Source organism: Paenibacillus sp. 01T442, assembly GCF_056398345.1.
Map to the genome: position 1 here is coordinate 1 of NZ_JBFTPF010000011.1, position 57671 is coordinate 57671.

The following is a 57671-nucleotide window of genomic DNA, read 5'->3' on the forward strand; positions in this document are numbered from 1 at the left end:
GGTTATGGTTATGGTTATGGTTATGGTTATGGTTATGGTTATGGTTATGGTTATGGTTATGGTTATGGTTATGGTTATGGTTATGGTTAGCGGTCTAATGTCTTTAGTCTTTAGTCTTTAGTCTCTAGTCTTTAGTCTTTAGTCTTTAGTCTCTAGTCTTTAGTCTTTAGTCTTTAGTCTTTAGTCTTTAGTCTGTAGTTTTTGATTGTCTGGTACTGGCACAGTTATTGATCGCTGGTGGTGCTAGTGGTATTCACGGTGGCCAGTAGTAAGTAGACAAAAAAAGAAGAGCAACATCGCTCCTCCTTATTCATTCCCTTCCGAGTAATGCTCTTTACAAAACGCTTCCACGACTGCGACTTCATCGTCCTCTAGGTCGAAATCCAGATAAAGCTCGGTCGTTTTTTCGTACAACTCGTATTTCATAAGTGCTGATGTTTCTTCGGTCACATTGTAGATTGCTCGGATATATAGGCCGCTCTCGGAATATAGCTCATCATCTTCCTCGACTTCGATATCGATGATAAATTCATAGCGTTGCCCCGTCAAAATCCCAAAAGGATCTCTAACCAATTCTACTGTGTAGGTCGTAATCGTAAACATTGTACCGCCCCTTTCTCTTCTGCACCTGTTAGTATAACCGAAATACGTGCAAAAGAAAAAAGGCATCTCCATGTTGCTTCAAAAAGAAAATCCCCCTACGGTATTCTACAAGTTATTTCCGTGCCTTTACTCCACACCTAAAGCAGCCAAATTACGTCCAATTTGCAGCAAATGCGTTTGCACATGACGAATAAAGCCTTGGAACAAATCAGCAACGGAGGTTTCTTTGCCGTTATTATTCCCCTTGCGTTCCCACTGTTCCTCTGTCAAACGCCCATAGAACAGCGCATTGTAGGCAAGTATGGCATCGAACGCAAGCAAAATGTCACTGAGCTCCGTCTGGTTCGCTCGCGAGCTCGCAACCCATGCATCCTGATTATACAGAAGAAACTCTTTACCATTTTCTGCAACAATTTTACGAATGCGGATAGCGTGCACGAAGCTGGCATCCACGAGATGAGCTACGACTTCTTTGATGCTCCATTTCTCGGGTGCAGGCTTCCATTCCAACTGTTCCCGTGAAAGCTGGCTAACGCGTTGTTTAATTAATTCCGAAGACGCGAGGTAAATATCAATATGAACCCTTGTTGTCTCACTCACGATCTAAACACCCCATTCTTGGAAAATTTCTTCTGTGTGCTCACCCTTGAGCGGCGGCTTGCGATAAATCTGGAACTCGTAATCCGTTAGCTTAACAGGATAGCCTACAGTCGTAGTTTGCGTTTGATTCGGCAGCGCTAGCTCGTGAATCAAGCCACTTTCCTTCACCGCAGGATCATGCAAAATATCCTCAAACGTATTGATCGGCGCACACGGCACACCTCGTCCATCAAATATTCCGAGCCATTCTGCAGCAGTTTTCAGGCTGAATGTTTCCTGCAGAAGCAATGCAAGCTCCTTCTGATGCTTCGCGCGCAGCGTTTGATTCAGAAAACGTGGATCGTCTGCTAGCGCCGGCAACTCCACGGCATCCACTACTTCACGCCACAGCTTTTCGTTGCCAGCTGCAATCACGAATGGCTTATCACTGCCGTGATAACCTTGGTACGGCGCATTGCGTGGATGAGCGCTGCCCAAACGCTTCGGCGCCACACCATTGCCGTAATACTCACTAGTCTGCAAAGCGGATATACCCAGCGCACTGGCTAACATAGAGCAATCAATATAACTGCCTTTCCCGCTTCGAGAAGCTTGATGAATCGCCGCAACGACCGAATAGGCACCATAAAGTCCAGCAACGAAATCAGCCACAGGCACTCCGCATTTGACAGGTGCGCCATCCTCTTCGCCCGTCACACTCATCAATCCGCTAATCGCTTGAATGGTCACATCGAAAGCGCCTTTTTGTGCGTAAGCACCCTTTTGCCCGAAACCAGAAATGGAACAATACACAAGCTTCGGATTCTCTTCCACTAATCGCTCATAGCTAAGCCCGAATTTCGCCAATATGCCAGGTCGATAATTTTCCACTATGACATCGGCCTGCGCACATAACTCACGCAATCGTTCAAGATCCGCAGCTGCTTTAAAATCAATCACTATGCTGCGTTTATTCCGATTTAACGAACTGAAATTGGAGCTATAGCTCTCACCTTCTTCGTTCGTAATAAATGGCGGCCAGTCTCGCATACTGTCCCCCACATCAGGCCGTTCCACCTTGACCACATCCGCGCCCAGATCAGCGAACAACATACCCGCGAAGGGACCTGCCGCTATTTGACCAAATTCAATGACTTTGATGCCTGCAAGAGGGCCGTGATTGTTCTTGCTCATATGCGCTCCACTCCTCTTTGTTTGGTAGTAAGAGATAATTCCAAGCCGTTAGTTAAAAATGGGACTTAAATTATCATGCTTCGTAATGACATCTCGTGCGTTCCCAGAGGCCACATCATGAATATGCCTAGGCTGTTTCCCGATATCGGTCCCATAAATATGAATCGTAATGGCGACCTCATCAAATGGATTCGCAACGCCATGGATATCATAATCCGGCGGATAGACAAAGGAGATATCACCTTGCGCAGCTGTAACCTCCGATACCTCACGAATTGTGTAGCGTGGCTCAGCAGATTCTCCGTGATCTTCACGACGATAACGTTTTTCCACAATTGACCCGCGGTAAACGCCGACTAACCCCCAAACCAAATGATCGTGAACCGGGGCAACTTGACCCGCTCCCCAGACGAATGCGATGACAGCGAAGGACTCGTTCTCCGGCCTATACAGCAAATACTGCGCATATTTATTCGGCAGCGGCACTTGTAAGTCCTCAGGAAGCAACTGCTCATTGGTCAGCAATTCCTGCAAATGCGGCTGCACTTGATCAATAATTGTTCGGTAATCCTGTTGATTAGCTAAGATACCTGTTATGTTCGCTTCCAACTGATGAAACGCTTTGTTCGCGCTCATGGCCATCCCTCTTTCTATGATTGAACTACTGCACTTTTCAAATAAGTACCGAAGTGTTGCTTCGCAAACAATGGATATATGCGTCTCAATTCATGACTTACCTCATAACGAAGTGTCGCTAACTCGATAGATGAAGGGGGTTCGAGGCTTGGAATCGATGTGTCATCGTCGTTGTTCAAACCTAGATCAAAACCTGTTCTCCCCTGTATCTCAGCTGGCTTCACGCCTGGAACGGTCGCTGCTAGCTTTAATCTGCCCTCGGGCCCGATCGGTTTCATTACCCCCAGCGGTGTATACACGTCAACTAATCCGTTTTGATGATAAATGCCTTTCCCCGAAGAAGGTACCGACGTAACGAAATCGAGCGTTTCAGGGAATCCTTTGAGACCATGGTCTGTTTTAAATAGGAAAATGCGTTTGCATGTAAAATAAACAACCCCTGAGCCTGCTCCTCCAGGGAGTCTTACCTTCGGCTTTCCATAATCGCCGATCGTATGCAAATTGATGCGACCGTAGCTGTCGATTTGAGCTCCGCTTAGAAAGAACACATCCATTTCGCCCCGCTGCATGAGATCAAAGAACTCTTTCGTTCCTTGAAACGGCCAATCACATTGCCCGAGAATATAAACGGAGGCTTGCTTCGCATGTCTCGCTTTGGCAAGTAATGCAGCCGCAGCAGGGATTGGTGAGTTATTACCGACACCGATAACTTCGTGATTACGCAGCTCTCTAGCCAAGTAACAGATCATGGCTTCCTCCGTGGAATACGAAGACAACTTCGCCTGCTCCATACGAGTCATATGATACCTTACCTCCCGTCATTACGTGTTAGATAAGCCGTTCACATACTCCTCAAAAGAAGCTTCCGCACTAGAAGCTTCCATATAAATGGAAATCGCCTCATCATCTACCTCATAGTAGCCTGGACAAGCCGTAGGCAAAGCGCCACCAGGTGCATGAATGATACCGCTGAGGAACAGCGATGGGATGAACGCTACACCATGGTTAGCTTCACGCAGCAGCTCTTCAGGGGACACAATCTCTTCCACTGAAGCAAAAGCCTTGAATGAAGCTTGCGCGAGCACTCGATTGTTCTGCGCTGGGTGAGCAATCACATTGCCGAGCGTATCTGCCTTATAGCCGTGAAAAATTGCTACGTCTGGTCGAATTGCCGGCACAATGGCAATACTCTCCTCCGCATTGTATGGATTTTTGATCTCATGAAAATCCGGTCTAATAAGCATGTAATCCGTCCCTAGCAACCCTCGCACTGGCGTGAAGGGGATACCCGATGCACCTGCCCCAATTGCTGCAGTCAGCGTTGGACAAGCATGCTCCAATCCAACTATCGCGCCTTGCTCGAATTTACGCCGGAAGTTCAGCCCAAACCCATACTCTCCCATCGAAATCTGTGAGAATTCCACACTCGATACCACACCTGCTCCGATCAGGAGATCAGCATTCACTGCCGCAGCCCCCGCACAAACAAGATATAACTCACGCCTCTTGGCCCGGATGATTTCATGAATGAGGGCCATCGGAGACATCTCCATATTGCCGCTTACGGCAAGCTTCGTACCATCCGGAATCTGTGCAACCGCTTCTTGGATGGAAATTATTTTGGATGGCACATGCCTCACTCCCTCTTTCAAGAAAACTTCCATTCTTACAATGGATAATGACAAGCCGCATAATGACCTGGTGCAATCGGCGCTAATTCAGGAACAACTTCTCGGCACAGAGCCGTCGCCGCCGGGCAGCGTGTATGAAAGCGGCAGCCGGATGGCGGCCTCGCAGGTGATGGCATTTCGCCTTCCAAGGGCACGAAGCTGCGCTTACGTTTGGGATCTGGCACTGGAATAGCGGACAGAAGCGCCTTCGTATAGTGATGGGCAGGATGCGTAAACAATTCATCGGTTGGTGCAATTTCAACTAGCTTTCCTAAGTACATGACGCCAATACGATCCGAAATGTAGCGAACAATATTAAGGCCATGTGCTATGAACAAATACGTCAAATTCATGCGTTGCTGAATATCTTGCATCAGATTGACGATCTGTGATTGAACAGAAACATCTAAGGCGGACACAGCTTCATCAGCTAAAATGAACTTCGGATTCAGTGCAATCGCACGAGCAATCCCAATTCGTTGACGCTGCCCGCCTGAGAATTCATGCGGCAACCGATCATACCAAGACGGATTCAATCCCACTAGCTCCATAACGGACTCTACTTTGGCTCTTTTGGCAGATCCACGTAAAGACTCGTGCACCCAGAAGGGTTCACCGATGATATCTCCCACTTTCCAGCGTGGATTAATGGAGCCATAAGGATCCTGAAACACAATTTGCATGTCCCGTCGCGTTTCCTTCCACCCCTGGGAGCCTGATTGAATGAGATCTCGGCCTTCAAAATGAATACTGCCCGCTGTCGCTTTCTCCAGCTGAAGTAGTACACGGCCTAGCGTGGATTTCCCGCAACCGGATTCTCCGACGAGTCCGAAGKTTTCCCCTTTACGAATGTCAAAAGACACATCATCAACCGCCTTAATGGAAGTGCGGCCTCGCCCAAACCATCCTTGACGGATCGGGAAATATTTCTTCACGTTCTTCACTTGAAGCAACGGAGGTTCCGAGCTCAGCGCCCAGGCATCAACACGTAGCCCTTCATTAACATGAAGCTCGACAGAATCGGTCGTTACGGCATCCCCGAAAAACTCGGCCGCCAAATGATCAATCCGCTCCGCATTCCAACAAGCGACCTCACGGCCGTGAAGCTCCTGTAGAGGTGGGTCYTCACTTAAGCAGCGATCCGTTGCATAAGGGCAACGGGGATGGAAACGGCAGCCAGTCGGCAATTGAGACAAGCTGGGAATTGTCCCCTTGATCGTATACAGCTTCAAGCCACGCACATTATCCAGTGTGACAATGGAGTGTAGAAGCCCTTGGGTATAGGGATGGGCTGGATTTTCGAACAATTGATGCACCGGTGATTGCTCGACAACCTTCCCCGCGTACATGACCACGACACGGTCCGCCATTTCAGCGGCAATACCGAGATCATGAGTAATCAGTAGAATCGACATCTGGAATTCATCTTTCAGCTCCCGAAGCAAGCTCAAGATTTGCGCTTGGATTGTAACATCCAACGCTGTCGTAGGTTCATCCGCAATGAGCAGTTCGGGTCCGCAAGCTAGTGCCATGGCGATCATCGCCCTTTGGCGCATGCCACCGGAAAGCTCATACGGATATTGCCTCATTCGAATTTCTGGTTCTGGAATGCCCACTCTGCGCAGTAAGGATATCGCCTTTTCCTTCGCTCCCAGCTTCGAAATTGGCTCATGACGGACAATGACTTCGATGATTTGGCTGCCAATTGTGAAGATTGGATCTAACGCCGTCATCGGTTCTTGGAAAATCATTGCGATTTTCTTACCTCGGAGATCACTGATTTCCTTCTGTGACAGTCCTACTAAACTTTGCCCATCGAGCTTGATATCCCCATGTGAAATATAGCCGCCATCATAGTTAATCAGACGCATAATGGACAAAGAGGTAATCGTTTTTCCACTCCCTGATTCCCCAACCAAGCACACAATTTCGCCAGTTCCGATGTGTAAACTAATCTTATTTATCGCATTCAGCGAGCCACCCGCTGTTTGAAAATCAACCGACAAGTTATCTATTTCGAGTAAAGGTTTCATACGCTATGCCCTCGATTTCTTTGGATCCATGCGATCACGAATTTCGTCTCCAATGAGATTAACCACAATCACCAGCAAGGTGATAGCCAGCCCCGGGAACGTAGCCACCCACCATGCTACCGTCATATAGCTGCGTCCTTGGGACAGCATATAGCCCCAATCTGGGATTTCCTTCACCACGCCAAGTCCAAGGAAGCTTAGACCTGTACCTACTAGAATGGAGCTCCCTACACCGATCGTCATCATGACAAGCAACGGAGAGAAGCAATTCGGCAAAATATGACGCAGCATGATTTCAAGATGTGAGGTCCCCACAGCGCGCGCAGCATCAATGAAAGGCCGATTGCGAATCGAGATCACTTGGCTGCGAACGACCCTTGCTTTTCCAGGTATCGTAGCCACACTAATAGCCAATATCACGTTAAAAAAACTAGGTCCGAGGGCAACCGAGATTGCTATCGCCAACAGAATCCCCGGAATCGTCATCAAAATATCATTGAAACGCATGAACAAGGAATCGACAGTTCCGCCCCAATACCCCGCAATAAGTCCGAATAATGTCCCAATACAGCCGCCAATCACGACGGAAACGACCCCCATAACAAGCGACTGCCTGCTGCCATAGATGACGAGTGTCCACACATCACGACCGAATTGATCGGTACCAAGCGGATGTGAAAAGCTAGGCGATTTCAAGAGTTGATCCGTCAGCATTTCCGTTGGCGAGTAAGGAGCAATCCAGGAGGGAACGATGGCACACAAGATCAGAAATGCCAAAATAAATAGCGACAGGCTTAGCAATGCCTTGGATAAGTTAAGCTTTTTCAGCCGAAATCGGAAGCTTAGAAGCTCCTGCCTTTTCCTTAGCAGCCTTTCTGTTGTTACCGTGTTGAACAGCATAAGCGCCAACTCCTTTCATCATTATCCTGACTTACGGACACGCGGATCCACAAAGGAATAGGACACATCCACCATCAAGTTGACCCCAATATTAAAAAGTCCTGTAATCAGAATTGCCGCCTGAATCACCGGAATATCTTTCTGATTGATCGCGTCTACCACTAATTTCYCTAAGCCTTGCCTGGAAAAGACAGTCTCCGTCACAACAGCTCCCGAGAGCATCTCCCCAACTAACAAACCAAGAATCGTAACCGCAGGCAGCAAAGCATTCCGTAACACGTGCTTATAGAGCACGATTTTTTCGGATAGCCCTTTCGCCCGCAGTGTCAAGACAAAAGGTTCATGAATGACCTCCAGTACGCTGTTTCTCACCATACGAGTTAACATCCCAGCACCTGTCACCCCTAAAGCGAACGACGGCAGAATCAGCTGTTTGAAGCTGCCATTCCCTATCGCGGGCAAGAGCTGTAAATGCACCGAAAAGACGAGGATAAGCAGGATACCGAGCCAAAACTTGGGCATGGAGACGCCTAACAAGCTAATGACGCGCACGACATAGTCCAATACACGATTTTGATACACGGCTGATAACACACCAAGAATGAATCCAACGATAATGGCAAAAATAGTGCTCAACAAAGCCAGAGAAAGCGTTGCGGGCAGCTGAGCCAGCAGTCGATCTATAACCGGCTGGCTGTTAGCGAAGGAATGCCCGAAATCTCCCCGAATACTTTTCCACAAATACACGGCATATTGCTGCCAAAGCGGCTGATCTAAGCCAAATTGCGTTCTTAAATAGGCGATGCGCTCAGGTGAGGCGTCCTCACCTGCAATCATCTGGGCCGGATCACCGGGAAGCCAGTGAATGATTAAGAAAACAAGCGTCAACGAACCTAGAATGACTGGAATGGAGACGATGAGCCTGTTCAAGATATACTTCACCATCCGTGACTCCCCCTCGTGATCTTATTTTTGAATCCATGCATCGTAGAACACTGKCCATGCCGGCGAATCGAACGTAATCCCCTTCACTTCTTTCGTGGAAGCAACGGAATAGTTAAACACATAAGTTGGAATCCCATAGACGTTATCAATAATGTACTCTTGTGCGTTTTGATAAATCGTTTTCCGTTTCGCAGGATCCGTTTCCAAGTAGCCCTGCTCCAAAAATTCATCTAATTTAGGATCATTCGTTTTGGCAATATTATTTGCCTTAGAAGGACCTTTGGTCGAGTAAAGTTGTCTGAGTACATCTGGATCACCTGAGAATTGGCTGCCCGCGATCAGGTCATAATCCCCTTTATTGCGACGATCTGTGTATGTCCCCGTAGGCAAGGAAATCACTTTCAACTCGATCCCTACTTGTTTCAGCTGCTGGGTGAATATCGCGATCAAATCAAGTCGCTTCTCGCGGTTTCCTTGTGTATCAATGACTTCGACCGTGAGTCGTTTACCGTCCTTGGAACGGTAGCCATCCGTACCCTTAATCCAACCCGCTTCTTCCAGCGTTTGATTCGACTTGGCTGCATCTACCTTGTAGGCATTCTCCCTAGTCGATGAGTATCCAAACTGCTGAGGAGATAGCGGCGACCAGCCTTGCTTCGAGGTGCCTAAGTAAATCGTCTTCACAGCCGAGTCGATATCCAAGGCCGAGCGGAATGCTTGTCGTATTTTCAGATCATTCCAAGGTGCCTTCTGAATATTTAAATAAAGTGTAAAGTTGGCCTGCAAAAGCTCTGTTTCTTGCACGTTAAAATTACGATCCGCCTTCAAAGCCACGAGATTCTGCGGAGGAATAATGTCCGCCACTTGGACTTGTTTGCTTTGCAGAACGCTTACGCGCGTTGCTTCTTCTTCCACGTATTTCACCGTTAATTTATCTAAGTACGCAGGACCTTGATGCTTCGCATTGGAGGGGCCCCAGTTGTAGTCCTGATTTTTCTCAAGTTCAACTTGTGAGCTAGGTGTGATTTTCTTCAGTTTAAAAGGTCCCGTTCCCACTGGGTTTTGCGGGAAAGCATCGCCATACTTTTTCACAGCTGTTGGAGAAACGAAGCCTAAATCGACCTTGGCAGCATTGCTCAGGAACGGCGCGAAGGTCGTTTTAAAATTTACCTTCACGGTAAATTCATCGATGACTTCCGTTGATTGATACGAGCCAAGCTCGTTCAATGCAATGGACGCTTTGGTCGCTGGATCGATAATCCGATCCCAATTAAATTTCACAGCTTCTGCATTAAACGGCGTGCCATCATGGAATTTCACATCCTTGCGCAGATGGAACGTATAACTCTTTTTATCGGAGGAAAGCTCCCAATCTGTCGCTAACCACGGCTTAATAGTGTGATCAGGAAGCTCCACAACTAAGCTGTCATAAATAGAGCGCATGACTCTAGTCGTTGGGGCGAAGCCCGCTTTGTGCGCGTCCAAGCTGTCCGATGTCACCGTACCTGCAAGCGCCCACACAAGCTCACCGCCTGGCGTCACCGTACCTGTTTCTRGCGATGCACTTTCCTTGCCGGCTTTCGAGGCTTCCCCACAGCCTGTTACGATGAAAGCCGTAATGAATAAACCGCTGACGATAAATCCAATTCTCTTTTTCATATCTTTCTCTCCCTCTAAGCTTAAGCTTGAGCTATTCTCTCTTTTGTATAGCGGTTTACTGGGATTTCAAGCCCTAAATTTCCTCGTAACGTATCACTTTCATACTCTTCCCGATAAATACCGAGCTCCTGCAGGATGGGAACAACGAGTTCCACGAAATCCTTAAGCACACTAGGTATACCCGTGTGAATAATAAAACCGTCGGCTGCGCCTTCTTCAAACCATTGTTGTACCGTATCTGCGATCTGCTCAGGTGTACCGACGAAGGAGCTTCTTGGCGTTGCAAATCGTAGTGCCGTTTGACGCAGCGTCAAATTCTCTTCCTTGGCAATCCGCTTAATTCGATCTGTTGAGCTGCGGTAGCTATTGCTGCCGAGATCGCCGAGATCCGGGAAAGGCTCATCTAACGGATACTGTTTGAAATCGTGGTAGGTAAATGGACGACCCAGCTGATCAAGCGCATCCTCCAACGTCACTAACCCAGCAATTGCCTGATATTTGCTCTCTGCTTCTTCCACCGTCCGTCCAATGATTGGACTAATGCCTGGGAACACGAGAATTTCTTCGCTCGCCCTGCCATAAGCAGCTGCACGTGCTTTAATATCTTGATAAAAAGCTTTCGCTTCCTTGATCGATTCGTGTCCTGTAAATATCGCATTCGCACTTTTCGCCGCTAAATTGCGACCATCTTCTGACCCTCCTGCTTGGAAAATCACAGGCTGACCTTGCTGCGATCGAGATATGTTCAAAGGCCCTTGCACGGAAAAATGCTTACCTTTATGATTCAACGCATGCAGCTTGCTCGGATCGAAGAACTGACCCGTTGATTTATCTCGCGTGAATGCGTCATCTTCCCAAGAGTCCCAGAGACCGCGTACAACCTCCAAATGCTCTTCTGCGATCCGATAGCGCTCATCATGAGCATAGTGCTCATCCCTGCTGTAATTGCGAGCAGCGCCTTCAAGCCCCGTCGTCACAACGTTCCATCCTGCACGCCCACTACTAATATGGTCTAGCGAAGCAAACTGCCTCGCCACAGTGAACGGTTGTGTGAAAGACGCGGTTAGCGTCCCTACCAGACCAATCTTCGAAGTGACGGCACCGAGTGCCGATAAAACCGTTAGCGGCTCCAGCCTGTTTAAATAATGCGGCGCAGATTTTTCCGTAATATACGTGCTATCGACGATAAAAACAAAATCAAATTTGCCTTCCTCTGCTTGCAATGCCTGCCCGGCATAATAATCAAAATCAACACTGGCATCCCCCGGTATTTCTGGATTTCGCCATGTATATTTGGAAGTACCTACACCTGTAATGGTGGCACCGAGTTTAAGTTTTCTTTGATTGGACATGTGTTTCTCCCCCTTATGCGTTTAGCACTTTGGCTTTGCTATTGCGATTAACCGGTACTTCCAGACCGAGATGACCACGCAGTGTGTCATGTTCATATTCCGTTCGATATAAGCCACGCTCTTGTAAAATCGGAACGACCAACTCCACGAAATCCTGCAGCGCTCCCGGTATCCCCACACCAATAATGAACCCGTCAGACGCTCCTTCTTCAACCCATTGCTGAATCGTATCCGCGATCTTCTCCGGTGTGCCCACGAAATTCCCTTTCGGTGTTGCAAAACGTAGTGCAACTTGGCGAAGTGTTAGATTGTGTTCTTTCGCCAATCGCTTGATCTTCTCTGAACCGCCTTGCTGGCTGTTAGCGCCCAGGTCTCCAAGGTCCGGGAAAGGTTCATCCAACGGATATACGCTAAAATCAAAATCATTGAATGGCCGACCTAACGCGATAATCGCTTTGTCGATCGAGACGAGGTTGACCGTTTCTAGGTACTTCCGCTCCGCTTCTTCTTCTGTACGACCAATGATGGGTCGAATACCGGGGAGGATCGAGACATCGTCGGCGCTACGACCGAAGGAAACCGCTCTGCGTTTAATATCCGCATAATACACTTTGGCTTCCTCGATATTCTCGTGTCCAACGAAGATGGCATCTGCATTCTTGGAAGCAAAGTTGCGACCATCCTCTGAGGTACCTGCTTGGAAAATGACTGGCTGCCCTTGCTTCGAACGGGCAATGTTCAGTGGACCCTGTACGGAGAAGAACTCACCTTTGTGATTCAAGGTATGCAGCTTCGCCGGGTCAAAAAACTGACCTGTCTCTTTATTCCGCGTGAACGCATCATCCTCCCAGGAATCCCACAAGCCTTTCACCACATCCACATGCTCTTGCGCAATGCGGTAACGCTTCTCATGCGGAGGATGCTCATCCTTACTGTAATTGTTCGCGCTGCCCGATAGCCACGAAGTGACTACGTTCCAGCCAGCGCGCCCTTTGCTGATCAAATCCAGTGAAGCGAATTGCCTAGCCACTGTGAAAGGCTCGCTATAACTAACGGTCACTGTCGCAACAAGGCCGATTCGTTTCGTAACGGCTGCAAGTGCTGATAAAATCGTCAGCGGCTCGAAGCGATTCAAGTAATGAGGGCTTGATTTTTCTGTGATATGAACACTATCTGCAATGAACGCAAAATCAAATTTCCCAGCTTCCGCTGTTTGTGCTTGATGTTTATAAAATTTAAAATTCGTGCTCGCATCCGTGATCGCTTCAGGATGCTTCCAATCTTCCCAACCTCCGCCTACACCATGAATCATTGCACCTAGTTTAATTTGCTTACCCTTCGCCATTCGAATCAGCCTCCGTTTGTTTATATTTGATTAWTCCGATGCACTTAATGGTATTTATCATAAAACAGGATCTTTCTCTTGTACAATTCAAAAAGCTGAACGCTTGATTCATATTTTATGAATATACAAGTAAAACACTTGGATTAATAAGAATTCATGTTATGATAGTTGTAAGAGTTTGTAAAATTGGAAATTCCGATCGTATACTTCACAAATCATGAACCAAAACTTAGGAGAGGACGGGGTTCCTATGGATATTCGTAATATCAAAACCTTTCAAACCATTATCAGGCTCGGCAGCTTTCAGCGTGCAGCTGAAGAACTGCAATACGGCCAATCGACCGTAACGATGCATATACAGAAGCTCGAAAGTGATCTGGGGGTTAAACTTTTAGAACGCGGGAAAAAGCTTACGCTAACGGAGGCTGGCAGACTGTTTCATCAGAATGCTGATCTGTTGCTGAAGGATTATGATTTTCTGCAAGCTTCTATGGATGAACTCGTCAAAGGGGATGCGGGGATCATTCGTCTCGGCGTCATGGAACCCACAGCCAGCTATCGACTGCCACAGCTGCTTGGCCCTTTCCTGCGTCAGCATCCCAAAGTGAAGATCAGCATTCACATTGGCAACACGACAGTGCTTGGCCAGATGCTCCATGAGGGGAGCATTGATATGGCTATTTGCTCGACGCCCAATACGGGATTGGACCATTCCTTCGAGCCTTTTTTCATGGAAAGACTCGCACTGCTCGTCCCAGAAACCCATGCATTAGCCTCGAAACCGTCTATTCGTTTACGGGATTTGCAGAATGAGCATTTACTTATCACAAACTCGCAATGCCCTTATCGTCAAAAGCTAGAGAATGCCTTGCTCGAAAATGGCGGCAGTCCCTACTCCGGCATGGAGATCGGCAATATGGCTGCGCTCAAATACTATGTTCAAGCGGATTTCGGCATCGCGGTTGTTCCTGTCATTTCGGCAACGCCTTGCCCGCAAGGCACTGTTCTTAAAGCCATTGATGATCTAGATTCCGGTTTAGTCACAGGCCTGCTGCGCAAAATGAATGCCAGCACCTTCAGCTTAGCGACCGAGAGCCTCGTCGAGATTTTCCGTAAGGAGCTGAAAAGCGCGGTATCGTCGGCCTCTTGAGGATCTACATAAAAAAGCAGTATTCCTGAGTTAGGAATACTGCTTTTTTATACGTCGTCTTGTTTGATGGATACCTGATCTGGATTGTTTTGAACGTTCTTCCGTTTCCAGTTTTTCGGATTGAGGTAGCTTCTATATTTCTTGGCAACCTCTTTACCTAATAAAATGCCGCCTGTCCAGAAGGTAACCTCGCTGAAAATAAGCAKCCCCGCAATCCACTTGGCCATACCGCCTCCGGTATGTACGAAAAATGGAATGGTAAAAGCACTTATAAAAGCGATTGTCGATAGTATTAACAAGGTGATGCCTAGTTTCTTAGCCATGTCATGTCCCCCTTATGTTTCAAAATAAACCTGATCCTACAGGTCGATGTCTCCTCCTATCATAAGCCCAAGACCTACATAATCTATCGTAACCTCACACATGGCAAAAAGCCACCTATTCCCCAATGGAAAAGGTGGCTTTTCTTTTCAGTTAATTGACATCCGCGGCACATCGAAACCCAATGTTGCCGGTTGAGCTGTCTGGCGTATTTTTGCTTCGTGCAGCCACACGATAGCGATTGCAGTAGGAACGTTGACACAAGTACGAGCCGCCTCGAAGTACTCGCGTGTCTCCGGATGGAGGACCGACAGGGTTGTCCCGTTTGCCCTTCACATGATAGTTCGGGCTGAACCAATCGGAGCACCACTCCCACACATTGCCTGCCACGTTATACAAACCGTAGGCATTCGGCTCGAACGCTTTGACAGGCGCAGTGCCTGCGTAGCCGTCACTTTGATTGTTTTTGTCAGGAAACTTCCCTTGCCAAATGTTACACATATGCTTTCCGCCTGGCTTAAGCTCGTCACCCCACGGATATCGCTTCTGGGCTAGTCCGCCGCGAGCGGCATATTCCCATTCAGCTTCTGTTGGTAGACGTTTGCCTGCCCATTTGCAATAGGCCATCGCGTCGCTCCATGAAACATGGATAACCGGGTGATCCCAGCGATCTTCAACATGGGAGTCGGGTCCCTCGGGATGCAACCAATCTGCTCCCTCAACCACCCACCACCATGGGGTTTGTTGCACTTTATTCTGCACGCGTGCTGCCGTCGCTTCGGACACAAATAAATGAAAAACAAATGACCAGCCAAAGGACTCGGCCTCTGTTTTGTAATTCGTAGCATCAACAAATTGCTTGAAATCAGCATTCGTTACCGCACAAGTGTCTATGTAGAAGGACTTAACGTTAATCTCACGTACGGGTCCTTCGCCATCCGCTGGGAAACCTTCACGGTCGTCCGTACCCATTAAAAATTTTCCACTTGGAATGAGTACCATACCTTCTTTACCAATTGGACCAGCTGCCTCTGGTATCTCAACAGAAATTAAAGCTTCCGGATGTGCCGATGGTTGATCCGATGACGCACGGCTGGCTGAACAGCAAGTTGGTTTATTCGTTTCCATAACGGTCGTCCTCTCAATTTCGTTCTATCAGTTGCATGCTATTAACTAAATATAGCAATTCCGACGAGTGCCGACAATACAATGGTTGCGAGTGGATGCCATTTGTATTTATATACAACGATAAACACACCCGCCGCGATTAAAAGAGTGAATAATACCTGCCACGAAAATAGTTGTTGCGTACGATCTGAGAAGCCAAAGTGAATCGCCGCATAGACGATTAATCCTGTAACAATCGGTCTTAACCCATAAAAAGTAGTGTGCACCGCTTTACTTTGAACTATTTTATAAAAGAAAGAAGAAATGATGAGGACAATAACCAACGACGGCAATACGATGCCAATCGTAGAAATCATAGCACCAAGAATGCCATCTGCTTGATAGCCAATTATTGTGGCTGTGTTCGTTGCAATCGGCCCAGGCGCCATCCCTGCAGTAGCCACACTCTGAGCAAAATGCTCTGTAGTCATCCATTCATGCTGCTCGACCTCATGTTGAATGATCGGAATCATCGCATAGCCGCCGCCGAATGACATGAATCCTATTTTCAAAAAGGTAATAAACAGCTCCCATAACACCATCTACATCGCCACCTTTCTTATATCCCATCCGCGATATAATAATCGTAGTAGGTGTAGCCATTGTAGGAAGTGTGTACAGGTTCTTTGCCTTTTTCCAAACTAACTTTGAAGCCAAACGTTTCTTTCACTTTGACGAAAATAAATCCAATAAACAAACCAATGAGAATCATGAAGAGCGGATTGATGGGAAGCAGCAACAGAATCGCTACCGTGCTAATTGCCGTAATTAACGTAGTTTTATCAAAAATAGCCGAACGTGCCATATTGTAAGCCGCCAACACGATGAGTCCAATGATTGCTCCATGAATGCCTTTGAACGCGGCCACGACTTTCGGATCTGCCTGCATGAATAGTAAGAAAAAGCTAAGTACTAATGCGATTAAAAAGGTTGGCAAAGCAATGCCGATGACGGCTGCTACAGCACCTGGAATTCGCGCCAAGCGGTAGCCAATAAATGCCGATGCATTTACGCCAATCMCGCCAGGCGCTGAGCCTGCAACCGCTATGATATTGGATATCTCGTCTTCCGCGATCCAAGCCTTTTTATCAACCACTTCCCGCTCAATGACGGGAATCATGGCATATCCCCCGCCAAACGTGGAAGGTCCGATCTTAAGAAATGTCCAGAATATATCCAAACAAAGGTGTAATTGTTGTTTCTGCATATGGATTCCCCCTCTAGCCCATTTGTATGGTAACTCAATTATACTCCACTTAACTCCAAAATGGAATAAACAATTTGTTCGGATGGAGATTTTTGAAATTGACCGGCGGTTTCAATGCGGAATTAATTCCTATAATCCGATAGATTCACTTAGTTTAACTCAATGTGATTTTAAGTTTTTGTAAGGGATAGCGCTAGATGGGCTCGCGTAAGTCGATTTTTTCGACTTACAGCCTACGGGCGGCGCTTTCGAGCTCGCGCTACACCCAGTAGTCCGATTTTATCGAACTAATCACACATTCCGCGTTACAGAACCTTAATTGGTCCGAAAAAGCCMAACTAAATTGCCTCAAACAACCCTGACGTGGGGAAAGTAGCTTATTAGTTTGCTAGAATCGGACTAATGGCATTTTCTTACTCGTAGTCACCAATTTAGTTCGGAAATATCGGACTAATGCCCTGCGAAAGCATAAATAGCCAAGAGATGGACATCCATCTCTTGGCTTCTCCTGTACTTGTCAACAATCTGATTACCTGCCTGCCAGCACCTTTTACCTCTTACCTGCCACGCTAGTACTCAACTCACTCACTAGAATCTAGTATATTCTCTCTTCACTACATTCTACTATATCCTCTCTTCACTACATTCTACTCACATACCACCCAAATTGAATCCCACTACTTTTCACCCTCAGCACAGAACCATGCCTGGCCCCCTTGGGCACATTCACTTGTTCCGTAACATCATCCCACGAGTTCAGATCCTTCGAGCGGAAGGCACCGTAATAATGCTCCTGGAATCCATCTACAAGTAGAATCCATTCTTTGCTTTCATCACGATCCACAGAGTAAAGCGTCGGTCCTTCGGTAAGCGCTGGTGTGATCAACTCGGATATACCAGTAATTGTCGGAGTATCACTCAACTCCTTAGCTACTATACAGGAACGGATGGCTTTGTTCGCAGTTCCTTGCTCATTCTGCCCGCGCTCGTCTTTGAACAGCATGACATAACGATCAACAAGATCCATAACTGTCGCGTCGATGACGTTATAGCCTGGATCGAAGAACAGCTGTGCTTCCGAGAAATCCTGGAAATCCGTCGTTGTCACCGACCAGATGCGATGATTTCGCGGTCCTGTTCCCACCGTTGAGGACCATACGATCCGGTACGCCTTCTTGACAGTATCGTAGAAAGCTTCCGGTGCCCAAGCATTTTGCGTCTCAGGCAGGTGCTCCATCACAGGAATCAACTTAGCATCGTGCCATTGCATAAGATCGTGTGACCAAGCGCAACCTAAGCTATTGCTCTGCCAGCCGTCTGTCCAGAGAAGATGAAACTTACCTTCAGCATCTTCGATAAGGAACGGATCACGCAGCTGCCCTGTGCCAATCGGCGACTCCCAGATACGACCTCCGCCGTTCATTTCGCGCCACTGGAAACCATCTTCACTCGCAGCCAGAAACAGTTTTTCTTCTTTTTCCGTAAAATAACTGAATACCTACACGTAGACTCATACTCCTTATTTACATAACATCTCTTCTTCCCTAAGCCACTTGTTTATGAAAGACGAAGTTGGAGGCTTCCATGCTGACGACGATATCCAGTGCGCATATTTGTTCATAGGCCGCAATCAGCTTCTCATACTTTGGACATCGCAAGCTAAAAACCAAATGCATGACCGGGATTTCCTCACCATTTCCTTTCTCGACTAATGGAGAAATAGAACTCTCTAGCATCATTTTGAGATGAATCACTTGTATGCCCTGTTCCCCAAAACGAGCGGTTAATGAGCCGAGGAAACCAGGATGATCGTTAATCCTTGATGGTCGCCGAGCCCAAGCAAACTAGAATATGCGTTCAAAAGCCTGCCGCATGATTGTTCCATTCCCTTTCAAGACCAATTAAGTCGCCTAGAATGACTGCTAACACCATGCGAATAATTAAGTCTAAATGACTAATTTGCCACACAATATTGGCGGCAGTTATCATTGCTCAACCTCAAGCGGCTCTGCCAACCATTGGTTCAACTTCACAACTTCCGAACCAGCAAGCATCATAATGCCAACGCCATGATTGTCATTTTTGACGGTGAGCAGATCCTTCTTATAATAATCCGCCGTAAACGCATATCTCGATCCACTGCATACACCGTGCACATTCCCTTGTGCATCAATCGCAATGCGAGTAAGACCATCCCACGCTTTCAATGCCGATTCAATGAACCGCTGCGGCTCTTGGAGCCAACCAAAGCGAACACCTCGAGCAAAGGAATAAGCGAACATTGCTGTACAAGAAGCTTCCTCATAAGCATCTGTATCATTTAAAACCTGATGCCATAGACCGCTTTCCGCTTGAAGATCCGCATATCCACCACACAGCTCGTTGAAGAAATCCACAAGCGCCGGTCGTGCTTCATGTGAATCTGGCAATGCTTCCAACACCTCTGTTAGCGAAAAGAGTGTCCATCCATTGCCACGTCCCCATGGGATCCCAGTCGCCATACCATATTTAAAATCAAAGACGTGCGACATAATACGTTCTTCCGGCAAGTACAAGTACTTGCGGAACAGCAAGAATTGCTTCGCTGCTTCATCAAGTGCTTCCGATACGCCAGTAATCTGGGCATAGCGGCACAGAAACGGTGTGCTCATGTAGAGATCGTCCGCCCACATCGTATTTTCCGAATATTCATCCTTACATTTCCGATAAAAAGCCCCGTCTTCTTTGCGTTCCAACCCGTAGAAGATGAAATCTGCGATACGATTCGCAATAGCCATGAAGTTCTGATCCTCCCATGCCTGATACGCCTCCAACATCGCGGAGCCAAAGGAACCGCAGTTGTCGAGCATTTTCATCATAACCAATTGTTGATTAATCGCGGGGAACCCATACTGCTCACGATCCCATAGAGAATACGCGAACATGTCTGTACAACTTTGAACATGGTCCAGTGCGTACTGTGTAATATCTGAGCGCTCTAATAAGCGGCCTGTTTGCAACAGCCCATAAATCGTAACACCAAGCGGATAATCCCAACGTGCATAATTCGTCACATTGCCAACTGTCCATTTATTGCTCAGCATGGCATTCTCATAGTAAGGGCGAATCCATGTGTCAGGACGATCCAAGCGCCAATAGGTTTTCTCATCGGAATTCACGTCGATTGTATACACGCGATCCGTCTGTACCAAATCCTCGTACGATAAAGAAACGTTCGCAGACAGAGGGCCTAGGTACAACCAAGGGTCTGCRGCGCCATGAACTTGCTTCGGTAAACTGAGCGGGACAATCTCTTCACCGATGGAAGTCTCCATCGTGAAGCCCCAAGCGTGATTACCACAATCACTCCGAATGAGTAGATGATGTTGACCATAAGAAAGCGGCACCTCGACATGAAAGTTGCCTGGCTCCGTAAGCTCCAGCACTAGTTTGCCTTCCAGCCAAACCGTTAGCTCTCCAGTTGCACTGCCCTCGATTACGCAGGTTTCTCTGCCCGGTCTGACATTGTTCAGCTTCGTCCAAGCAAAAGCCTGTTTACCAGGCTGTCTCCCAAACAATCGCTCGCAGACAGGCAGTAAGAGCTCATTCTCATCCCATTCACGATTAGGCAGCCAACGTAGGCCATTATTCTTCTCTGAGGACATCGCATCTGGCAAGGAACGCCCCTCGAAAATATCGTTGTCAATGGGCGAGGAAAATACCCATCCCGCTTGCCCTTTACGTTCTGCGAACGGAGCTAGCACGTTCAGAATGCGTACCTTCGCCTCATCAGAACCGAATAAACAGCCGAAACCAGCAGCCGTATGCTTCGCTTTGATAAAGAGACGATTCCAACCTTTGACGAAGTCCAGATTTAACTTCACAGTCGCATCCGGCTTAATCTCGTCAATGACCGTTGAGCGATACGTCAGCTCATCATTGAAGTAAAACTGGATCGGCCCCAAACAGCCCAATAAAACATCCAGATTACGTTCACCATCACTCCAAACTAAGGCATAGGCATAAGAGAATTGACCGGGCTTTGCTTCAGGAAATCTGCGGCCCAAATCGAGATCAAACATCCCTTTTTCATTTTGCAAAACGCCCCCTCGGCTGAATGCTCGAAATGCGAAGGGGACAGGTGGATTCGCACCAATGTAGCGATCTGCAAGCACTTTCAATGTTTGTTTATTGTCATTCCCTAAACGGGTTTGTATACTCTCTTGTTCATTGAAATAGGTCGTCATAACGAACTCCMTTTCTACAGTAGACGGATCTTGAACGTCCGATCATAAGGTGTAACCAAGTTGATATGGACATATTGGCATCCTGGTGGATGTTGATCTTCACGAACGATAGGCAGGATATGTTCATAGGCACCTGAAGAAATTTCAATAACATCTCCCTCTGCTTCGTACGTCATCGAACCGCTTCGCAGGAAGTACTTGCCTTCTTCCCCTGCCAGCAAATCATCGCCACTCACCGCACCTTCATTTCCGAAAATGAAGGTCACTTGCGCGAAAACGTCCTCCCGCTCATCAGACGATACGTGGATCGTCCATTCGGAGTCTCCTGTGTTCACTATTTCCGCTTGCAGTTCAAGCTTCTGCAAATGAGTCATCGGCCGATGCTGATGCGGTAGCAAATACCACGGACTGATGGTTGAACCCTCCGTCCCTGCAGGCAGCAAATGACGCGGAATCGGACCGTTATAGCCTTTTTCCAACACCGTATCCAGCTTATATCCACCTTCGCTCGCTGTCAGATTCGTGAACTTCACAATGCCTGGTGAGAACGAAGTAGACAATTTGACACCGAGTAACCTTGCTTTCCCATGGCGCAACGAGAAGAAGGATGGCGTCTGCGACATGATCGTTACACTTTGATCCAGTTCACGAATCCGAACCAACGGAGCTCCGAAAGTGAGATGCATGCTGCTATGCTGGATGTGCATATGATGGCCAACCGMATCGATTTGCTGCAAATGTTCCTTCATAGGATGCTCTGCATTTATCATTTTCACATATCGATCAAGCAGCGGTGCTCGTTCAATGTGAGATATATCCGCTTCGGGATAAACGAGAATACTCATCAGCGGATGGTTGTTCACGCCTTCGTAGAAGCCTGTGATGTAGGATCCCGCATAATCGGCCATGGCCGCAAAGATGGGATCCTGATCATGCGCCGCCATTAAGCGATAAATCGGAAAGTAGTTCGCCATCGTAGCAGTCTGACCGAAATCCTGACGTCCTGAGTAGTCCGTTACCACTTCACCAGACGGGTGAATTAAGTACATCATCATACGAAGATTACTTCGCACACATGCGATCAGTTCAGGACGGTTCATCAAACGACCCGTATGATAAAGGGCAATATTGCTAACTGCGTTATAGATCCCGTTGCTGCGCTCTGTCCATTCCCCATCTTCGGTAATATCTAATCCTTCAGCTAACCAGTCTTCCGCTCGTGCGATCAACTCGTGCTGTGGGAAAATTTCAAATAATAGACATAGTGCAGCGGTAAGCACCCATCGATGATTCGGCGTGTGACAACCACCAGTCAGCATGGCTGGTATCGTGCGCTCTAAGAAGAGCTTCAGCTTAACTGTCACTGGCTCAAGTTCAGCCCAGTCGTGTTTGTTAAGCAGTTGGTACATTTGTGTCACACCACCGACTACGAACGCGGTATCGGGGGGAGAATTATAATTCGTAGAACCCAGTGAAACCGTACCATCCGCATGTTGTCTGTTCAGCATGAACGCCACCGCTTTATCCAATGCGTTCAATAGCAAGCTATCCTGATAATAGCGAGAATCCGGGTTCACCAAAGCAGACGCCCAGCCAGCTATCATTCGCGGTGTACTCATGTGATTCGCCCGGGCAATGCCCGTTTCATCCATAATACCACCGTAATATTTGGATTGCGGATCAAGAATCTGCCCCAGAAGCGTAGCTTCCGTTAATTCATCATTCAAGCTAACTAAGCGATTATAAATAGGATCCACGTAAGTCACCTTACCCTTTCCTAGCTGCGATTTTACTTGTGATGAGGTTGTGACTCTCATGAATTTCATTCGGCTCGCATAGCGCTTTTAATTCATATACTTTCACTTTGGCATAATCGATGGCTTCTAGGAAATGGTCGAAATAGTGTAGGTCCTTGCTATGAACATAAGGACACCAATGATCGGCAAGTTCCAGCGTTTCATGGATGTGTACACCATAAATATATTTCTTCACTTCTTGCAGTTCTTTGAGATTATCGTATAAGCCCATTCGGTCCATCATCATCGCATGGCCGATATCGTACCATAAATATACAGGACTGCCTGCCAAGTTTTCGCAGATCGTCTTCGCTTCCATCAAAGAAGGCATCTGATACGATCTAGAGCGAGTTTCAATGCCGATTGCGACATTCCAGCCTTTTCGAGCCGCATGCTCGCTTACAATCTCCAAACTTTCTTGAATTCTTTGCGTATACAATGGACTCAAACGATCTCGTCTTTCGATCATGACGCTCCACAGTTTCTGGTACTCCGGTGAATCCTTGCCGTGATCTCGATAAAGCCTTTTCAAATCCACATCAATGTTATAGTCAAAAGGTACTTCACCTGGGTGCACGACCACAGCTTTGGCCCCATATCGGTTGGCATATTCCATAGAACGGATTAGTAACTCCACGGAACGCTTACGCTTCGCTTCATCATCGAACCCCAGCATGACGGAATCTGTATCATAATCCTTATCATTGATGAATGGGAAAACGTTGTGCACACTGGATACACCAATCTCACCCTTCTCAATCATCGGCTCAATCGTTGTCATCATTTCTTCCGTAACGTTATAGTTAAGCTCAACATTGCGAAAGCCCAGTTCTTTAATTTCCTCAATCATGCCACGTCCTACCGCGTGCTTCTTGATGTTCCAACAGGTTGAAAAGGAATATTCCCCTTTATCGATCATGTCTCTTCCTCCTAAAAATTTTTCTATATTGAAAGAAAGGTCAGAATTCCCTTACTGCTCTGAAGGGGATGCTCTGGCCTTTCCTTGGGATACGGTTTTATTCTGAAAGGTCACTCAACTTCATCACAGCACCATAACGTGCGGATAAAGTCGATGCTTCCATTAAACGGGTCAAATCAAAAGCAAGTTCAATATTCTCTGTCGCCATCGTTCCTTGCTGTATATGGGATACCCATTGTTCGAAGGCAGAAGGCAGCTTTGGTAAATCGGTCACCTCTTGCCACCCTGCAGCTGCTTCACCTGACATTTTGGAGCTGCGGATGCGTAATTTATCGTCCGTTCGGGCATACATAAGGTTACCTTCTGTTCCTTGAATCTCCATATCAAATTGCGAATAGCTGTTAACAAATCCAGCTTCCACAATGCCCAGTGCACCGCTTGGATATCGTAATGTGACTACGGCACTATCTTCAACTTCGCGATCGGTGATGTAGCCGAAGCTTGCACTAACGCTTTCTGGTAATCCCAGAAACAGTCGAGCTAAGTACATCGGATGACACCCAAGGTCCATCAGCGCTCCCCCACCGCATTGCTCCAAGTTGAAGAAATGAGATGGAAGTGCTCCGTTTGGATGTTTGTCTGTTCGCAGCGCACCGTTATGTGCAAGTCGAATACGTACAGTGGTAATCGTGCCTAGGAGACCTTCACGGATAAACGTTAACGCCGCTTGTGCGAAGCCCATGTAAAGACGCGGTAAGGACACGGTTAATTTGACCCCTGTTTCCTCTACCACGGCAAGTATTTCTTTGCATTCTTTGGTGGTCGTAGCTACCACTTTTTCCGTGAATATGTGCTTACCTGCTCTGGCAGCTGCGATAATGACCTCATGATGTCGATTCGTTGGTGTACCCACAATGACAGCATCGATCTCAGGATTTTTCAACAACTCATCCAAGTTTCTGTAAAAGGGAACACCGAGTTCTTCGGCCTTCTCCCGACCTCGTTCCCCAATTTCATCCCATACAGCAACAATTTCGGTATCCGTATGTTCGGCAGCTAGACGTGCATAATCTTTGGCATGGACGTGCCAGAAGCTCAACATCGCTACTTTCATCATAGTTCGACTGCGCCTCTTTTCTAATGTTTTAGTCAAAATAGACAGCTTTACCCGTGCGATTCGATTCATAGATCGCTTCAAGAATCTCAGAAACGACACAGGATTGTTCTGGTGTCACGACCGGCTCTGTATCATTGATGATGGCATTAATCCATAAACGGATTTCTTTATCCTGCATCGTTTCTTTCTTACCTTCATAGAAATCTGCGCCTTTCGCTTCGAATTGCATGTGGTTCACATAGAGGCGGCTATGCTTTTCGCCATTAATACGTAAGCCATCCTGCATATCGGCACCGCCTTCGGTACCGCAAAGCGTACATTTCGCTTCCTTCGTATCGAGTGTATTGAGCGCCCAGCTTGCTTCCACCATAATGGTCGCACCATTTTTCATCACGATCATAGCAAAAGCTGAATCCTCAACTTTGAACTTCTCTGGATCCCAGGGACCCCAAGAATTTGCCGCATTTTCCTTACGCGAAAGTTTATGATAAGCGGTGCCAAGCACCACCTTAGGTTCATAGTTATTCATTAACCAAAGCGTTAAATCGAGCGCATGCGTTCCAATATCAATCAGCGGCCCGCCGCCTTGTTTCTCTTCATCCAAGAATACCCCCCAAGTGGGAACACCACGTCTGCGAACAGCATGTGCTTTTGCAAAATAAATGTCACCTAAATCGCCATCTTCAATAACTCGTTTCAAATGTTGACTGTCTGCACGGAACCGATTGTTATACCCAATTGTTAATTTTTTACCCGTACGTTTCGCAGCTTCCACCATGCGGCGACCATCTGCGGCTGTTTTGGCCATCGGTTTCTCACACATCACATGCTTGCCTGCTTCCAATGCCGCAATTGAGATTTCGGCATGTGTATCATTCGGTGTACAGATGTGAACCACATCAATCGTTGGGTCTGCGAGTAATTCGCGGTAATCATCATAGACTCTGGCTCCAGGTGCGCCAAATTTCTCAGCTGCCTTATGTGCACTTGCCGGAAAAATATCAAAAAAACCGATAATTTCGACTTGCTCAATTTTGCTTAAGCTGGGTAAATGTTTCCCCGTTGCAATGCCGCCACAACCGATGATGGCTACTTTCACTTTGTTCACTGTTAGTTCCTCCCATGATGTATTGCTGATATCTCCCTATTAAAGAAGATGCTGGACATCGAGAAGCTGCCTGACATGCAGGCAGTCCTAATCGATATCCAGCTTCTCTAAGGTACGATTACTTCACAAACTCCATTTGTTGTTTTACAATTTCCTTCGCATCTTTAGCAAGGAAAGCTGTATCTTTGTTCTCTGAATACCATTTGTTCATGAAATCCTCAAGCTGTTTGCCGCCTGCTTTATCCCAAGCTGCTTTTGAATCGTTAATCGCTTGTTCTGGTGAGTATTTAGCACCGCTAAGAATAGCCTTAACGAAGAAATCGTTTTTCTCTTTAAGAATGGTTGTATTAATAACATTAAGATCGGCAGGAAACACAGGCATATGATCCCCTAGTGTAATCCCTGGATACTCTCTTGCTGGATCGAAGTAGATCTTCTGAGCAGCTTGAAACAATTGCAAGTAGGCTTTTTGTTCAGGCAACAAATCAGGATTAGATAGACCGCTCAAGACATAATTACATTTATCCACACCAGATGAGAAGAACATGGCGTAATCTAAAGCATAAGCAACCTCATTTTTCGACTTATCTGGATCTATAACTTGCGGACAGCCGTTTGCTGCTTTTTTCCAGTGAGTTCCTTCGTCGCCGAAGATCATTTTACGAGCATTTTCCGGCTTCATCATGAAGTCAAGATAGCGTCCTACCGCTTCTGGGTCCTTCGCCTTCGCATTCACAACTGTTGTCATTTGAACTGGATTATCGAAGGCACCCGTGAATGTTCCCATTGGGGATTTCGGATAGCCTAATGGCGCCACTTCCCCAGTAGGGTTGTTCTTTTTGAAAGTAGCTAAGTCAAGATCCTGGGAAAACTTGACGAAGATCCCCATTTTTCCATTCAGGAAGTCCTGCTTGGCCTTATTACCGTCTTTATCATTAATATAATCTTTGTCTACAATGCCAGCATCATAGAGACTCTTCTTAAAAGTAAGGGAAGCCTGTTCTTTGTCCCATGCACGGACAACTTTACCATCCTTAATATCCCAAGCAAGCAATGTTGCTGAAGAACTCTCGCCGAATATCTCATTGATGGCCTGCTCGGAATACGTGCTCATGTTCATGCCGTACGTATCTTTCTTGCCATTGCCATCTGGATCTTGCTCAACAAACGCCTTCGCCACCGTATATAATTCTTCCGTTGTTGTCGGCATACTTAGATTCAGCTTTTTCAACCAGTCTGTACGAATGTAAAGTACATGCGCAGCTACCGCTTCTTTTACCTTACCAATCTCGTAAAGCTTGCCATCTGGCTTAGTCCCTGCTTTTTTCAACTGTGGATATTGGGTAAGTAATTTCTGGTATTCGGGCATGTATTGCAAGATATTGTCGATAGGCATTAGTTGTTTTTGGTCATACAAACTGCCTCTGAATGGTGTATTATACTCGTTGATGATATCCGGAGCAGAACCGGAAGCAAACAGAACATTCAATTTTTTCGTAGAATCACTACGTAGGATTGGGACTTGCTTTACATTGGCAGGTCCATTTTGGTTAATGAACTTGGTCCAGCGATTCTCTTCATAGGTGCCCTCCGATGCTGGGACACCTCCCCGATCATAAATGGTGACCGAAACATCTCCGCGCTTAGCTGGTGTTGCTGCGGCTGGCTTACTTGAAGTGTTTGGCGCAGTTGATGCTTCTTCTTTTTTGTCGCTGCTGCAACCAACTAATGTTGCCCCTAATGCGACTACCCCTACTGACATTCCAAGCCATAGTTTCTTGTTTTCCATGTGCATTTTCCCCCTAGAATGTTTTATATTAACGCTTAAAAAAACGGGAACACCTGTTTTTAACCTTTAACAGATCCTAGCATAACTCCCTTGACAAAATACTTTTGCAAGAAAGGATATACGACCAGCATTGGTACAACCATGACAACAACACCGACTGCTTTCACCATCTCCGTTGCAACGGTTGCTTGTTCCTCTAAATTAAGCGAAGGAGAGTTCAACAAATCATTCTTCTGCAACATCCCTTGGACAACTACGGTTAAGTTCATCATCTCACTTTGATTGATGTACATGAGCACATTCATAAATGAATTCCAGAACCCAATTCCATAGAACAACGCAAGCGTAGCCAGCATAGGAAGAGAGAGCGGCAAGATGATCCGAATAAGTAAGGAAGTATCGTTACACCCATCAATTCGTGCAGCTTCCTGCACTTCATATGGAATATTCTCGAAATAACTTTTCATAAGAAGCATGTTGTAGGTACTGATGAATCCGGAGAGCCATAAAGCCCAATAGGAGTCAATAAGGTGCATGTTCTTAATCACCAGATAGGTGGGAATCAACCCCCCCGAGAACAGCATAGTGAACACCATACCCAGAACCAGATAGCGTCGACCCATTAAATATGATCTAGACAACGGATAGGCTGCTAAAATCGTACCCAACAAACTCAATACCACACCAATCACCGTGATGATGATACTATTTTTAAAAGCACTCCAAGCAGGGCTGGCGATGAAGAATATTTTATAGGCTGTTAACTCTAAGCCCACTGGCCAGAAGAAGACATGACMTGATTCAACAGCTGACCGTTCGCTTAGCGATAGGGCTATAATATGAATAAATGGCAGAATGCACGTTAAGGCGATTAATCCGAGTACGAAATAATTGATTGCATAAAATATTTTTTCTCCGTTTGTCGCTTTCATATAAATCCTCCTTCCACGGATGTTAAACTTGATACCTACATGATTCTAGAAGAGTGCCTGATCGAATTTCTTCGCGATCCGATTAGCTATTAACACGAGACTGCAACTAATAATGGATTCAAAGAATCCCATTGCTGTTGTTAAACTAAACTGTGCATTGCCCAAGCCAATTTTATAAATATACGTACTTATGACTTCCGATACATCCGCTACCCCAGCGTTCTGTAGGTTATATACTTGGTCAAAACCTACTTCCATAATCTTCCCCATCGCTAAGATGAGCAATAAGATAATCGTGTGACGAATGCCTGGAATTGTGACGTGCCACATTTGCCGCCACTTCGCAGCCCCATCCATTGCAGCTGATTCATAAAGTGAAGGATCAATCGTCGTTAGTGCAGCTAAGTAGATGATGGTACTGAAGCCCATTTCTTTCCAAATGCCTGATCCCACAAAAATGGCTAACCATGAATTGGATTCATAGAGGAAGTTAATCGGTTCCATACCGAACAAGGCAAGCACCTTATTAATCGAACCATAATCTGTTGCGAATAGAGACAACACGATGCCGGAAACAATAACCCATGAGAAGAAATGCGGTAGATAGACAATCGTTTGTACCCATCGTTTGAACCAAGATTTTCTTACCTCATTCAGCAAAATAGCAAGGAATATCGGCATTGGGAACCCGAACACCAAACTCAGAAAACTCAACCAAAACGTATTCCACATAATTTGGAGCGTATTTGAGCTAGAGAAGAGAATGTGGAAATTCTTCAATCCCACCCAAGGGCTGTTTAAAATTCCGTCAGCGAAGTTGTAGTTTTTGAAAGCGATAACAAGTCCGCCCATTGGCCAATATTTGAATAAAATATAGTAAGCAATTACAGGGACCAGCATGATAAACAAAGGAATATTCTGCTTCAGCCTTCTTCGGCGTTTTAGTCGCAAGGCATCTAATTCACTTTGTGTCATCTGGATTTTAGGAGTTTTAATAATATTCCCATTCATGTTTGCTTCACTCCTTTACATCAATCTTATAAACTTATCATATAAGTTTTCATAGGAAAAACCCTTAAAAAATTATAGAAGAAACTATAAATTCATTGGGTCATTTCTAGTGGATTTTTCCACATAAATAATGAAATATCTATAGATATTTGTGCTTGGGATCAACTTTTCGCGCTGAGGGACTAGCTCACCCTGCGAATGGAAATTAAATGGAAAAAATACAGCTATTTCAGCGATAGTTGCTAGATTTCCCGATTTAACTGTAAAAAATGTAGCTAAATTCGCCCGAATTACTCATTTCTGCGGAATTCCCTCTGATTAACTGTAGGTAATCCATCTAATCAGAGTTTGAACAGAAACTCACCGAAATTAACTACAGGAAATCCATTTATTCGTGTGGCGACCGATTGATCAAGAGGTATTCAGCTATTCACGTGGAGGGAACGACGTTTTCGCGAATCTATGAGAAAAAAAACTGCCTTCCCCTAAGGGAAAGCAGTCTTCGCTTCCTTATACGATCACTTTGCCGGAGCTGCTGTGGATTGCCTGATGATGAGTTCTGGACGCATAACGATGCGTTGCTTGGCTTGTGACTTCTTCTTCAGTTCGAGAATAAGCAGATCAACAACTTGCTTACCCATCGGCTCAATCGGCTGTGCAATTGTAGTAAGCGGTGGATCCGTCACAGAAGCTAGAATCGTATTATCGAAACCGATCACGGAAATATCTTCAGGAACTCGCAGCTTTAACTGTTTCGCAGCCTGCAAGGCGCCAATCGCGAGCATATCATTACAGCAGAACAGTGCAGTCGGCCGCTCGGCGGCAGGTTTCTCTAGAAGTTCAATAGCTTCGCGTTTGCCGTCTTCTACGGTATACCTACAATTCCGAACCCTCGCTTCGGGGAGTCCGATCCCCGCTTCAGCAAGCGTGGTCATGAATCCTTTTACCCGTTCACGACTACTCGTAACTTTGGTATGTTCKGCAAGGATCGCCATCCGAGTATGACCAAGCTCCAAGAGATGCTTAGCAGATAGCGTGCCACCAACGAAATCGTCAACAACAACGGTATGTACAGCCATATCCGGCATCTCCCGCGCAATCATGACAACAGGAATCGAACGCTCCATGAGTGGTGTAAGCATGTCCTTATTATCCATCCCGGTCCCGATAATCATCCCATCCACACTTTTTTGCTGGAGCAAGTTCAGATACCGTTCTACGCGTTCGTCTTTATTATCCGTGGAGCAGATGACAAGACTATATCCCAGATTATGACCTTGGTCCTCCACAGCCCTTGCGATTTCAGCAAAGAAGGGATTGGAAATATCAGGGACAAGCAGGCCTAACGTATATGTCTTCTTCCCCGTAAGTGCGGATGCGATGACACTCGGCTGGTAATTGAGTTTTTCCATCACCTTCAGAATTTCTGTGCGTCGTTCTTCGCTTATTTTCCCTTTACCGTTCATGACTTGCGAAACCGCTGCAATCGATACACCGGCTTCCCGAGCCACATCGTAAATGGTTGCCTTCATCGTACTACCCCATTTTTCTTGAAGAATACAGTTATTCCCCCATTATGACGGGGCTTGCCAGAACTTGCAACCGCCTTACGATTCGCTCGGCTTCGTCATGATCCAGGCATGGTCGGGGTCATTATTAAATTTCCATATCCGCGTAGGTCCAGCCATGACATTCAAATAATACACATCATAGCCCGGAGGCGCAGATACGGGGTGGTAGCCACGCGGAACTAGCACAGCTTCTCCGTTTTTAACAATTAACGTTTCATCAAGTGAACGATCATCCGTGTACACCCGTTGAATCGCAAATCCTTGCTCAGGCTGAACTCGGAAATAATACGTTTCTTCCAAAAAGGACTCATCCGGAAGCGCATCACGATCATGCTTGTGCGGTGGATAACTGGACCAATGGCCGTTCGGAGTGAAAACTTCGACAACAAGCAAACTATCCGCAGGCTCGCTCTCAGGTAAAATATTATGAATATAACGCTCGATATTCCCATATCCGCGTGTCTCAACGCCTACTTGCGCAGGCGCAATCAAGCGTGAACGATGATTCCCGGCACCAGGCGCTGAGCAAACAGCGAGCTGTAGGGAGGTTAACGCCTTCACTTCATAACTATCGTTGCTAGTCACATAAACGGAATACGGAGGAATTTGCTCAAACACGCTCATACGCTGACCAATTCCAAGCCATTGTTCTCCCTTCGTATGAACATCCGCTTTGCCGCTCAACAGGACGAGGCACACCTCTTGATCGGCGGTCTCACGTTTCAAGGTTTCTCCTGCTGCCAGCTGGACAACTTCGAAGCCAACATACTGCCAATGGGCCGATTCCGGCGTCACTTGTAGAAGGCTGCCTTCTTCATTCGGAGAAGATGCAGGTGTTACAATTAATTTGGACATCGTAACGTCTCCCTCTTTCTTAGGATATGGATGTTTCTGTGAGCAATTCCAATGCCTCGTTCACCTTCACTGGCCGTCCCAAACGGGAAGATAACTTCGCAGCTAATGCAATCCGTTCAGCTTGAACACCGTCATCCCCACTAACAGGCACACACTTATCATTCAAAATCGCATCAATAAACATTTGCGTTTCTTCTATATACGCAGCTTGATAGCGCTCAAGGAAGAAATGCAGCGGCTTATCACTCACAATCGAATCTGCTGTGGAGATCACAGCTGTATTCGGATGATCATTCGCAACGACCACACTGCCCTTGGAGCCAAACACTTCAACACGCTGGTCATAGCCATATACCGCTTGACGGCTATTATCAATCACACCTAGTGCGCCGTTCGCGAAACGAAGTGTCACAACCGCTGTATCCACATCGCCATGCTGAGCAAAATCCGGATTGATCAGTACATTTCCAACTGCATACACTTCTTCAACCTCGCTGCCTGAAACGAATCGAGCCATATCAAAATCATGAATCATCATATCCATGAAGATGCCGCCAGATACTTTGACATAATCGATATGAGGCGGATTCGGGTCACGGGAAGTAATTTTAATAATATGTGGATCGCCGATCCCCCCGCCTTGCACGACTTCTTGCACACGCTTGAAATTATGATCAAATCGACGGTTAAAGCCAATTTGCAGCTTCACGCCAGCTTTTTTAACTTCATCAATGGCTGATACGGTTTGCGTGATATCCATCGAGATCGGTTTTTCACAGAAAATATGTTTACCCGCACGCGCGGCCTGCGCAATCAACGGAACATGCGTATCAGTGGATGAGCAAATGAATATGGCATCGATATCTGGATGAGAAATAAGTTCGTTGCTTTCCTTAGTTACGATGGAAATGTTGCGATCTGCTGCCCATGCTTGGAGCTCTGGACCTGCAAACAGATCACTTACTGCCACAATCTCAACTTGCGGGTTCCGCAATAAATTGTCTGCGTGGATTTTACCAATACGGCCTGCGCCGATAATACCGATTCTGATCTTCTTCATCCTACGTTCCCTCCCGCTTTACCTGCACTTCCGAATAACTGGATTTTGGCTCTCACAGATGCAATGATGGCTTCCCGTGCTGGAATTAAATAATTCCTAGGATCATAGGCATCCGGATGATCATTCAAGAACGTGCGAATCGTTGCTGTGCAAGCGATTTGATTATCTGTATTTACATTAATTTTGGCTGTGCCACAAGCAATGGCTTGGCGAATTTCGTCATCGGGCAGACCGCTCCCCCCATGAAGCACAAGAGGTACTCCTGTTCGTTCCTTAATCTCAGCCATTCGTTCAAACCCAAGCTTAGGCTGTCCGCGATAAGGACCATGAACCGATCCAAGTGCAGGTGCTAAACAATCGATGCCTGTTTCCTGAACCATTTTCACACAATCCTCAGCCACCGCGTACATCCCATCTGCATCATCCACAATGAGATCATCTTCTCGTCCTGTGATTCGACCTAGCTCTGACTCTACTGATACACCAAGCACATGCGCAGCTTGCGTCACATGACGAGTCACTTCGATATTATGTTGGAGCGAATGATGGGAAGCATCGATCATCACCGAGGTAAATCCAGCGTGGATCGCTTTGATACATACGTCATAAGAGCTGCCATGATCCAAATGAAGAGCTACGGGCACTGTAATGCCGTAATGCTCGATCAAGGCTTTCACCATGCCAGCGATGCAAGGCAGTCCGCCCATATAGGGAATGTAAGCCTCACTGACACCAAGAATCACGGGCGCCTGCTCGAGTTGGGCCGCTTGTAAAATCGCTTGTGTGAACTCAAGATTATTTAAATTAAATTGCCCAACGGCATATTTACCTTCTAACGCCGTCAGCAGCATCTCTTTCATTGAGACGAGTGCCATACCAAACGCTCCTTTCTAGCGGAAACTCGCTGTTACCAGCGAGCCGTTACCATCTTTTTACGCGTATAGAATTCCACCCCATCCGTACCGTTAGCATGCAAATCGCCGTAGAAGGATTTCTTCCAGCCAGAGAATGGGAAGAATGCCATTGGCGCAGGTACACCAAGATTAATACCAAGCATCCCCGCTTCAATGTTTTCACGGAATTGACGTACATTGCTGCCATCTTGCGTAAACAGACATGCGCCATTCGCGAACTCGGAACGGTTGGAAAGCTCAATCGCTTCTTCGAGTGTTGCTACACGAACGATGGAAAGCACAGGAGCAAAAATTTCGTCTTCCCAAATTTTCATCTCGCATTGCACTTGATCGAAGATTGTCGGTCCTACGAAGTAGCCCGCCTCGGAAGCAGCGGCGTCTTTACGTCCATCACGGATCATAATGGCGCCTTCTTTTTCGCCGATGTCGATATATTTCAATGTACGCTCCTTGTGTCCACCGCGAATTACAGGACCTAAGAAAACGCCATCTTCATTTCCGTTGCCAATCGTAATCGCATCTGCCGCTTCAAGCAGCTTGCTAACTAGCGTATCCGCTACATCGCCTACAGCTACCACGACGGAACATGCCATACAGCGCTCGCCGGCAGAACCGAAAGCAGCATTGGTGATTTCCTTCACCGCAATAGATAAGTTCGCATCTGGCATTACGATGGAGTGATTTTTGGCGCCTGCAAGCGCTTGAACGCGTTTCCCGTTCGCTGCCGCTGTTTTGTATACATACTCCGCTACTGGCTGGGAACCAACGAAGGAGATCGCTTTAATATCTTTGTGCTCAAGAAGACCATTCACCACATCATGCGCACCATGAACGATGTTCAGCACACCAGCTGGCAATCCAGCTTCGTGGAACAATTCAGCTAGGCGGTTAGCCAAGTGAGGCGTACGCTCCGACGGCTTCAATACGAACGTATTGCCGCATGCGATCGCGAGTGGGAACATCCAGCATGGTACCATCATCGGGAAGTTGAATGGTGTGATGCCACCAATGACGCCGATTGGGTAACGGTACATCCCAGACTCCAGATTGGAAGCAATATCCGGAAGTTGTTTGCCCATCATCAGTGTAGGTGCGCCAGCGGCGAACTCCACACATTCGATGCCGCGAAGTACTTCGCCATAAGCTTCGGAGTAGCTTTTGCCGTTTTCTTTCGTCACGATACGAGCCAGCTCTTCCCAATGATCAACAAGCAGTTGTTGGTATTTGAATAGGACTCTTGCTCTCTTCGGTACTGGTGTACGGCTCCATGATTGGAACGCTTCTTGCGAATTACGAACCGCTTGATCTACTTCTTCTTTCGTCGAAATAGGAATATAAGCTAGAATCTCTTCAGTTGCAGGATTATAAACAGGTTCTGTTTGTGTTGCGGATGATGCGACCCATTCGCCGCCAATCCAGTTTTTCAATGTATGTGTCATAGCCATTTCGCTCCTTTAGGTTGATAAATCATTATGAGGCTGTAATTTCTCCGCGATTGCAACGTTCAATATAATCATCCACGGCAGCAGCAGTTGGCATAGCATCCGAGCAGCTATGACTGGAAATGACGATACAAGCAGCAGCGCTTCCGTATTCCATACTTTTCTCCAACGTCCAACCTTGCATAACCCCATAGATAAAGCCTGCTGCATAAGAATCACCAGCTCCAAAAGTCTTCACAACTTTCGCCGGGAAGCTCTTCGCACGATGTCCGACACCATCCGGTGTATAGGCGATAGAACCGTCTTTGCCATGCTTGATAATGACAATCTTCGCTGAATAGTCGAACCATTTGGCAGCCGTGATGTGGTCATCCTTTTCCGGATTATGCTCGAATTTCTCCATCATATCGAACTCTTCGCGCGTACCGAGGATGATATCGCATTTCTCAGCAGCCAGATTATAGTACACAGCCGTCTCTTCAGGCGATGTCCATGTGTATGGACGATAATCGAGATCAAATACGATGACTGCCCCATGCTTCTTCGCATAATTCAGTGCTTGGAACACCGCTTCACGTGATGGACTTTGAGCTAGCGCCGTGCCGGAAATCAGCAATACTTTCGCACCAGCAATCAGAAATTCCTGAACCTCATCAGGCGTAAGTTTCAAATCAGCCACGTTATCGCGATACATCAGAATGCTGCAATCTGTTGGGCTTTTGATTTCTGTAAAAGCTAACCCTGTCACAGCACCTGTGCGATCCGTCACGACATTGCTGGTATCAATCGCGTTGCGCTCTAAATAGGTAGCAATGAAACGGCCCATTTGATCATTCGCAATTTTGCCTATAAAAGCAGTCTTCATCCCTAATCGGGACATGCCGATCGTAATGTTCGCTGGCGAACCGCCGACATACTTCGTGAACGTCATCGTCTCTTCCATCGGACGGTGAATTTCGTTCGCATTCAAATCGATACATAATCTGCCGATAGCTACAAAATCAAGTGGTTTCTCTTGCGGGAATGTCACATAGRTCATGTCCTTATTACCTGCTTTCTTTGATTAATAAAGAATGGATATAGTTCAGTGCGTTTTTCGCATATTCGTATGCATTATGGGTTGCAGGATCTTGCTCACCTTCGAGCATTGCCCATCCGGTGTATTCACGAGCCAATAATTCTTTGAAAATCGGTGCAAAATCAAGGCAGCCATCCCCTGGTACGGTAAACACACCTTTGCGAATACAAGTTACGAAATCAACCTGCTCCGCGCGCGCTTCATCTAGTACAGCTTGACGAATATCTTTCAAATGGATGTAAGCAATTCGGTTGTAATGTTTGCGCAATACTGTCAACGGATCTCCACCACCGTAGTAGGTATGCCCTGTATCAAACAGCAGGTAGACCAAGGAAGGATCGGTTAGCTCCATCAATCGATCGATCTCTTCCGGTGACTCAACCACCGTTCCACCGTGATGGTGATAGGTCAGCTTCAGCCCATGTTCCGCTGCAATAGCTCCCGCTCGGTTAAGCCCTTCCGCTAAGCTCTGCCAACCTGCTTCATCGAGGCGAAGTACTTCTTTCTCGTTCGGTGTACGACGAGGATCAAAATGGAGCGAACCCCCGACTTCCGCTGTAGAAATTACCGTACTGCCCATTTCTTTCAGAAATAGCACATGTTTGCGGTAGGCTTCCAGCTCTTCTTCTCTATATGCGGGATCCGAGAACAGAACAGATTTCCACTGAGATACAAGTTGAATACCTCGTTTAGATAATTCGTTCTTTAATACGTTGATATCGGTCGGATATTTGCGTCCCATCTCCGTACCGGTCAATCCCAGTTTCTGGATCTCATCAACGATTTGTTCAAATGTGGTATCAGCGCCATGTTCCTTGACGTCCTCTCCCACCCAATTAATCGGATGTATGCCTAGCTTAAACGGTAGTGCTTCCATTGTTAGGTCACCTCTTCTTCGTTAAATGGGTTTAGCCGCTTGTATGTTTTTCTTCATTTCTTCATGGGCTGCTAACACTTTGGCACTCTCTGAAATCTCTGGTACGCCAACCTGCCACCAGGACTCATAGCCGCCTGTGTTCGTGCCAGGTACGACAGGGATTTCAATTAAGGTCGTTACTGTTTCTTTACTTGCCTGAAGCAGTGCGGACTTGAGCTCTTCTGCATTGGTCGCTTTGTAGGACTTCGCTCCCAAGCTGCGCGCATGTGCTGCGAAGTCAATCGGCATATAGCTTCCTGTCAGCTTACGCGTCCCTGTTTCCCGATAACGGAATTCATTCCCGAAGCCTTCGCTCCCTTGACTGCGTTGCAGATTATGAATGCATTGGTAGCCATGATTATCGAACAGCAGGATCGTAAATTTCTGACCCTCTTGCAAGCTCGTCACTAATTCGGAGTGAAGCATTAAGTAACTGCCGTCTCCGACGATCGCATAAACGTCACGCCCCGGTTCCGCCAAAGCTGCGCCGAAGGCACCGCTTACTTCATATCCCATGCAAGAGAAACCGTATTCCATATGGTACGTTTTGGGCTCAGTTGAACGCCATAAACGGTGTAAATCGCCAGGTAAACTTCCCGCTGCGCAAACCACAACCGAGGAAGGGTCAATTGTTTCATTAATCACACCAAGCGCATGTGTTTGAGCAAAGCCTTCGGCACACGCTGCTTGGTACAAACGTTCCACTTCACGATCCCATTCGTCTTTCAAAGTTGCTATGTAACCAGTCTCGTAGTTGCTCGAATAATCAAGAAATGTCAGTGTTTCGCGCAATACGTTTAGTGCTTCCTTCGCATCAGCTGTAATCGAAATACCGCCTAACTTCGAAGAATCGAAGCCGCTGATATTGATATTAATAAATTGCACATCGTCATTCTCAAAAGCTGATTTGGACGCTGTAGTAAAGTCGGAATACCGCGTACCCACGCCGATAATCAAATCMGCTTGTTTCGCCAGCTTGTTCGCCGCCAGTGCTCCTGTCACGCCAATCGCGCCGACTTGCAACGGATGGTTCCAAGGCAGCGAGCTTTTCCCTGCTTGCGTTTCCGCAACTGGGATGCCGAACACTTCTGCAAACTCCGCTAGTTCCTTCGTCGCTTCCGCATAGAGAACGCCGCCGCCAGCGATAATTAACGGGCGCTTTTTACCTAAGATCACTGCAGCCGCTCGCCCAACAGCTTCCTGCGCTGCTGGTCGGCGATCGATATAATGAACCTTTTTATCGAAAAAGGCTTCCGGATAGTCGTAGGCTTCCGCCTGCACGTCTTGGGGAAGCGCTAAGGTCACCGCTCCTGTTTCCGCAGGATCTGTTAACACCCGCATCGCTTKGGTCGCTGCGCTCATCAACTGCTCGGGACGAACAATTCGATCCCAGTATTTGCTCACGGACTTGAATGGGTCTGTCGCAGATACCGTATAATCGTTCATGACCTCAAGCTGCTGCAGCACGGGATCCGGCTGTCTCGACGCAAAATTATCCCCCGGCAGCAGCAGTACTGGGATGCGGTTAACGGTCGCCGTTGCCGCAGCCGTTACCATATTGAGTGCACCTGGCCCAATGGAGGTTGTGCAGGCATAAATTTGTTTGCGGTTCTTTTGCTTCGCGTAAGCGGTTGCAGCGTGGACCATCCCCTGCTCGTTCTTGCCTTGTATATACGTAAGGTCACCCGCGCTATACTCCAACGCCTCTCCAATCCCAGTTACATTGCCATGTCCGAAAATCCCCATGACACCTTGAACAAATTTAGTCTCCTGTCCATCGATGGATATGTACTGCTGGTCTAGAAAGCGAAGTAGTGCTTGTGCCATTGTAAGTCGAATTGTACGCATGTAAATCTCCCTTCTACTCATAGGTTAAGCGCTTAATCTTTCAAGTTTTAAGCGCTCGCCCTGTATGGGTTAAGCGCTTAATCCGATCATACAATATTTTAATTTCACTGGCAATGCTTTTTTTGTTGCTTCATCACGTTTACTTACTACTTCTATATTCCTTTGGTGACATATGAAACTGCTGCTTGAAGACATTCGTAAAATAATTCGGTTCATCAAACCCAATGGCACAAGCAATTTCAAATATTTTCATATCMGTATTCCTCAGAAGTAAAGCCGCTTTATCCATACGGACCCGAGTAACGAATCGTGTAAAACTTTCACCCGTTGTTTTTTTGAAAACAACACTGAAGTAACTTGGATTTAAATGAATATGAGCCGCTACATCCGTCAAACGGCACTCCTCAATGTAGTGTTCCTCAATATATTTAATGGCTCTCTCGACCACATTATCACTTTTGGACGCCTGCCATTGATTGAATTGGAGCAGGAAATGCTTCACTTGCTGGGCTGCCCAATCCAGCACCTCCTTCGAGGTCCACTGACTCTGCGGCATTTCATTCGGGAGCCTAGCCAGCGCATTCTGATCATCAGGATCAAACTGCTTCTGGATCGTCCCGTGTAATGCGATAGAAAGTGACAATGCACCAAGGCGCATCTCTTCTGGCGATGTAAGACTGAGCTCATGTATCACGCGGTTCAACAGCTCGAGCAGGCTGTCCTCTTGTCCAACTAGAATGGCTGACATGAGTTGAACTTCCATCTCTCTGACCCTTGCCTGATTAAGGGAAAGCATGATCCCCGATCCTGCTTCACTTCCGCTTAAAGAAGGAAGTTTAATAGGATCTGAGACTGCTTCCTTCGTTAACAGATACAATTGTGCCAAGTCTACTGCCGGAGGCGCTAGCCCCATTGAAACCATGCTTGCGCGAATTTTCAAATATTCAAAGGAGGCCGTTGGAATACTGCTTTGCAGTGTTTCCTCCACCTGATGTAATTCAGCCACCAAGAGGAATGTGTCATGATCCACAAGTAAGAGGCGGGCTTCCAGACCCGCTCCTTTCACTAGCTCTTCCACAATGTTGGAGAAGGCAAATTGCAGCAAACTTATGTCCCTTTTACCATTCGATCTATTCGCCATATCCTCATTATTCATATGTAATAACCACAATTCTTTACCAGACAGCGCTTGATTCAAGCCAGCCAACGTGCTCATTTCATAAGGGAGGTCCAGTAATACCGCACGAAGCTCTTGATCCTGTTGCAGCTGTCTTTGCAAGAGTTGTTTCTGCTGATGCGCATACTTCTCATAGAACCGTTCTGACGCTCTGTTCATGATCTGACGAACGTCGTCTTCCGTGCACGGCTTGATCAGAATATCTAACGCTCCCAGCCTTACAGCGGCTTGCGCGTATTCGAAATTTTTGTATCCTGTCAAAATAATCACGATCATCTCCGGATAATTCTTCCGCAAATGTCCTACGAATTCGATACCATCCATGATKGGCATCCGAATGTCCGTTAAGACCAAATCAGGCTGAAGCTCATCAAGCAGTACCAAAGCGTCCTGCCCATTCCCCGCCTCACCGACCACTTGCCAGCCCAGCTCACCACCTTGAAGCATCTTGACTAGCCCTTTTCTAAAATTCAACTGATCCTCGACAATCAATACTCTTCCGCTTCTCATTCTAGTGCTCTCCTTTCATCGTTTGTTAGAAGTGGCAGAATAAGACGCATGTTCGTTCCGCTTCCTACTAGGCTTGAGATTTCCATACGGAACGGCGGGCCATACACCAACTCAATTCTTCTCACAACACTCCGTACACCTAGACTTTCTCGCCCATCCGTACGATGCGGCAATGAAGAGCCCTGAACTCCCAATATTTGTGAAACAGCCTTCTCATCCATGCCACACCCATTATCGGTCACATCAATCTCAAGGAAGTCGTCGCGGCTGCTTGCCTTGATGATCAATACTTTATGCGAAACCATATTCCGAAAAGCATGCATAAATACATTTTCAACTAGCGGTTGAAGCAAGGAACGCATCACCTGAACATCCATAACATCCTCATCCACTTGAATGATGGTTTCCAAATCCGTTTCAAACAGTTCTTTCTGTATCTTCAAATAGTTACGGATCTGTTGGAATTCTTCTTTTACCGTCGTCAACGTTCGAACAGGCATCAAAGAATATTTGAGCATTTCCGAAATGGCAGCGATCAACGCGGCCGTCTCGGTTTCATCCTGCAGGTATAACTTCCAATAAATTTCATTGAACATGTTGTGAAGAAAATGAGGATTCAATTGCGCTTGCATGGCTTTAAGTTCCGCTTCTTTCTCACTTAATTGTGTGAGATATACTTCCTTAATTAGCCGTCCGACCTGTTCGGCCATTGCATTAAAACTTTCGCCCATATAGGCTAACTCGTCATGGGTACGTATTTCGATACGTGCATCGAAATCACCAGAACGAACCTTTCGGAGTCCTAGCATTAAATCCTTAAGCGGACGAAGTAGATTCCCCGTGGAAAGTACGATGAGAACACTGGCGAGTAAAATACTGACCAAACCAGAGTAAACAATCATTTTGAACAAATCGCGACTTCTAGATTGAATTTCGGTTAACGAAGTTCCACTAACGAGCTTGAAATTAGTTACTTCGGATACGCCTTGGACATATAAATGATGCTCCATTAATTGCGTTGAATTCATATTTTGAAGCACCGATAATTGATCTAATTGAACGGGTGAATTCGTAAATAACAGTTCTCTACTCTTGTTAAACAAATACACTTGCCCCTGGCCTGCCTTCGTCAGCTCCTTCAGTGAACCTGAGAAGAAAGACTCATCAAAAGCCATAACGAGTACACCGTATGTCGTCAAACTACTATTTTTCATAAACCTTGCCACAATGATCGTGTTTCTAAAACCGCTTGGCTCAATTGACGATGCTAATGGCAAGCTAATCCACACAAGATCGCCAGAGGTGTCACTAATTTTGGAACGAATCACCTTGAATACATTCTCATCAGGGACATTTATGGAAGAAGTCGTATAGCTGAAATACGATGGATTCCCATTTAAGTCATATAGATACATTCCTGTAATATAGGGCGCATCTGATTTGAGTTGGTAAATCTGATCTTCGATTTGCTTCTTATCATAATAGCGATCAAAGGCATCAGAGTCTTCGCTCAGATTAATGCGTGAAATCACTTTTTCAATTGATGGATTAAATACAACTGTTTGCGAAATCCGCACAACTTCTTGCACCTTGAGGTCCAACTTCGCTAACGCTTCTTCGTTCGTGCTGGTAAATTGCTTACTGATCTCTTCCTCGAATAACGTTAAGTTATAGCGATACGTTAAATATCCGGTCAAGCAGAATGCCAATAAAATAATCATGGATAAACTGAGAATAAGTTTCACCCTGAAACTGCGATTAATCATAATTACATTTCGAATCCAGGATAGCATCTCATTTACCCCTTTGTTCTTAAGTGACCGAGCCTTAAGCGATATTATAACAACATTAATCGCTTTCCCGCTAATTTTTTTCACCAAGACAAAGCAAAACCGATGATCCCAAATTAAGGATACATCGGTCTTTTATCTACCTATTGTTTGAAAGTGGTCAACAACCGCTTAACAGATTCACCATATTCGTTCGTGAACGTCTCAAATACTTTGACCTGAATCGGGAAATCAAGTTGGTTGGATCTTGCGTTTAAATCTATTGTGTTAGTACCATTGTACAAACGGCCTTCGCCTGACAAAGCTTGAACTGATTTGCCAACCGGATTTCCAACATTATCGAATAATTCGAATGAGAGCTTACTGTTAAACTTATCAACCGTAACTTGCTTATCTGGTTTCATACTCAGATCCAGCTTCAGCTTATAATCATAACTCATATTGGCTTGGAAAATAGCTGAAATGGACCAATCTTTGATGGTAATTTCATAAGGATACACGTTAAGTATTTTACTCGTCAGGTCATTTTTCTGAACAGGTACCTTGGCCGAGGCAAGCAGTGATTTATACGATATTTCGCCATTTGATTGTTGACTGTAGAGGTTCATTTTAAGACCTTCACCCGTCTCCGAAGCTGGCAGTGCATACGAATAACTGACGACATACGAAGCATTCGGAACAACACTTAGTGCTGTAGCTTCCTGTCTTCTTCCGCCATAAGCATAACCATCTATACTAACAAGCTCAGTTTGAATAGCTGGTATTGGAATCGGACGGTCACTATTATTCGTCAATTTAAACTTTGCCACTGCCGTATTGAAGCCATCATCTTCATTACTTGTTACATGTAATTCAACTAAAGAGAGATCAACATTAGAAGGTACGAATTTATTCGTTGCATCTAGTCTAACTGGCGTACCTAGTGTATATTCAGGTGCTGGGAGGACTCCCTGCTTCACAGCTCCTGTAGGGAGAAGAATATTGACACGACCTACCCGGTAGGTGTCTTCAAGAAGCTTACCTTCCCCCATTGGACCAGCAAAACTCTCTGGTGTAACTACATTCAGGCTGGTGAATTCCGTATCCAGATCTGTTGGAATGACGATATGGATATATCTCTTCTCACCTGGATCAAGTGTAACCGTAGCTTCGGCACGATTACCGGAATATACCTTACTTGCTGACTTTCCGTCGATTCCAAAATTAGGTACCGTCTGACGTTCTTTGGTTGAATTTACGACTTGCATTTGAATAACCGTAGAAACGCCTTTCGCCGTAATTTCCTTATGAATGTCTACGGGAATGAATCCAAGGGTTGAACGCAATGAAGGTAAGGTAAAGGCTTCTCCCCATTTAACAATTGCTGATGATTTCGTAATTGTACTGTCACTGCCGTTCCAGACGATATCAGCATCAACAGGGATACTAAGCAGTGTTGTTTCTACTTTCGGATATACGTCCATATCCACTTCTATAAAGTTGAGGCTCGATAGATCCACATCGTCACTTCGTTCAACTATCGACAGGTAGCTAAGTTCCAACTGACTCTTGGGTTGGATGGATTTCGGGTTTTTGGCACTTGGCTGCAATGTATATTCAATACCGTCTGCCATTAGGACCCGTAGTTCAAAGTCAGGTACACGCGTTATTTTATCAGTCGTATTTCTTATTCGAATGACTGTTCCTAACTTTGTGGAATCCGATTCGTGCTCATTGAGCATGCTTTTGATTTCAACCTCAATTTTATTTGAAAGCGTATAGCTAACATTCGTACTTGCTGTAGCTTGTGCTGCCAAGTTCTGACTATCTGCAGCCCAAGCAGGTAAAGAAGCTGTAGATAAAAGGACAGCTGATACAACAAGAGTAGCTAGAGATCTCTTCATCTTCATATTCACTTATGTCTCCTCCTCATACATAGTAGGTTAGTTACTTACTTTTATCGTGTCTTGATCTTTCAGTTGATGTTGTCCGGAAGTCACCAGAATTTCGCCTTCTTTGACCCCTGAAATAACTTCCTGATTCGTCTCATTCAATCGACCAAGTTCAAGTTTACGCTTTTGTACCTTATCCCCATTTACGATATAAACAAAGTTATTTCCGCCTTCGCGAACGATGCTAAGACTAGGAATGACAGGCACGTTTTGTTCATCATCTTTGGTTAATTCCACTTGCGCCTTAGATCCTGGTTTCAGCTTGCCATCCGGATTCGGAACTTCCAGTTCCAGATCATAAGCTTTGGATTGTCCATTAATAACATCCGATAAGTAGGTTACTTTGGCACCAGCTTTCGTCGTTACGCCAGGAATATAGAAAGTCAATTCACTCTTACCTCTAACAAGATTAGCCGACTCTTCGCTAAGTTGTGATTTGATTTTAACTGGATTCGTCTGTTGAACTTCCCCTACGCGACCGCCTGGCGCTACTGTCTGACCAACCGTTATAGTGAGATCCGTCAACTTACCTGAAGCCGGAGCTTTTACCTCAAGATTGCTTAGAGCCCTCTCGATATTCTTGGCATTTACTTGCGCTGTTTCCAAACTGGACTCCGCTTGTGCCAACGAATTCGTCTCTTGCATGGTTTTCAGCGATCTACGTTCGCTAGCCAGATCTTTTTTGGAATTATTTAGCTTCGTTTCCATCTGTTCTAAGTCGGATTTCGTTGCTGTTCCTAGATCGTATTCATTGTGAACCCTGCTATAAGCTTTCTCTAGATCACTAACCGCGGTCTCCATCTTAGCAACACGGTCTTTGGCATCTTCGATCCCATTCGATGTATTTTGCTTAGCCGCTGTAAGTCCAGCCTGTGCTCCTTTGATGCCTACTGCATTCAAATCCTTCTGAATCAGCACATCCGTTGGATCCAATCGGAAAAGCACTTCGCCCTTTTCAACGATATCTCCACGTTTTTTCAGGATTTCAATGACTTCGCCACCCGACTTGGCGACTATATCTAATTGAACGGATGATACGACATCACCCACCTGTTCGACAGGCTCACCAATCTTTTGTTTCGTAACTTTTGCCGTTTTCACTACTTTTACCCCTTGCTCTACAGCTGTTGTTGCCGCAGGGCTTACTGCTGGTGATGACGAACATCCTACGGCTATCGCCGCGCTAAGCGCGAGGACACCGAATATCTTGGTACTCTGTTTGATCATAAACAACTGACGTTTCATATTCATTTTCCCCTTTTCCCCTGTTTAGATAATTAACGAACAGATGCGGCTTGCTCTGATTGAATGGCATTGGGCTTTCCTTTTCTCTTGAAGAGACCGCCTACTCTTTTCTTAAATAGGATCTCATATATAATTGGCACGATTACGAGCGTTAGTAGCGTTGACGTTGTAAGACCGCCAATAACGACAACTGCCAAACCTTTGGAAATAATCGTTCCTTTGGATAATCCAAGTCCTAATGGCATCAGTGCAAGTATCGTTGCTCCTGCCGTCATAATAATAGGTCTTAACCTCGTAATTCCAGCTTCAATGAGTGCGTCACGAATGGAATAATCTTGCTCTCTTAGCTGCTGCACACGGTCTACGAGTACAATCGCATTGGTTACAACGATACCAATTAGCATGAGGAAGCCGATGAGTGATGTAACGTTAATCGATTCGCCTGTTATTAGTAGTCCTAAGAGGCCCCCAATAGCTGCTAGCGGCAGTGAAAACAGAATGGCAAGCGGCGCTCTCGCGTTACCAAAGGCAATAACCATAACCATGTAAACAATGAAGATGGAAGCTATAATGGCCATAAACATTTGCATGAAACTCTTTTGAATATCGTCGGATACACCCTTTACTTCACGAGTGACACCAGAAGGCAGTTCTAATTTGGCCAACTCTTCCGTAATTTTCTTGCTGACGCCGCCTTTATCCGTCGCATCAATTTTGGCTCTTACACTTACGATTTGTTCTTGATCTTCACGGCTAATGCTATTCGGTGCATCAATCTGTTCAACGCGAGCTACTTCATTTAACTGTATCGTTTGACCAGTAGGCGTCTTGATCAAGAAAGTACCCAGTTTATCCACAGAGTTTTTGTACACAGGATTCAACATAACCTTAGTGGCATACGTAATATTATTAAATTTGAGATCGCCAAGCTTCTCTTCTGAAATCCACGCGTTGACTGATTGCAAAATTTGAGCACTTGAAAGTCCATATAAGCGTGCTTTGTTTTGATTGACAACAATCTCGACTTCGGTTTTGGAATCACTCAAGCTGTCTTTAATATCGTTCAGTTCAGGGAATTCCTTCATTTTATCTTTGATTAACTGTGAGGCTTGCTTAAGATAAAGTTGGTCATCGCCTTTCAAGGAGTACGAGAAATCAGCGCCAGTAGAAGTAGGCGGCCCTCCAGTAAACAATGTAATATTCACATCTGATCCTTGCGGCATCAGTTTCAACATATCTTCCTTATACGCTTTGACACCTTCATTCGCATTTGTCTCAGGTGTTAGCTCGAAAAACATCATCGCGCGATAAGCAAATCGATCACTGCTTTGGTTATATCCAACAAGAGATTCAATGTACTTGAACGCAGGTTTACCAGCTTTGTCTGTGTGTACTTTCAAAGCTTTTTCAAGTTCTTTGGACTTCTCATTCATCATTTCAATGGATGTTTCTCGCGGCATTTTAATCTCAATAACACCTTGTTTGACTGCTTCACTATCTGGCATAAAAGCTACTGCTAAATTAGGTACTGTAATGAAGATCGAGATGATAAGGGCAACCCCAGCCATAAATAGTGTTTTGATTCGGTTATTCAAGGACCAGACGAGCGCTTTCCTATATTTCACACCCATTGGTCCCACGTGATTGTCATCGTGACTGGCAAGCTTCTTGCTTTTAAGCACCATAATTTTCGCTAACATCGGAATTACCGTTAATGCAACAATTAATGATGACATTAGAGCTACGACAAGTGTGATAGCAAAAGGACGGAATACTTCACCAACGACCCCACTTACGAATCCAATGGGACCAAATACACCGACTGTTGTAATTGTAGAAGAAGTAATCGCACTTGATACCTGTTTCGTTGCTAATTTAATAACAGATTCATTACGATCTTGCGCTTTTTGCAGCTGACTATAGATATTCTCAATAACGACAATACTGTCATCCACGACTCGCCCGACTGCAATGGCCATTCCACCTAATGTCATGATGTTGAGGGAAATGCCTAGAGGACCCATAAATAGTAACGTAACAAGAATAGAGAGAGGAATCGACACGAGTACGATGATTGTCATGCGTGCATTGCGTAGGAAAAGCAAGATCATTAATGAAGCAAGTATGGCGCCTAATCCGCCTTCTTGCACCATGCCGTGAATGGAATCTTTAATATCATTGGCAGAATTATAAATTTTGTGGAATTTCACGCCAGGCAGCGTTTGGCCCCAGTCTGTCATAAGCTTGTCAGCACTATCTGCAAATTCTACTGCATTCGCAGCTTTCGTTTTGTAAAGCAGTACGCCGATGGCTGGCAGTTCATCTAGTCTGGCAATGAACTTGGACTCGCTGATCGCTTCAACTTTGGCAATTTGTTTGAGAAGTAGTGTATCGCCTGTTTTCGTTGTGATTTTCAAATTATCCAAGTTGTATATTGTGTCTAGTTCGCCTTTGACTCGAACCATCTGTGTGTTTCCATTGAAATCTACCGTTCCTGCCGGGCTAGATACCAATGAGGCTTTGATCAAACTAGAAACTTCGGATGGTGTTAAACCATAATTATTTATCGCAGGTGCATCAAGCTTAATGGTTAGAACAGCATCCTGATTGCCTACAGAGTCGACATGGTCAATTCCCTTGAGCCCATTAAAGCCGGGAAGAATTGTATCATTGTAGGCTTTATCCAACTCGGTTTGGTTCATTCCTGCGTCACCGTAAACCGCCAAATAATAGACAGGGTCTGAAGCAAAGCCCGCTGTTAACACTTTAGGTTTCTCAGAGCCTTGAGGCAACTTAACGTTAGAGATCAAGCTCTCTACATCTTTCTTAACATCTTCTGGCTTCTTATCTTGGTCCAACTCCAGAATAATCTGCGAGTAATTGTCCTGTGATCCGGAGCTAAGGGTTTTGAGTCCATCCAACCCCGCAACCGCCTTCTCTAATGGCTTCGTAATTTCATCCAGGACATCTTTTGGAGGTGCTACATAGGTAGTGCTAATAATAACTACCGGAAATGTAATGTCAGGCATACTTTCTACCTTCAGTGTGGTAGTAGAATAGGTTCCACCTACGACCAACAGCAGCATAACGATGAAAATCGCTGCCACATTTTTCATTGAAAACTCAGTTAACTTGGACATTCTCACTTCTCCCCTATCACCAGCTTTAATACTGAAATTGACAATTCCATGTATGCTCGATCGGATTTATTATAGCTTTTCATTGTCATTAAAACAGGTGAGTAAAGTCATATTTAAGTCATATTTTGGTAATACGAACGGGTAAAATGATTGTGACTTTATGTGAAACAAATTCTAAAAAACAAAAACCGATGCTCCCCAATATGCGAGGGCATCGGTCTTCTGATTTTTAAACTATGTTGTTATAACATTTGGAGGAGCGATTTACCGAAGAAAATTCCGCAATCGCCCTGGATAATCGGTAATAATCCCCGTAACACCAGCAGCAATCAACCTTTTAAAATCCGCAACATCATTTGCCGTATAGGGATAAACAGCCAGTCCCGCAGCATCAGCCCCTAGAACATCCTCCATGTCTATACAGTGGTGATACGGAATGCAAGGAAAACACATCTACCCCCAATTGCTTAGCATAGGCTGCATGATCTATTAAATTGGCTGCATAAAGCAATCCCACTTTCGCCTTAGGCTGCGCTAGTTTGATCCTGCGAATCAACTTGTGATCAAAGGAAGAGATCACGATATCCTTCCATCTATCCATTTCGTCCAAAAATGCCAACAACGCCTTCTCCATTTTTCCCACGTAAGCGTGTTTTATTTCCACATTGATGAGATGTCCCCGTGGTACAAGCTCGAATACTTGACGCAGATGAGGAATTCTCTCTCCCGTGAAAGACTCCGAAAACCAAAAACCTGCATCCAACGACTTCAACTCTTCCCAGCTCTTGTCACCAAGAAATCCGGAGCCATCTGTCGTACGGCAATCTAAATATGCTCAAATTATAGTTGAATGGCCCTGAATTTGCCCAGTATGAAAATCTAATGTATTTGTAAATTTTTCTAAAAATATACAAAACCTTCACTTGAATTTGACATTGGTCAAATAAACAAGCGTTAGTCTAGTAACGAAGCATACATGTTTAATAATGTTCATGGAGGAGCTTGAAATGAATGCAATAGAAAGAGATTTACCTCATGCAAGAAAATCTAAAACAACCGTAAAAGCAGCGCATCCACGCAAGGCAGCGATCAGCCAGAACTGGGCAGAGACGATCCTTGGTTATATCTTTTTGTTTCCCTCTCTTCTGCTATTTGCCATCTTTTTGTTCTATCCCTTGATACAAAGTTTCTATCTCAGCTTACACGAAACCGATCCTCGAGGCAGGGTTGCTGCTTTCGTAGGGCTCGATAATTTTACAGCGATATTCACCTCTGAACGATTCTATCAAAGCTTAGGCGTTACATTCTTATTTACACTACTAACCGTGCCTACAGTTATCGTAATTGCACTCATGCTCGCCGCATTTACGCACAATCAGCTCAAAGGCATGCGAATCTTTCAATTCATTTTCTCACTACCTGTTGTTCTATCTGTTGGAACTTCCGCTGTGATCTGGATGATGCTGTTTCACCCAAGTGTCGGCATGTTGAATTATTTGCTTCAGCAAGTTGGCTTAGAACCTGTGGCATGGCTGACGGACCCCAGATGGGCACTGCTTTCTGTCTCGATGATGACGGTCTGGATGAATCTCGGTTTCACCTATATCGTCCTGCTCAGTGGTCTTCAAGGCGTCCCTGATGAAATCTATGACAGCGCCAAAATCGATGGATCTGGCCCCATTCGTACCTTTGTGCAAATTGTCCTGCCATTGCTTTCACCGACGGTATTCTTCGTCACGATCGTGTCCATCATCGGTGCTTTTCAGTCCTTTGGACAAATTCATATTCTGACCAAAGGGGGACCCGTCAACTCTACAGATGTACTTGTCTACTCCTTGTATCAAGATGCATTTATTAACTTCCGATTTGGTACAGGCAGCGCGCAAGCACTTGTCCTTTTCACCATAATCCTAATTTTCACTGTCATTCAGTTTAAAGTGTTTGAAAGGAAGGTGCACTATCAATGATCACTCGTTTGCAACAAACCTTCGTCTACATCCTATTGATCATCTGCGCCGCACTTGTTCTATATCCCATCTTCTATACGTTCTCTTCTGCATTTATGACGCCAGAGGAAGCATCCGCCTATCCGCCACACTTCTTGCCTAGCAGCTTTTATCTAGGTAGTATCGCCGCTGTCTTCAAACTTGTACCCATCACCAAATTTGTTACCAATAGTCTAGTTGTATCTATCGTAATTACCCTGGGACAGCTGATTACATCGAGCATGGCCGCCTATGCCTTTACCAATATTCGCTTTATGGGCAAATCCTTCATCTTTGCGCTCTTCATGGCTACCATGATGATTCCTTGGGAGGTCACCATTATTCCCAACTATTTGACGGTTAAAAAATGGGACTGGCTCGATAGCATGCAGGGGCTAACCGTTCCATTCTTGGCAACGGCCTTCGGTACCTTCCTCCTGCGGCAATTCTTCTTACAACTGCCCAAAGAGCTCTTCGAAGCGGCACGTATCGATGGCTGCGGACATTTTCGCATGTTCCTTCGAATTGTGCTTCCACTCGGGCGTCCAGCCTTGGCAACGTTAGCTGTGTATGCCTTTTTAAATGCATGGAACATGTATCTATGGCCACTGCTCATCACGAACAGCGAAGCCATGAGAACCGTGCAAATTGGCATCGCAATGCTGCAATTCGAAGAATTGACGGTATGGAATTTGGTTCTGGCAGGCGTAAGCATCGTCTTGCTGCCATCCCTCTTATTGCTCGTCCTCGGTTTAAAACAACTCGTTCGCGGACTCACGGCCGGTGCTGTGAAAGGTTAACCCCTGCTTGATGGCTGCTCTGTTCAGCAACTCGCTGAATCAGATTTCCATATATTTTAGAAAAGAGATAAGGGAGAGAAACGAAAACTATGAAAACATTGCAAACGAAAAGCTCCATCCTTGCTATGACTGCAATTATGGTGCTGTTAACTAGTGCTTGCGGCAAAGCTGAAACAACGACTTCAGGCAGTACGACAGAAAGTAAACCAACGGCAAGTGCCGCTGCAGCGGATGTCAAAAAACCAACTGAACCTGTTAAAGTGATTTGGTGGCATTCGATGAGTGGAGAGCTCGGCAAAGCCGTCGATAAATTAGTGGCAGATTTCAATAGCTCACAGAAGAATGTACAAGTTGAAGCAGTATTCCAAGGTACGTATGATGAAAGTATCAATAAAATGAAAGCATCGATGGATACCAAAAGCGGTCCTTCCCTCATTCAAGTTTACGAAATCGGCTCACGCTTCATGATCGATTCCAAAGCCATCACTCCCGTACAAAAGTATGTCGATGCTGATAAGTTCGATCTTTCCCAACTTGAAGAGAACATTCTGAATTATTATAAAGTCGATGGCAAACTGAATTCCATGCCTTTCAACACCTCTAACCCTATCCTTTATTACAACAAAGATATGTTCAAAGCTGCGGGACTTGACCCTGAGAAACCACCGACTACATATGAAGAAATTACAACAGCTGCTAAAGCGTTGAGTAAAGATGGGAAATCCGGCTCTTCCTTTGCCATCTACGGCTGGTTTATGGAGCAATTCTTTGCTAACCAAGGTGTTGAATACCTTAATAATGGGAATGGACGTACCACTGCTGCAACAGAATCCATGGTCAACAATGAGGCGGGCGTCAAAACGCTAACATGGTGGAAAGAGATGGTCGACAACAAAACGTCCGCCAACCTTGGCCGTAAAACAGACGACACGAAAAAAGCTTTCTTAGCTGGCCAAATCGCTATGACATTGGATTCCACTGCTTCTCTTCGCGGTATTGTAAGCGGTGCTGAAGGCAAATTCCAAGTGGGTACTGGCCCGCTTCCTAAGCCATCCGATGCCAAAGACGGCGGTGTTGTCGTTGGTGGCGCGAGTCTCTACATCTTGAATAACAAGTCAGAAGCCGAGCAACAAGGTGCTTGGGAATTCATTAAATTTCTAACAACGCCACAAACACAAGCATGGTGGAACGTGAACACAGGCTACTTCCCAATTACGAAGAAAGCGTATGACGAAGCAATTATCAAAGACAACCTTGCGAAATACCCGCAATTCCAAACAGCCATCGATCAATTGCACAAAACGAAAGCCAACACAGCAACGCAAGGTGCGGTTATGGGTGTATTCCCAGAAGCTCGTCAAATCGTCGAAACAGCGATTGAAGAGGCTCTGACTGGCAAAAAAGCGCCAAAAGACGCGTTGGATAACGCAGCTAAGAGTATTACTGAGAAAATTGGTGCTTATAACAAGACCGTGAAATAATGCAAAACAAAAACCGATGCTCCCCAATTATGGGGGCATCGGTTTTCTGTTTTTCAAGCGATGTTGATCTGAAAAAGCTCCTCTAACTCCATCTCTAGCACTTCGCTTAGTCGCTTAGCGGTAGATGGCCCCACAGATTTAATCGACCGTTCTAGTAAACTTATGTACGCGTGGCTCAGGCCAGAATGCCGTGCCAGCTCTCGTTGCGAGTAACCTTTCATGACTCTTGCCTTAATGAATGCATCTGTTTTGGCTTTAATCTGAATATGCATCGGCGTTGATGTCAGTCCCCCATCCTCACTTCGTCCTATCTGAAGTATACCGCATATTCGCTAATGTAACAATAATTGTTTACATTAGTAATCATATATGTGAGCATACCTTTATTTAACAGGTCCGAAACTCATCGTTGTAATTACTATAGTAAACTGGTAGTATTAAAACGTTTACTAATGTTTACTTTACGGAGTGAGGATGGGCTGACATGTACTTTTACGATAAATTACGAGATATGCGCAAAATGAAAGGCTTCACCATCCGCGAGCTAGCTGATCGTTCAGGTGTGTCCGCGGCATACATCTCTCAACTTGAGAATGGCAACCGCGGAATTCCTTCTCCCGACGTCTTGATGAAATTATCTGAGGGGCTTAACACGTCTTACTCGGAACTGATGGATATTGCTGGTTATCTCGAGTCCTCCCAGGCGAACCAACAGTTTGAAAGCAATCCTGTTAATCTGCGGCGTTTTCTTCGTGAAAACGAACTCATGTTCGATGGTTTTATCTTAACGCMTGAAGATAAGGAATGGGTGGAGCGCATGCTCACCGTCCTTTTCTGGAAAGAACGTCAATCCAACAAAAGCACCGAAAGTGAACCCTCCTCATGAAGATTCCATCCACTCGATTACAGTGTTATTTGTTGCCCCGGTGACATCACGATTCCTTTAATGCCTTCTTCTTCCAGGCTTGCAACAAAGGCGTTCGGATCTTGTTCAATCACTGGGAACGTATTATAGTGCATCGGGACAACGGTTTTGGCTTTCAAATATCCCGCTGCAATCACGGCATCTTCCGGTCCCATGGTGTAGTTATCCCCGATCGGCAGAAAGGCCAGATCAATATCGTTCATTTTGCCAATCAGCTTCATATCTTTAAATAACCCCGTGTCCCCTGCATGATAAATGGTTTTCCCTTCTACCTTTAGCAAGAATCCACTCGCCATGCCTGTATAGATGTTTTCTTTAGTGCCTGGCGGATTATAGGAAGAATCGTGTAAGGCAAGGGTCAATTTGATTTTACCAAAAGGAAACTCATAAGCCCCGCCGATTCCCATCCCGTGTGTTTTTGCCCCCTCAAAGCCCAAATATCTGGCCAAATCGTTAGGAGCAATAACAGTTGCATCATTGCGCTGTGCAATGGATAACGTGTCCCCAACATGATCCCCATGTCCATGGGTAACAAGGATGTAATCCGCCTTGATGTCTTCCGCTTTGACCGTTGCTTGCGGATTACCGGTAAGGAATGGGTCAATAATCAAGGTGTGTTGCTTCAAGCGAATTTCGACACAACTTTGTCCATGGAAAATAATGTTCACTTATTTCAGCTCCTTTGGGTTAATAGGTTCATTTTATCATAGGTATCTTTGCGAATTAAAATTCTTCCAGACGATACAAATATCCCCTCCCGGAAAGTTCCGAAAGGGGACATTTTTACAGCCTAATTGGCCAGCACACTATTCATTTTTTTTTCTAGTTGTACGAGCCCTTCCTCCGGATCCATACCTCCCATTACAATACTTTGAAGCTCCTCTGACAAGGTGGTAAACATCGTTGCATATTTATCCGTTTGTGGGGCAAATTTGACGCTATGCTGCGCTTCGATAAAAAGTTTCCGATAAGGCAATTGCTTATACGCCTGGCTTTGAAGAACGGCTCGATTGGCGGGGACATGTCCGGCTTGGCCCCACAGCATGGAACCTACCTTCGAGAAATAAGACATGAATGCCATGGCCGCACGTTGTTTATCCTTTGATACATAAGTAGGAATCACGAGTGTATGTGAACTTCCCCACTGCATCGAACTGCCGAATAGAGCTGGAAGCGGCATGATCCCCGCGGGAAGGGAAGACTCACTTAGATGATAGCCTGCCTCCCAAACACCACCCATCCATAGCGCCGCTTTGCCATTATGAAAGGTATCCCACGGGGTCTTATCATTCACATCGGAAAGCTTGCTTGCATAAATCTGTTGATAAAATTTCAACACTCGAAGCGATTTGTCATTATGGATAGTTATTTTCGCCTTGCTATCATCCAATAATTCGCCGCCTGCTTGATAATACATATTGAGGAATGGCTCTTGGAAATAAGGGGTATTGACAGCAAATGGCTCCATATCCGGTACTTTAGCTTGAATCTGTTGCAGCATCTGAATGAATGCCTCCGGCGTTGAGACCGCCAGCTTAGGCGTTTCATCGTCATTCAACAAGCCCGCTTTTTTCATAATAGCTTTATTGTAATATAACATGTGAAAATGCGTGTCTAATGGCAGCCCGTACGGCTTGCTCATGAAGCTCACACTTAGAACATTGCTCTCCTCTAAGTCCTTGAAATCAAATCCAACCTCACTCGCCAATTCGTCCAATGGCATAATTTGCTTCGCCTTTACGAACGGTGACATTCGGTCAACATGTGCAACAGCTACATCCGGACCTTTGCCCGAAGAAAGAGCTGTGCTCAGCTTCACATAATATTCGTTCGATTCCAAGCGAAGCTGCTTCACGTAGACGTCCTTCTGTGAATTATTGAAATTTTGAACAATGCGTTCGGCGAACTCTCCTTCACCACCGCCAAATGGATTCCAGAACGAAATTTCCATAGGCGCTGCTGTGCTCGCTACGCTTTTCTTGTTCTCAGCTCCTTGCTGCTGATTATTGGATAGAAATGAGCATCCTGCAAGCACGAAAGTGAGTGTACAGATACATCCGATGCCAACACTGCGTTTGATCTTTCTTTTATCTAACAATCCGATCCCCCCTTTCCCCACACGCCTGACAATGAACAGCTCTTCGGTAAGCGTTTGCAATTAAGTTTGAGAAGACTAGTTTGACTTGTCTTCTTTGGCTAGAATTCGATATTCCGATGGGGATAGACCTGTTATTTTCTTAAATACTTTCGAGAAATATTTCGGGTCTGGAATGCCTACCAAATGGCCAATATCTGCTGTCTTAAGCTCACCTGTTAATAAGGTCATGGCTTTCTCGATGCGAATCCGCGTCAAATACTCCAGAAAGCTTTCTCCCATTTCCTTTTTGAACAAGTTGGCAAAATAATTTTTACTTAGGTGCACCAAACTGCTGATCGATTGCAGCGAAATCTCTTGTTGGTAGTACTGCCCGATATACTGCGCTGCCTTAATAATGCCATTGCGATCACTGTTATACACGCCGATCATATGCCGAACGAGTTCCTCAAATGCTTGCAGGAACCAAGCTTTACTCATMTGAATCGTCTCTAATTTGGATAATTGATCATAGTACTGTTTCTTTAATTGAAGGATGCTTTGCTGATCACTTGCCACCTCTGACCATAGCGTCGTGAGTAGAATTAGCAGCTCCAGTGAAATAATTTCCACGAGATCATAGTCTTTAAGCGCTGTTAGCTGTTCGAAAATATCTTCCAAGTAAGCTTGCAGCTCTTTCGTTTGAAAAGCATACACCATCGAATGAATATGCGTTGTGCTCACTTTAATATTATCCGTTAACTGACTTGATAGGGGCACATAATCAACACCATACAGAATCGCTCGTTCAGGGCCAATAAACATTTTATATTTCGCTGCGGCTTTTGCTTGCTCGTAGGCTTGATGCAGTCCTGACCACTTGGACGTACTCATACTGATGCCTACTGTACACGACATGGCACAATGATCCTTAAGATAGAGAACGACGGATTGTACCCATGTCTTCATCTCAGACAAGCCAGCAGCCGTCATTTCCGTTGCAAAAAGAAGGACATTCATTTCCCCTTGCCGATCTGGAAAAGCTTCATAGGCATCCTCTGACGAAGTCGCCTTCACATCAGCAATCGCCTTGCGTATCAAAGCTTGCCCCTCCTCAACACTCTGCGCCCACTCATTCTTCACGATATGAAGCACATATAAGGGTAGCTGAACATCGGAGAGTCTTAAACTTTCTACGATGTGTTGGCTCCGAGCGGGGTCCATTTCTTCAAGGAGCTCTAGCATCCGTTTTTCTCTGATGAGAGGCTCA

At 45.7% G+C, this 57671-nt stretch carries 50 protein-coding genes and 1 pseudogene (1 of these 51 running past the window's edge); 5 read left to right on the plus strand and 46 right to left on the minus strand.

All coding sequences use genetic code 11. The features are described from left to right. Positions 1–306 precede the first annotated feature (306 nt). The 12 genes from AC1DLM_RS11765 to AC1DLM_RS11820 all read right to left on the minus strand — a co-directional run bounded on the left by AC1DLM_RS11765 (position 307) and on the right by AC1DLM_RS11820 (position 12916). Positions 307–603 (minus strand): DUF6509 family protein, encoded by a 297-nt coding sequence (locus AC1DLM_RS11765; protein WP_171634199.1) that lies wholly within the window; start codon positions 601–603, stop codon positions 307–309. 126 nt (positions 604–729) lie between these two features. Next, positions 730–1203 (minus strand): DinB family protein, encoded by a 474-nt coding sequence (locus AC1DLM_RS11770; protein WP_441989505.1) that lies wholly within the window; start codon positions 1201–1203, stop codon positions 730–732. Positions 1204–1206: 3 nt separating this feature from the next. Further along, positions 1207–2376 (minus strand): CaiB/BaiF CoA transferase family protein, encoded by a 1170-nt coding sequence (locus AC1DLM_RS11775; protein ID WP_441989504.1) that lies wholly within the window; start codon positions 2374–2376, stop codon positions 1207–1209. A gap of 48 nt (positions 2377–2424) precedes the next feature. Further along, positions 2425–3012, minus strand: coding sequence for a cysteine dioxygenase family protein (locus AC1DLM_RS11780; protein WP_477570015.1), 588 nt, complete (start codon positions 3010–3012; stop codon positions 2425–2427). Positions 3013–3026: 14 nt separating this feature from the next. Beyond that, complete coding sequence (locus tag AC1DLM_RS11785) at positions 3027–3812, minus strand: CoA-transferase (protein ID WP_441989502.1); 786 nt, start codon at positions 3810–3812, stop codon at positions 3027–3029. Positions 3813–3833: 21 nt separating this feature from the next. Further along, positions 3834–4643, minus strand: a complete 810-nt coding sequence (locus tag AC1DLM_RS11790; RefSeq protein WP_441989501.1) for a CoA transferase subunit A — start codon at positions 4641–4643, stop codon at positions 3834–3836. Positions 4644–4678: 35 nt separating this feature from the next. After that, the gene (locus tag AC1DLM_RS11795) at positions 4679–6715 is read right to left on the minus strand and encodes an ABC transporter ATP-binding protein (protein WP_477570016.1); all 2037 of its coding nucleotides are present in this window, start codon (positions 6713–6715) and stop codon (positions 4679–4681) included. Between the two features lie 3 nt (positions 6716–6718). Beyond that, the gene (locus AC1DLM_RS11800) at positions 6719–7615 is read right to left on the minus strand and encodes an ABC transporter permease (protein ID WP_056615993.1); all 897 of its coding nucleotides are present in this window, start codon (positions 7613–7615) and stop codon (positions 6719–6721) included. Between the two features lie 21 nt (positions 7616–7636). Continuing rightward, complete coding sequence (locus AC1DLM_RS11805) at positions 7637–8560, minus strand: ABC transporter permease (protein WP_477570017.1); 924 nt, start codon at positions 8558–8560, stop codon at positions 7637–7639. Positions 8561–8581: 21 nt separating this feature from the next. Then, the gene (locus AC1DLM_RS11810; RefSeq protein ID WP_477570018.1) at positions 8582–10219 is read right to left on the minus strand and encodes an ABC transporter substrate-binding protein; all 1638 of its coding nucleotides are present in this window, start codon (positions 10217–10219) and stop codon (positions 8582–8584) included. 20 nt (positions 10220–10239) lie between these two features. Continuing rightward, positions 10240–11571, minus strand: coding sequence for an LLM class flavin-dependent oxidoreductase (locus tag AC1DLM_RS11815; RefSeq protein ID WP_441989497.1), 1332 nt, complete (start codon positions 11569–11571; stop codon positions 10240–10242). 13 nt (positions 11572–11584) lie between these two features. Next, positions 11585–12916 (minus strand): LLM class flavin-dependent oxidoreductase, encoded by a 1332-nt coding sequence (locus AC1DLM_RS11820; RefSeq protein ID WP_477570019.1) that lies wholly within the window; start codon positions 12914–12916, stop codon positions 11585–11587. A 250-nt stretch (positions 12917–13166) separates the two neighbouring features. On the opposite strand from AC1DLM_RS11820, the gene AC1DLM_RS11825 reads away from it, so the two are divergent. Then, entirely contained in the window at positions 13167–14066 is a 900-nt protein-coding gene (locus tag AC1DLM_RS11825; protein ID WP_441989495.1) for a LysR family transcriptional regulator, read from the plus strand. 47 nt (positions 14067–14113) lie between these two features. Here the strand turns inward: AC1DLM_RS11825 and AC1DLM_RS11830 are convergent, their stop codons facing one another. The 30 genes and pseudogenes from AC1DLM_RS11830 to AC1DLM_RS11975 form a co-directional block, all read right to left on the minus strand. After that, positions 14114–14389, minus strand: coding sequence for a transporter suffix domain-containing protein (locus AC1DLM_RS11830; RefSeq protein WP_477570020.1), 276 nt, complete (start codon positions 14387–14389; stop codon positions 14114–14116). A 151-nt stretch (positions 14390–14540) separates the two neighbouring features. Next, on the minus strand, positions 14541–15515 hold the full coding sequence (locus AC1DLM_RS11835) for a formylglycine-generating enzyme family protein (protein WP_441989493.1): 975 nt from the start codon (positions 15513–15515) through the stop codon (positions 14541–14543). 41 nt (positions 15516–15556) lie between these two features. Then, positions 15557–16096: a chromate transporter gene (locus tag AC1DLM_RS11840; RefSeq protein WP_441989492.1), complete on the minus strand. Its 540-nt coding sequence runs from the start codon at positions 16094–16096 to the stop codon at positions 15557–15559. 17 nt (positions 16097–16113) lie between these two features. Then, positions 16114–16761, minus strand: coding sequence for a chromate transporter (locus AC1DLM_RS11845; RefSeq protein ID WP_477570021.1), 648 nt, complete (start codon positions 16759–16761; stop codon positions 16114–16116). A 640-nt stretch (positions 16762–17401) separates the two neighbouring features. Further along, positions 17402–18184, minus strand: coding sequence for a glycoside hydrolase family 43 protein (locus tag AC1DLM_RS11850; RefSeq protein ID WP_477570022.1), 783 nt, complete (start codon positions 18182–18184; stop codon positions 17402–17404). A 121-nt stretch (positions 18185–18305) separates the two neighbouring features. After that, a complete protein-coding gene (locus AC1DLM_RS11855; protein WP_477570023.1) occupies positions 18306–18515 on the minus strand; it encodes a hypothetical protein in 210 nt (69 codons plus the stop codon). 103 nt (positions 18516–18618) lie between these two features. Beyond that, positions 18619–18750, minus strand: a complete 132-nt coding sequence (locus AC1DLM_RS11860) for a hypothetical protein (RefSeq protein WP_477570024.1) — start codon at positions 18748–18750, stop codon at positions 18619–18621. After that, positions 18747–20987: a glycoside hydrolase family 88/105 protein gene (locus AC1DLM_RS11865; protein ID WP_477570025.1), complete on the minus strand. Its 2241-nt coding sequence runs from the start codon at positions 20985–20987 to the stop codon at positions 18747–18749. Before AC1DLM_RS11865 ends, AC1DLM_RS11860 begins: the two co-directional genes overlap by 4 nt. Before the next feature lie 14 nt (positions 20988–21001). Beyond that, positions 21002–22753: a hypothetical protein gene (locus tag AC1DLM_RS11870; protein ID WP_477570026.1), complete on the minus strand. Its 1752-nt coding sequence runs from the start codon at positions 22751–22753 to the stop codon at positions 21002–21004. A gap of 1 nt (position 22754) precedes the next feature. After that, on the minus strand, positions 22755–23702 hold the full coding sequence (locus tag AC1DLM_RS11875) for a sugar phosphate isomerase/epimerase family protein (RefSeq protein ID WP_477570027.1): 948 nt from the start codon (positions 23700–23702) through the stop codon (positions 22755–22757). 97 nt (positions 23703–23799) lie between these two features. Beyond that, complete coding sequence (locus AC1DLM_RS11880; RefSeq protein ID WP_477570028.1) at positions 23800–24819, minus strand: Gfo/Idh/MocA family protein; 1020 nt, start codon at positions 24817–24819, stop codon at positions 23800–23802. Between the two features lie 28 nt (positions 24820–24847). After that, positions 24848–25927 carry a Gfo/Idh/MocA family protein gene (locus tag AC1DLM_RS11885; RefSeq protein WP_441989484.1) on the minus strand — a complete coding sequence of 360 codons (1080 nt, stop codon included), beginning with the start codon at positions 25925–25927 and terminating at the stop codon, positions 24848–24850. Positions 25928–26045: 118 nt separating this feature from the next. Beyond that, on the minus strand, positions 26046–27716 hold the full coding sequence (locus tag AC1DLM_RS11890; protein ID WP_441989483.1) for a type 2 periplasmic-binding domain-containing protein: 1671 nt from the start codon (positions 27714–27716) through the stop codon (positions 26046–26048). Between the two features lie 59 nt (positions 27717–27775). Continuing rightward, entirely contained in the window at positions 27776–28648 is an 873-nt protein-coding gene (locus AC1DLM_RS11895; RefSeq protein ID WP_477570029.1) for a carbohydrate ABC transporter permease, read from the minus strand. Positions 28649–28693: 45 nt separating this feature from the next. Then, positions 28694–29659 (minus strand): ABC transporter permease, encoded by a 966-nt coding sequence (locus AC1DLM_RS11900; protein ID WP_441989481.1) that lies wholly within the window; start codon positions 29657–29659, stop codon positions 28694–28696. Positions 29660–30177: 518 nt separating this feature from the next. Next, positions 30178–31191 (minus strand): LacI family DNA-binding transcriptional regulator, encoded by a 1014-nt coding sequence (locus tag AC1DLM_RS11905; protein WP_171634159.1) that lies wholly within the window; start codon positions 31189–31191, stop codon positions 30178–30180. 75 nt (positions 31192–31266) lie between these two features. Continuing rightward, the gene (gene iolB, locus AC1DLM_RS11910; protein ID WP_441988141.1) at positions 31267–32085 is read right to left on the minus strand and encodes a 5-deoxy-glucuronate isomerase; all 819 of its coding nucleotides are present in this window, start codon (positions 32083–32085) and stop codon (positions 31267–31269) included. Positions 32086–32104: 19 nt separating this feature from the next. Continuing rightward, positions 32105–33145 carry an inositol 2-dehydrogenase gene (iolG, locus tag AC1DLM_RS11915; protein ID WP_441988140.1) on the minus strand — a complete coding sequence of 347 codons (1041 nt, stop codon included), beginning with the start codon at positions 33143–33145 and terminating at the stop codon, positions 32105–32107. Beyond that, the gene (fba, locus tag AC1DLM_RS11920) at positions 33142–34020 is read right to left on the minus strand and encodes a class II fructose-1,6-bisphosphate aldolase (protein ID WP_441988139.1); all 879 of its coding nucleotides are present in this window, start codon (positions 34018–34020) and stop codon (positions 33142–33144) included. The genes iolG and fba overlap by 4 nt, the downstream gene beginning before the upstream one ends. 32 nt (positions 34021–34052) lie before the next feature. Continuing rightward, entirely contained in the window at positions 34053–35498 is a 1446-nt protein-coding gene (locus AC1DLM_RS11925) for a CoA-acylating methylmalonate-semialdehyde dehydrogenase (protein ID WP_441988138.1), read from the minus strand. Positions 35499–35529: 31 nt separating this feature from the next. Next, complete coding sequence (iolC, locus tag AC1DLM_RS11930; RefSeq protein WP_477570030.1) at positions 35530–36540, minus strand: 5-dehydro-2-deoxygluconokinase; 1011 nt, start codon at positions 36538–36540, stop codon at positions 35530–35532. A 7-nt stretch (positions 36541–36547) separates the two neighbouring features. After that, positions 36548–37456, minus strand: a complete 909-nt coding sequence (gene iolE, locus AC1DLM_RS11935) for a myo-inosose-2 dehydratase (protein ID WP_441988136.1) — start codon at positions 37454–37456, stop codon at positions 36548–36550. A gap of 21 nt (positions 37457–37477) precedes the next feature. After that, on the minus strand, positions 37478–39343 hold the full coding sequence (gene iolD, locus AC1DLM_RS11940) for a 3D-(3,5/4)-trihydroxycyclohexane-1,2-dione acylhydrolase (decyclizing) (protein ID WP_477570031.1): 1866 nt from the start codon (positions 39341–39343) through the stop codon (positions 37478–37480). A gap of 139 nt (positions 39344–39482) precedes the next feature. Then, on the minus strand, positions 39483–41030 hold the full coding sequence (locus AC1DLM_RS11945) for a response regulator transcription factor (RefSeq protein ID WP_477570032.1): 1548 nt from the start codon (positions 41028–41030) through the stop codon (positions 39483–39485). Continuing rightward, a complete protein-coding gene (locus tag AC1DLM_RS11950) occupies positions 41027–42823 on the minus strand; it encodes a sensor histidine kinase (RefSeq protein ID WP_477570033.1) in 1797 nt (598 codons plus the stop codon). Before AC1DLM_RS11950 ends, AC1DLM_RS11945 begins: the two co-directional genes overlap by 4 nt. A gap of 140 nt (positions 42824–42963) precedes the next feature. Further along, complete coding sequence (locus AC1DLM_RS11955) at positions 42964–44715, minus strand: hypothetical protein (RefSeq protein ID WP_477570034.1); 1752 nt, start codon at positions 44713–44715, stop codon at positions 42964–42966. Positions 44716–44742: 27 nt separating this feature from the next. Beyond that, complete coding sequence (locus AC1DLM_RS11960) at positions 44743–46002, minus strand: efflux RND transporter periplasmic adaptor subunit (protein ID WP_477570035.1); 1260 nt, start codon at positions 46000–46002, stop codon at positions 44743–44745. 26 nt (positions 46003–46028) lie between these two features. Next, on the minus strand, positions 46029–49136 hold the full coding sequence (locus tag AC1DLM_RS11965; protein ID WP_477570036.1) for an efflux RND transporter permease subunit: 3108 nt from the start codon (positions 49134–49136) through the stop codon (positions 46029–46031). Between the two features lie 264 nt (positions 49137–49400). Next, positions 49401–49589 carry a glycerophosphodiester phosphodiesterase family protein gene (locus AC1DLM_RS11970; RefSeq protein WP_477570037.1) on the minus strand — a complete coding sequence of 63 codons (189 nt, stop codon included), beginning with the start codon at positions 49587–49589 and terminating at the stop codon, positions 49401–49403. Further along, positions 49528–49944, minus strand: a pseudogene (locus tag AC1DLM_RS11975) (glycerophosphodiester phosphodiesterase); the annotation flags it as partial. The pseudogene AC1DLM_RS11975 and the gene AC1DLM_RS11970, both read right to left, overlap by 62 nt. Before the next feature lie 199 nt (positions 49945–50143). Between AC1DLM_RS11975 and AC1DLM_RS11980 the strand changes: the two are divergent. From AC1DLM_RS11980 to AC1DLM_RS11990, 3 genes are all read left to right on the plus strand, one after another. Next, positions 50144–51103, plus strand: coding sequence for a carbohydrate ABC transporter permease (locus AC1DLM_RS11980; RefSeq protein ID WP_477570038.1), 960 nt, complete (start codon positions 50144–50146; stop codon positions 51101–51103). Then, positions 51100–51921 carry a carbohydrate ABC transporter permease gene (locus tag AC1DLM_RS11985; protein ID WP_477570039.1) on the plus strand — a complete coding sequence of 274 codons (822 nt, stop codon included), beginning with the start codon at positions 51100–51102 and terminating at the stop codon, positions 51919–51921. Before AC1DLM_RS11980 ends, AC1DLM_RS11985 begins: the two co-directional genes overlap by 4 nt. Before the next feature lie 89 nt (positions 51922–52010). Next, positions 52011–53402 carry an ABC transporter substrate-binding protein gene (locus AC1DLM_RS11990; protein ID WP_441988127.1) on the plus strand — a complete coding sequence of 464 codons (1392 nt, stop codon included), beginning with the start codon at positions 52011–52013 and terminating at the stop codon, positions 53400–53402. Positions 53403–53455: 53 nt separating this feature from the next. Here the strand turns inward: AC1DLM_RS11990 and AC1DLM_RS11995 are convergent, their stop codons facing one another. Then, positions 53456–53674: a helix-turn-helix domain-containing protein gene (locus tag AC1DLM_RS11995; protein ID WP_216626255.1), complete on the minus strand. Its 219-nt coding sequence runs from the start codon at positions 53672–53674 to the stop codon at positions 53456–53458. Between the two features lie 212 nt (positions 53675–53886). Between AC1DLM_RS11995 and AC1DLM_RS12000 the strand changes: the two genes are divergently transcribed. Then, positions 53887–54288, plus strand: a complete 402-nt coding sequence (locus AC1DLM_RS12000) for a helix-turn-helix domain-containing protein (protein ID WP_477570040.1) — start codon at positions 53887–53889, stop codon at positions 54286–54288. Positions 54289–54305: 17 nt separating this feature from the next. On the opposite strand, the gene AC1DLM_RS12005 is transcribed toward AC1DLM_RS12000, so the two are convergent. From AC1DLM_RS12005 to AC1DLM_RS12015, 3 genes are all read right to left on the minus strand, one after another. After that, positions 54306–54995, minus strand: a complete 690-nt coding sequence (locus AC1DLM_RS12005; RefSeq protein WP_477570041.1) for a metal-dependent hydrolase — start codon at positions 54993–54995, stop codon at positions 54306–54308. A 122-nt stretch (positions 54996–55117) separates the two neighbouring features. Then, positions 55118–56425 (minus strand): ABC transporter substrate-binding protein, encoded by a 1308-nt coding sequence (locus AC1DLM_RS12010; protein WP_477570042.1) that lies wholly within the window; start codon positions 56423–56425, stop codon positions 55118–55120. A 75-nt stretch (positions 56426–56500) separates the two neighbouring features. Beyond that, a protein-coding gene (locus tag AC1DLM_RS12015) for a response regulator transcription factor (RefSeq protein WP_477570043.1) crosses the window boundary here: on the minus strand, positions 56501–57671 show its 3' portion. 419 nt of this gene lie beyond the right edge of the window; only the last 1171 of its 1590 coding nucleotides appear in the window; its start codon lies off the right edge, out of view; it ends in the stop codon at positions 56501–56503.

What these genes read in the sequence shown, in the direction of transcription:
- AC1DLM_RS11765 (WP_171634199.1), bottom strand. Translation starts at nt 603, where the DNA reads ATGTTTACGATTACGACCTACACAGTAGAATTGGTTAGAGATCCTTTT.
- AC1DLM_RS11775 (WP_441989504.1), bottom strand. Translation starts at nt 2,376, where the DNA reads ATGAGCAAGAACAATCACGGCCCTCTTGCAGGCATCAAAGTCATTGAA.
- AC1DLM_RS11780 (WP_477570015.1), bottom strand. Translation starts at nt 3,012, where the DNA reads ATGAGCGCGAACAAAGCGTTTCATCAGTTGGAAGCGAACATAACAGGT.
- AC1DLM_RS11785 (WP_441989502.1), bottom strand. Translation starts at nt 3,812, where the DNA reads ATGACTCGTATGGAGCAGGCGAAGTTGTCTTCGTATTCCACGGAGGAA.
- AC1DLM_RS11800 (WP_056615993.1), bottom strand. Translation starts at nt 7,615, where the DNA reads ATGCTGTTCAACACGGTAACAACAGAAAGGCTGCTAAGGAAAAGGCAG.
- AC1DLM_RS11815 (WP_441989497.1), bottom strand. Translation starts at nt 11,571, where the DNA reads ATGTCCAATCAAAGAAAACTTAAACTCGGTGCCACCATTACAGGTGTA.
- AC1DLM_RS11820 (WP_477570019.1), bottom strand. Translation starts at nt 12,916, where the DNA reads ATGGCGAAGGGTAAGCAAATTAAACTAGGTGCAATGATTCATGGTGTA.
- AC1DLM_RS11825 (WP_441989495.1), top strand. Translation starts at nt 13,167, where the DNA reads ATGGATATTCGTAATATCAAAACCTTTCAAACCATTATCAGGCTCGGC.
- AC1DLM_RS11835 (WP_441989493.1), bottom strand. Translation starts at nt 15,515, where the DNA reads ATGGAAACGAATAAACCAACTTGCTGTTCAGCCAGCCGTGCGTCATCG.
- AC1DLM_RS11840 (WP_441989492.1), bottom strand. Translation starts at nt 16,096, where the DNA reads ATGGTGTTATGGGAGCTGTTTATTACCTTTTTGAAAATAGGATTCATG.
- AC1DLM_RS11850 (WP_477570022.1), bottom strand. Translation starts at nt 18,184, where the DNA reads ATGAACGGCGGAGGTCGTATCTGGGAGTCGCCGATTGGCACAGGGCAG.
- AC1DLM_RS11860 (WP_477570024.1), bottom strand. Translation starts at nt 18,750, where the DNA reads ATGATAACTGCCGCCAATATTGTGTGGCAAATTAGTCATTTAGACTTA.
- AC1DLM_RS11875 (WP_477570027.1), bottom strand. Translation starts at nt 23,702, where the DNA reads ATGATCGATAAAGGGGAATATTCCTTTTCAACCTGTTGGAACATCAAG.
- AC1DLM_RS11880 (WP_477570028.1), bottom strand. Translation starts at nt 24,819, where the DNA reads ATGATGAAAGTAGCGATGTTGAGCTTCTGGCACGTCCATGCCAAAGAT.
- AC1DLM_RS11890 (WP_441989483.1), bottom strand. Translation starts at nt 27,716, where the DNA reads ATGGAAAACAAGAAACTATGGCTTGGAATGTCAGTAGGGGTAGTCGCA.
- AC1DLM_RS11900 (WP_441989481.1), bottom strand. Translation starts at nt 29,659, where the DNA reads ATGAATGGGAATATTATTAAAACTCCTAAAATCCAGATGACACAAAGT.
- iolB (WP_441988141.1), bottom strand. Translation starts at nt 32,085, where the DNA reads ATGTCCAAATTAATTGTAACACCTGCATCTTCTCCGAATGAAGAAGGC.
- iolG (WP_441988140.1), bottom strand. Translation starts at nt 33,145, where the DNA reads ATGAAGAAGATCAGAATCGGTATTATCGGCGCAGGCCGTATTGGTAAA.
- fba (WP_441988139.1), bottom strand. Translation starts at nt 34,020, where the DNA reads ATGGCACTCGTCTCAATGAAAGAGATGCTGCTGACGGCGTTAGAAGGT.
- AC1DLM_RS11925 (WP_441988138.1), bottom strand. Translation starts at nt 35,498, where the DNA reads ATGACACATACATTGAAAAACTGGATTGGCGGCGAATGGGTCGCATCA.
- iolE (WP_441988136.1), bottom strand. Translation starts at nt 37,456, where the DNA reads ATGGAAGCACTACCGTTTAAGCTAGGCATACATCCGATTAATTGGGTG.
- AC1DLM_RS11950 (WP_477570033.1), bottom strand. Translation starts at nt 42,823, where the DNA reads ATGCTATCCTGGATTCGAAATGTAATTATGATTAATCGCAGTTTCAGG.
- AC1DLM_RS11960 (WP_477570035.1), bottom strand. Translation starts at nt 46,002, where the DNA reads ATGAATATGAAACGTCAGTTGTTTATGATCAAACAGAGTACCAAGATA.
- AC1DLM_RS11965 (WP_477570036.1), bottom strand. Translation starts at nt 49,136, where the DNA reads ATGTCCAAGTTAACTGAGTTTTCAATGAAAAATGTGGCAGCGATTTTC.
- AC1DLM_RS11970 (WP_477570037.1), bottom strand. Translation starts at nt 49,589, where the DNA reads ATGTGTTTTCCTTGCATTCCGTATCACCACTGTATAGACATGGAGGAT.
- AC1DLM_RS11980 (WP_477570038.1), top strand. Translation starts at nt 50,144, where the DNA reads ATGAATGCAATAGAAAGAGATTTACCTCATGCAAGAAAATCTAAAACA.
- AC1DLM_RS11985 (WP_477570039.1), top strand. Translation starts at nt 51,100, where the DNA reads ATGATCACTCGTTTGCAACAAACCTTCGTCTACATCCTATTGATCATC.
- AC1DLM_RS11990 (WP_441988127.1), top strand. Translation starts at nt 52,011, where the DNA reads ATGAAAACATTGCAAACGAAAAGCTCCATCCTTGCTATGACTGCAATT.
- AC1DLM_RS11995 (WP_216626255.1), bottom strand. Translation starts at nt 53,674, where the DNA reads ATGCATATTCAGATTAAAGCCAAAACAGATGCATTCATTAAGGCAAGA.